The sequence below is a fragment of the Haloimpatiens lingqiaonensis genome, from assembly GCF_901447495.1.
Lineage (GTDB): Bacteria > Bacillota > Clostridia > Clostridiales > Clostridiaceae > Haloimpatiens > Haloimpatiens lingqiaonensis.
Window position 1 is genome coordinate 1 of record NZ_CABDWS010000009.1, and the last position, 57,671, is coordinate 57,671.

Annotated in this window: 59 protein-coding genes and 1 pseudogene (1 of these 60 running past the window's edge); 47 read left to right on the top strand and 13 right to left on the bottom strand. The window is 32.8% G+C overall.

Translation table 11 applies throughout. From position 1 onward, the window contains the following. Positions 1-280: 280 nt before the first annotated feature. From FGK85_RS03000 to FGK85_RS03050, 13 genes are all read right to left on the bottom strand, one after another. Positions 281-1,231, bottom strand: a complete 951-nt coding sequence (locus tag FGK85_RS03000; RefSeq protein WP_138203629.1) for a kinetochore Spc7 family protein — start codon at positions 1,229-1,231, stop codon at positions 281-283. 96 nt (positions 1,232-1,327) lie between these two features. Continuing rightward, the gene (locus FGK85_RS03005) at positions 1,328-1,639 is read right to left on the bottom strand and encodes a hypothetical protein (RefSeq protein ID WP_138203631.1); all 312 of its coding nucleotides are present in this window, start codon (positions 1,637-1,639) and stop codon (positions 1,328-1,330) included. 162 nt (positions 1,640-1,801) lie between these two features. Continuing rightward, entirely contained in the window at positions 1,802-1,990 is a 189-nt protein-coding gene (locus tag FGK85_RS03010; protein ID WP_138203633.1) for a hypothetical protein, read from the bottom strand. A gap of 84 nt (positions 1,991-2,074) precedes the next feature. Further along, positions 2,075-3,859 (bottom strand): DNA methyltransferase, encoded by a 1,785-nt coding sequence (locus FGK85_RS03015; protein WP_138203635.1) that lies wholly within the window; start codon positions 3,857-3,859, stop codon positions 2,075-2,077. A gap of 126 nt (positions 3,860-3,985) precedes the next feature. Then, positions 3,986-6,229, bottom strand: a complete 2,244-nt coding sequence (locus tag FGK85_RS03020; RefSeq protein ID WP_207670510.1) for a DUF4268 domain-containing protein — start codon at positions 6,227-6,229, stop codon at positions 3,986-3,988. Next, positions 6,226-6,933 carry a DUF262 domain-containing protein gene (locus tag FGK85_RS15470; protein WP_207670511.1) on the bottom strand — a complete coding sequence of 236 codons (708 nt, stop codon included), beginning with the start codon at positions 6,931-6,933 and terminating at the stop codon, positions 6,226-6,228. The genes FGK85_RS03020 and FGK85_RS15470 overlap by 4 nt, the downstream gene beginning before the upstream one ends. A gap of 26 nt (positions 6,934-6,959) precedes the next feature. Next, positions 6,960-7,844 (bottom strand): GIY-YIG nuclease family protein, encoded by an 885-nt coding sequence (locus tag FGK85_RS03025; protein ID WP_138203637.1) that lies wholly within the window; start codon positions 7,842-7,844, stop codon positions 6,960-6,962. 36 nt (positions 7,845-7,880) lie between these two features. After that, the gene (locus FGK85_RS03030; RefSeq protein ID WP_138203639.1) at positions 7,881-10,493 is read right to left on the bottom strand and encodes a DEAD/DEAH box helicase family protein; all 2,613 of its coding nucleotides are present in this window, start codon (positions 10,491-10,493) and stop codon (positions 7,881-7,883) included. Between the two features lie 3 nt (positions 10,494-10,496). Then, positions 10,497-11,834 (bottom strand): site-specific DNA-methyltransferase, encoded by a 1,338-nt coding sequence (locus tag FGK85_RS03035; protein ID WP_243122790.1) that lies wholly within the window; start codon positions 11,832-11,834, stop codon positions 10,497-10,499. A 74-nt stretch (positions 11,835-11,908) separates the two neighbouring features. Further along, positions 11,909-12,181, bottom strand: a complete 273-nt coding sequence (locus FGK85_RS15555; RefSeq protein WP_243122791.1) for a site-specific DNA-methyltransferase — start codon at positions 12,179-12,181, stop codon at positions 11,909-11,911. A 78-nt stretch (positions 12,182-12,259) separates the two neighbouring features. After that, entirely contained in the window at positions 12,260-14,863 is a 2,604-nt protein-coding gene (locus FGK85_RS03040; RefSeq protein ID WP_138203641.1) for a DEAD/DEAH box helicase, read from the bottom strand. Next, entirely contained in the window at positions 14,864-16,339 is a 1,476-nt protein-coding gene (locus tag FGK85_RS03045; RefSeq protein WP_138203644.1) for a HamA C-terminal domain-containing protein, read from the bottom strand. A gap of 24 nt (positions 16,340-16,363) precedes the next feature. Further along, complete coding sequence (locus FGK85_RS03050) at positions 16,364-16,573, bottom strand: helix-turn-helix domain-containing protein (protein WP_138203646.1); 210 nt, start codon at positions 16,571-16,573, stop codon at positions 16,364-16,366. A gap of 302 nt (positions 16,574-16,875) precedes the next feature. Between FGK85_RS03050 and FGK85_RS15245 the strand changes: the two genes are divergently transcribed. From FGK85_RS15245 to FGK85_RS03275, 47 genes and pseudogenes are all read left to right on the top strand, one after another. Continuing rightward, the gene (locus tag FGK85_RS15245; protein ID WP_171011312.1) at positions 16,876-17,034 is read left to right on the top strand and encodes a hypothetical protein; all 159 of its coding nucleotides are present in this window, start codon (positions 16,876-16,878) and stop codon (positions 17,032-17,034) included. 151 nt (positions 17,035-17,185) lie between these two features. After that, positions 17,186-17,824 (top strand): hypothetical protein, encoded by a 639-nt coding sequence (locus FGK85_RS03055; RefSeq protein ID WP_138203648.1) that lies wholly within the window; start codon positions 17,186-17,188, stop codon positions 17,822-17,824. Between the two features lie 79 nt (positions 17,825-17,903). Further along, the gene (locus FGK85_RS03060; RefSeq protein ID WP_138203650.1) at positions 17,904-18,236 is read left to right on the top strand and encodes a DNA ligase; all 333 of its coding nucleotides are present in this window, start codon (positions 17,904-17,906) and stop codon (positions 18,234-18,236) included. Beyond that, on the top strand, positions 18,229-19,371 hold the full coding sequence (locus FGK85_RS03065) for a DUF2800 domain-containing protein (protein WP_138203652.1): 1,143 nt from the start codon (positions 18,229-18,231) through the stop codon (positions 19,369-19,371). The genes FGK85_RS03060 and FGK85_RS03065 overlap by 8 nt, the downstream gene beginning before the upstream one ends. Beyond that, positions 19,364-19,927 carry a DUF2815 family protein gene (locus FGK85_RS03070; protein ID WP_138203654.1) on the top strand — a complete coding sequence of 188 codons (564 nt, stop codon included), beginning with the start codon at positions 19,364-19,366 and terminating at the stop codon, positions 19,925-19,927. The genes FGK85_RS03065 and FGK85_RS03070 overlap by 8 nt, the downstream gene beginning before the upstream one ends. 62 nt (positions 19,928-19,989) lie before the next feature. Beyond that, positions 19,990-21,930, top strand: a complete 1,941-nt coding sequence (locus FGK85_RS03075) for a DNA polymerase (RefSeq protein WP_138203656.1) — start codon at positions 19,990-19,992, stop codon at positions 21,928-21,930. A gap of 82 nt (positions 21,931-22,012) precedes the next feature. Then, on the top strand, positions 22,013-22,246 hold the full coding sequence (locus tag FGK85_RS03080; RefSeq protein ID WP_138203658.1) for a hypothetical protein: 234 nt from the start codon (positions 22,013-22,015) through the stop codon (positions 22,244-22,246). Continuing rightward, a complete protein-coding gene (locus FGK85_RS03085) occupies positions 22,233-22,628 on the top strand; it encodes a DUF7768 domain-containing protein (protein ID WP_138203660.1) in 396 nt (131 codons plus the stop codon). Before FGK85_RS03080 ends, FGK85_RS03085 begins: the two co-directional genes overlap by 14 nt. Next, a complete protein-coding gene (locus FGK85_RS03090; protein ID WP_128753222.1) occupies positions 22,625-23,263 on the top strand; it encodes an antA/AntB antirepressor family protein in 639 nt (212 codons plus the stop codon). The genes FGK85_RS03085 and FGK85_RS03090 overlap by 4 nt, the downstream gene beginning before the upstream one ends. Further along, complete coding sequence (locus FGK85_RS03095; RefSeq protein ID WP_138203662.1) at positions 23,260-25,506, top strand: phage/plasmid primase, P4 family; 2,247 nt, start codon at positions 23,260-23,262, stop codon at positions 25,504-25,506. Before FGK85_RS03090 ends, FGK85_RS03095 begins: the two co-directional genes overlap by 4 nt. 236 nt (positions 25,507-25,742) lie before the next feature. Next, on the top strand, positions 25,743-26,033 hold the full coding sequence (locus FGK85_RS03100; RefSeq protein WP_138203664.1) for a VRR-NUC domain-containing protein: 291 nt from the start codon (positions 25,743-25,745) through the stop codon (positions 26,031-26,033). Beyond that, positions 26,030-27,399, top strand: a pseudogene (locus FGK85_RS03105) (SNF2-related protein). The gene FGK85_RS03100 and the pseudogene FGK85_RS03105 overlap by 4 nt, the downstream one beginning before the upstream one ends. Next, positions 27,392-27,610: a hypothetical protein gene (locus FGK85_RS03110; protein ID WP_138203666.1), complete on the top strand. Its 219-nt coding sequence runs from the start codon at positions 27,392-27,394 to the stop codon at positions 27,608-27,610. The pseudogene FGK85_RS03105 and the gene FGK85_RS03110 overlap by 8 nt, the downstream one beginning before the upstream one ends. Beyond that, positions 27,610-28,026, top strand: coding sequence for a DUF1492 domain-containing protein (locus tag FGK85_RS03115; protein WP_128753226.1), 417 nt, complete (start codon positions 27,610-27,612; stop codon positions 28,024-28,026). Before FGK85_RS03110 ends, FGK85_RS03115 begins: the two co-directional genes overlap by 1 nt. Positions 28,027-28,140: 114 nt before the next feature. Next, positions 28,141-28,494: an HNH endonuclease gene (locus FGK85_RS03120; RefSeq protein WP_138203668.1), complete on the top strand. Its 354-nt coding sequence runs from the start codon at positions 28,141-28,143 to the stop codon at positions 28,492-28,494. Positions 28,495-28,601: 107 nt separating this feature from the next. Beyond that, positions 28,602-29,153: a P27 family phage terminase small subunit gene (locus FGK85_RS03125; protein WP_138203670.1), complete on the top strand. Its 552-nt coding sequence runs from the start codon at positions 28,602-28,604 to the stop codon at positions 29,151-29,153. Between the two features lie 13 nt (positions 29,154-29,166). Next, positions 29,167-30,339: a methionine adenosyltransferase gene (metK, locus tag FGK85_RS03130; RefSeq protein WP_138203672.1), complete on the top strand. Its 1,173-nt coding sequence runs from the start codon at positions 29,167-29,169 to the stop codon at positions 30,337-30,339. Further along, positions 30,320-31,549 carry a site-specific DNA-methyltransferase gene (locus FGK85_RS03135; protein ID WP_138203674.1) on the top strand — a complete coding sequence of 410 codons (1,230 nt, stop codon included), beginning with the start codon at positions 30,320-30,322 and terminating at the stop codon, positions 31,547-31,549. The genes metK and FGK85_RS03135 overlap by 20 nt, the downstream gene beginning before the upstream one ends. A 143-nt stretch (positions 31,550-31,692) precedes the next feature. Beyond that, positions 31,693-32,352, top strand: coding sequence for a virulence-related protein (locus FGK85_RS03140; RefSeq protein ID WP_138203676.1), 660 nt, complete (start codon positions 31,693-31,695; stop codon positions 32,350-32,352). Further along, positions 32,345-32,533, top strand: a complete 189-nt coding sequence (locus tag FGK85_RS03145; protein ID WP_138203678.1) for a hypothetical protein — start codon at positions 32,345-32,347, stop codon at positions 32,531-32,533. Before FGK85_RS03140 ends, FGK85_RS03145 begins: the two co-directional genes overlap by 8 nt. A 96-nt stretch (positions 32,534-32,629) precedes the next feature. Continuing rightward, entirely contained in the window at positions 32,630-33,523 is an 894-nt protein-coding gene (locus FGK85_RS03150) for an amidoligase family protein (protein WP_138203680.1), read from the top strand. 110 nt (positions 33,524-33,633) lie between these two features. After that, a complete protein-coding gene (locus FGK85_RS03155) occupies positions 33,634-34,089 on the top strand; it encodes a gamma-glutamylcyclotransferase family protein (RefSeq protein ID WP_138203682.1) in 456 nt (151 codons plus the stop codon). A gap of 89 nt (positions 34,090-34,178) precedes the next feature. Further along, a complete protein-coding gene (locus FGK85_RS03160) occupies positions 34,179-34,385 on the top strand; it encodes a gamma-glutamylcyclotransferase (protein ID WP_138203684.1) in 207 nt (68 codons plus the stop codon). A 68-nt stretch (positions 34,386-34,453) separates the two neighbouring features. Beyond that, positions 34,454-36,055, top strand: a complete 1,602-nt coding sequence (locus FGK85_RS03165; RefSeq protein WP_138203686.1) for a terminase large subunit — start codon at positions 34,454-34,456, stop codon at positions 36,053-36,055. Between the two features lie 293 nt (positions 36,056-36,348). Continuing rightward, positions 36,349-38,001, top strand: a complete 1,653-nt coding sequence (abc-f, locus tag FGK85_RS03170; protein WP_138203688.1) for a ribosomal protection-like ABC-F family protein — start codon at positions 36,349-36,351, stop codon at positions 37,999-38,001. Between the two features lie 125 nt (positions 38,002-38,126). Continuing rightward, a complete protein-coding gene (locus FGK85_RS03175) occupies positions 38,127-38,621 on the top strand; it encodes a nucleotidyltransferase domain-containing protein (protein ID WP_138203690.1) in 495 nt (164 codons plus the stop codon). 149 nt (positions 38,622-38,770) lie between these two features. Continuing rightward, positions 38,771-40,018, top strand: coding sequence for a phage portal protein (locus FGK85_RS03180; RefSeq protein WP_138203716.1), 1,248 nt, complete (start codon positions 38,771-38,773; stop codon positions 40,016-40,018). Further along, complete coding sequence (locus FGK85_RS03185) at positions 39,993-40,688, top strand: head maturation protease, ClpP-related (RefSeq protein WP_138203718.1); 696 nt, start codon at positions 39,993-39,995, stop codon at positions 40,686-40,688. Before FGK85_RS03180 ends, FGK85_RS03185 begins: the two co-directional genes overlap by 26 nt. A gap of 14 nt (positions 40,689-40,702) precedes the next feature. Beyond that, positions 40,703-41,899, top strand: coding sequence for a phage major capsid protein (locus FGK85_RS03190; RefSeq protein ID WP_138203692.1), 1,197 nt, complete (start codon positions 40,703-40,705; stop codon positions 41,897-41,899). A 9-nt stretch (positions 41,900-41,908) separates the two neighbouring features. Beyond that, positions 41,909-42,130: a Head fiber protein gene (locus FGK85_RS03195; protein WP_138203694.1), complete on the top strand. Its 222-nt coding sequence runs from the start codon at positions 41,909-41,911 to the stop codon at positions 42,128-42,130. An 18-nt stretch (positions 42,131-42,148) separates the two neighbouring features. Further along, positions 42,149-42,451: a head-tail connector protein gene (locus FGK85_RS03200; RefSeq protein ID WP_138203696.1), complete on the top strand. Its 303-nt coding sequence runs from the start codon at positions 42,149-42,151 to the stop codon at positions 42,449-42,451. Positions 42,452-42,455: 4 nt separating this feature from the next. Continuing rightward, positions 42,456-42,782 (top strand): phage head closure protein, encoded by a 327-nt coding sequence (locus FGK85_RS03205; protein ID WP_128753245.1) that lies wholly within the window; start codon positions 42,456-42,458, stop codon positions 42,780-42,782. A 1-nt stretch (position 42,783) separates the two neighbouring features. Continuing rightward, positions 42,784-43,146: an HK97-gp10 family putative phage morphogenesis protein gene (locus tag FGK85_RS03210; protein WP_243122793.1), complete on the top strand. Its 363-nt coding sequence runs from the start codon at positions 42,784-42,786 to the stop codon at positions 43,144-43,146. Then, positions 43,143-43,472 carry a hypothetical protein gene (locus tag FGK85_RS03215; RefSeq protein WP_128753247.1) on the top strand — a complete coding sequence of 110 codons (330 nt, stop codon included), beginning with the start codon at positions 43,143-43,145 and terminating at the stop codon, positions 43,470-43,472. The genes FGK85_RS03210 and FGK85_RS03215 overlap by 4 nt, the downstream gene beginning before the upstream one ends. After that, positions 43,469-44,272, top strand: a complete 804-nt coding sequence (locus FGK85_RS03220; RefSeq protein ID WP_138203700.1) for a major tail protein — start codon at positions 43,469-43,471, stop codon at positions 44,270-44,272. The genes FGK85_RS03215 and FGK85_RS03220 overlap by 4 nt, the downstream gene beginning before the upstream one ends. Before the next feature lie 13 nt (positions 44,273-44,285). Next, a complete protein-coding gene (gpG, locus tag FGK85_RS03225) occupies positions 44,286-44,600 on the top strand; it encodes a phage tail assembly chaperone G (protein ID WP_128753249.1) in 315 nt (104 codons plus the stop codon). A gap of 193 nt (positions 44,601-44,793) precedes the next feature. Beyond that, complete coding sequence (locus tag FGK85_RS03230; protein WP_171011314.1) at positions 44,794-47,493, top strand: phage tail tape measure protein; 2,700 nt, start codon at positions 44,794-44,796, stop codon at positions 47,491-47,493. Further along, entirely contained in the window at positions 47,493-48,197 is a 705-nt protein-coding gene (locus FGK85_RS03235; protein ID WP_138203704.1) for a distal tail protein Dit, read from the top strand. Before FGK85_RS03230 ends, FGK85_RS03235 begins: the two co-directional genes overlap by 1 nt. Beyond that, positions 48,197-50,098: a phage tail spike protein gene (locus FGK85_RS03240; protein WP_138203706.1), complete on the top strand. Its 1,902-nt coding sequence runs from the start codon at positions 48,197-48,199 to the stop codon at positions 50,096-50,098. The genes FGK85_RS03235 and FGK85_RS03240 overlap by 1 nt, the downstream gene beginning before the upstream one ends. A 1-nt stretch (position 50,099) precedes the next feature. Continuing rightward, positions 50,100-51,269, top strand: a complete 1,170-nt coding sequence (locus FGK85_RS03245) for a hypothetical protein (protein WP_138203708.1) — start codon at positions 50,100-50,102, stop codon at positions 51,267-51,269. Positions 51,270-51,278: 9 nt separating this feature from the next. Further along, complete coding sequence (locus FGK85_RS03250; RefSeq protein ID WP_128753254.1) at positions 51,279-52,952, top strand: hypothetical protein; 1,674 nt, start codon at positions 51,279-51,281, stop codon at positions 52,950-52,952. Between the two features lie 15 nt (positions 52,953-52,967). Beyond that, entirely contained in the window at positions 52,968-53,369 is a 402-nt protein-coding gene (locus FGK85_RS03255) for a phage holin family protein (RefSeq protein WP_138203710.1), read from the top strand. Further along, a complete protein-coding gene (locus tag FGK85_RS03260; protein ID WP_138203712.1) occupies positions 53,369-54,076 on the top strand; it encodes an N-acetylmuramoyl-L-alanine amidase in 708 nt (235 codons plus the stop codon). The genes FGK85_RS03255 and FGK85_RS03260 overlap by 1 nt, the downstream gene beginning before the upstream one ends. An 83-nt stretch (positions 54,077-54,159) precedes the next feature. Further along, positions 54,160-54,573 (top strand): helix-turn-helix domain-containing protein, encoded by a 414-nt coding sequence (locus FGK85_RS03265; RefSeq protein WP_128753257.1) that lies wholly within the window; start codon positions 54,160-54,162, stop codon positions 54,571-54,573. Continuing rightward, positions 54,566-54,736, top strand: a complete 171-nt coding sequence (locus tag FGK85_RS15250) for an SHOCT domain-containing protein (RefSeq protein ID WP_170177318.1) — start codon at positions 54,566-54,568, stop codon at positions 54,734-54,736. Before FGK85_RS03265 ends, FGK85_RS15250 begins: the two co-directional genes overlap by 8 nt. A gap of 48 nt (positions 54,737-54,784) precedes the next feature. Then, on the top strand, positions 54,785-56,143 hold the full coding sequence (locus FGK85_RS03270; protein WP_128753258.1) for a recombinase family protein: 1,359 nt from the start codon (positions 54,785-54,787) through the stop codon (positions 56,141-56,143). Continuing rightward, positions 56,127-57,671 carry the 5' portion of a recombinase family protein gene (locus FGK85_RS03275; protein WP_138203714.1) on the top strand. Its footprint extends 36 nt past the window's final position, so the window shows 1,545 of its 1,581 coding nt (coding positions 1-1,545); it begins with the start codon at positions 56,127-56,129; its stop codon lies off the right edge, out of view. Before FGK85_RS03270 ends, FGK85_RS03275 begins: the two co-directional genes overlap by 17 nt.

Below are 57,671 nucleotides of genomic sequence, written 5' to 3' on the forward strand. Positions count from 1 at the left end.
ATCCATAGCTTTCCTAATCAACTTATTAAATAAGTAAAATTTGCTTTATATAAATTTTGCCTCTTAATGATAATTCCAAAGCCATTGTTTAACTTATATTAATTAGGTATAATTATAATTATAATTGCAATGGAACTCATTAGTTAGTAATGTAGTATAACTCACAAATTATACTATAATCTAAAATATATTGGAAAATATAAAAATAATTCAACTGGGAAGCGAGGGAAATATGAATGAAATTAAAGTATCATTACTATGCACTATATGCACTATGGGGCTATCTAATATCAAATACCATATGCCTCTTTTTTCTGTATAATTCCTCAATAGTACTTGTAACTTTTTCTTCTCTTCTTTTCAAATTCCTTATTAACATTTCTACTTTATCATAGTTATCCAGTACTTTTTTTAGAAAATCCTCTATCTTAGACTGAACATATAAATCTGCAAATAAACCATCAAAAAAATAGTCTGCAAAGGTTGCAAATTTTCCTATATTTATATCTACATATTCAATATCCATTGGGAAATTTTGCATATAACTTATTTGTCTTTCAAGTTCTCTCATTCTATCTTTAACCCTATACAAATCCTTTTCTGCCTTATTTATATGTGAGTGTTTTACCATGGTAGATATAGCTCCACTCCCTATTATATCTACGGTTCCCCAACTCTTTGCATCTTTCAAAGAATTTATTACCGTATCCATACTATATAGCACACTCCATGCAACTGATACAACTTCTCTTATTTTTTTAACATATGCCTCCATATCCGCTATTTGTTCACGTATATCCATAATTTCTTTTGAATCGCTGTCTCCCTTTTCTAAAATAATTCTCTCTTTTTCCTCAATAATATTATTATATTCTAGTTCCAGATTTCTTAATTCATATATCTCATGTTCACTGCTATATATTTTCTCTTTAAGCTGCTGTACATACTGAAAGCACTGCTCATATTTAAATTTAGCAGCCATATATTCCTCCTGTTCCTTACTTAATTTTTCTTCCTTCTTATTAAGAATAGTATATAATAAATTGTTAAAGCCCGTCTTCTGAAGTTTTTCTACATCCCTTTTTTCCTTATTCAAAACTTTCTCAAATCGTTCTAATTTTTCCTTTTCCCTTTTTATTTCTATTTGTAACTTTTTTAGCTCTTCCTTTACTTTTTTATTTTCTTCAATTTTCTCCTTTAATTTAATTAATCTTTCATTCAAATTTTCCATATTAACACCCCTTATTTATTACCATTTCCCCTTAATACCTATTTTACCATATTTTTAAAATAAACACCTCAGCTAATAAGCTAAAGTGTTTATTTTTTAATTTTTCTTAATCTTATATACCATATAATTGTACAAATCTTTTCTCATTTTAAAAATCTGAAAGGCAAAATCCACACCTGGATATCCCACACACTCTAATATCCCATGATTTCCTATACAGTTACTTTTACCTGCTATACTACTGGCGTAAGATGTGCCACTGATAAAAATCATACCCATTGATGTAATGGAAGCTATTTTAAGTCCTTTGTTCAAATGTATATTTTTACACTTAATTTTAAACATACAATTATTATAAAATTTTTGAATGCCTTTTCTTGGCATACTTAAATTAATAACACAAATCATAGAGCAAACCTCAAAAAATTGTTATTTATTATTATATGCTAGATGCAATTTTTTGGTGCTAGGCTACTACTTTTATGTTACTTTGTACTTTATGAATTTCCTAGGATTTTTTTATACTAAATATTTAGATACATTCAATATTTTTTAAAAGATGTAGCTATCCTAATATAACTTTAGTAAGCTAGAACATGCACTTCTTAGTATTTCTACCCCTGCAAAGCCTTCCGTTGAATAATGACCCACTATAACTTTATCCATAATTTCAAATATACTTGAAATCAAATAATTCATTAATATAGGAAAAGCCAATGAATTAATTGTTTTAACATACTTATTTTTTATTTTTTTCATAATCGTCTCTCGCTTTCATTGTAATAATACTAATAGAAAGAGAGAACAGTTTTCACTGATATATATAATCTCAAAAGATTGCTATCAATCATTATTAATATAACTTTTGTATAAATCAAACAAAAACTTCATTCTATTAAAGTCATTATAAAATTTTTGGGATCTATAACATTTGTCCACCGCTTTATCAAGTTCCTTATGAACTTCACAAAGCTTATAGGGTGTTATAACTGGATTATATAATTGTGCTAGCGATTGATCTTTATACTCTTCTCTAACCCTCAATAGCCTCTTTACAGTTTTTTCCACGCAAAGCATTTTTTCATAACTAGGGTTTTCTGGCCATGGGAAATTATTATACACAAGTTTATTTGAATATCTAAAGTCACTTTTTATTCTACCACATATTTGCCTTACCCATGCCATATGCATTTCGGACATTAGTACCCCAAAGTGATATAAATCAGCATTTTTGATAATACAACATGAGTCCGCTGCAATATATTCATCACTAAAAAAACCCATGGGAATATATTTTCTCTGTTCTGAGGAATGTCTAGGTATTAATATATAATTTCCTTTTTCCTGTCTTATTTCTCCAAATAAATAAGGATAATCCGCTAATTTTCTTGTAGCCCCTCTTTTGCTAGATAATCTACTCTCTTTAACCCTTTTAACCAAATTATATACTTTAGGCATATCCACAATTTCTGAAGGCTTAGCATCTTTTAACCATAAACACCATCTTTTCTCATCATGCAAAAATTCTCTTGCACTAATAAAACGTCTAAAAAATTTTTCTGCCTTGGGCTCTCTTAATAGAAATTCATTTTTTTCCTCATCAGTAAAGAGAAAATTTCCATTGTCATTAGGCATATTTCCAAAATTAATCTTAGGAACTTTACAAATAGGTTTACTTCTATTTTCTATTATAAAATCATCTTGTTCTAAAAGATATGGATTTATCTTTTTTACCTTAATCTTCATTGGATTAGAATTTGGTATTTCGTAATCATATATTACCTTATTCAAACTATTAATATACGAAAACCCAATTATTACAACATATACCTGAGCATCTTTTCTATATTCATTACTCCATTTAAATGTCCTATGTGCAAAATTTATTTTAATATTCTTTTTCAGTAAATACTTCCACAATACACTTACTTGTTCCCCTTGTACAATTGAATTTGTTGAAATAAAGGCCACCTTTATATTTGTATTTTTAATAAACTCTACAGTCTTAATATACCAACAACAAACATAATCCAGTAACCCATAATTTGTAACTTCTTTACATATTGCTTGCATGTCTAAGTTTTGCTGCTTATCCCTATTTTTCTTTGATATAAATGGTGGATTTCCTACTATATATGTTAATTTTTCTCTAGGTATGATTTCATTCCAATTAACTTTTAAAGCATTTCCATTTATTATATTAGCTGCCTTTTTCAAAGGAAACCTAACAAAATACTCACCAAATTCTTGTGACAATTCCATATTCATTTGATGATCTACTAACCATATTGCAACCTGAGCAATATTCGCTGCAAACTCCTCTTTTTCTATACCATACATACAATCAACATCAATGCAATCATAAAGTATATTTATATCCACTGACATTTGAACAAACATGTTATCATTTACATATAACTCTTTATAAATTTCTAATTCTAACCTTCTTAATTCCCTATAAGCAATAACTAAAAAATTTCCACACCCACAAGCAGGATCTATGTTCTTACCGTCTTTAATACAATTCTGAAAACCTAGATTGTGTCTCAGTAGGTTTTGAATAGCAGAAAAACCCTTGATAACAAGGGATTCTGTTGTTTTATATACATCTAAAGTATAAATTTCTATAGATCAATTAATAAATAATGCTAAAATCAATCTTTGCTCTTCTTTGTTTTTTATTTTTGAACACACCTTATCTGTACTTTATAGAAATAATTAAAAAGTATAGGCAAAATTAAAAGATATAAGTCTTTAATTTGAGTACTCTTCAACAATCTTTTCAACATAAGCTAATCTTCCACGACCTAGGGCGGCATAATAAGTAGCATGCTTTCTACAAGCATCAATAGCTTTTTTTAAAGCTAACTCTCCATAATCTTCATAAATCGCCTTTAAAAAATATCTAGTAGAGTATTCATTAAGAGTTCTTGTATATCTTTCGCCATTCATCATTGCATAAAAAGCTGAAATATAATCTCCAGCTGAGCCAGAATTCATATTTACTCTATCTGCAATTTCATCTCTACCTTCCGTTCTTCCTAACTTTCCTTCAAATACCTTTTTAGAGACATCATAAGCGTAAGCTACCATTTCACTAGTAATACTAGAATTATTGGCATTATCTACAGATAGAATAGAAGCTGTATCAATTTCTTCTAATGTCGATTTTAATTTATCATATTGTGAGATTAGCCAATTGAAATTTTCTAAATATAGTTCTGGGTTAAACACATCTGTTTCTATAGAATGAAGTATCCTTTTTGCGGTGCTAGTTTTACGGCTTGTATACCACTCAAGTTCAGATCCATACATGCTTTCTATTTCATTCCTTAAAAGCTCTAGCCTTTTAAATGTCTCAGGTTGATGAACATAGATACCAATGCGTAAAATATTTTGTTTCATAATTTGAAAAAAGATATAGTATTCACTATTTCCAATAGCTACGTCATACCAATTTACATGAGCGGGTTTTTGAGAGGCTATATCCTTCCCTCTATCAATTGACTTACAATAATCAACAAAACTCCTCCAAAAATTGAGTCGTTGCTGTTGGAGGGCTGTTAACCCTTCCTTTAAAAATGAAGAGCTCTTATCTGTTTTAGGTAAATCATTTGTTGTAGGCTCTGGAATTTCTGGCACTTCATCTCTCTCTTCATTAACAAAATCAATGTGGAGCAACTCATTTTTTTGTTCTACTGTAAAGTCGAGACCCCACCTATTCTCCATAAATTCTAAAAGCTTTAAACCTCTATTTAAAATAGCTTCAGGAGTCCAGTCTTCTTCTATAGCCACTTCTATCTCTGAATGTGATCCATTAATATAACCTCTTCTTTTTGATGAAGGATTCTTCTTATCGGGGAAACTATCATTTTGCAAAGAAGAATTTATGCTCTGTGCAAGGGGTAATAGATTACCTAAACTAGCAGACAAAATCTTTATTTCCTCTTCATTAAAATGACGGAATTGATTACGCCAATACCATTTAGTTGGTGTTTGAGGCAAAATATGTTCAATTGTAATTTTGTCTTTTTCAACCTTAGAAAACATCTGCCAGTCTATTTTTTGAATATTGTTTTTAGTAGATAAGTGGCTTTCATATTCGTATAAAAAATATCTTAAATCTCGCCAACCATAAAAGCCTAAACCCGAATCAAAGCGTCTATCTGTTCTAGCTATAAAGCTTGTTATAATTGGATTTAAATCATTATCTATTGTCTCCATTAAATCATCTGCCACAGATTTCAAGCTTGTTTTTCTATGTAAAACATCTCTTGCCTTATTATAATAATAGCTACTTTTATAGCTGGCATTATATCCCGCCATTCTAAAACAAAGAAATATGAAACGTTCTATCTCTTTAAAAAGTAAAACACGTTCCTCCGCTTCAACTTCATTTTTGAGAGACAAAGATATAGCAACTAGTGGTCTAAAATATCCAATTCCAATTCTATTTAATTTATTTATCCATTGCTTTTCTTCAGCAGATAATTCATCACTATCATGAGGAAAATAAGTGTAATACCAGTACTCTGCAATTTCCTTAAGACTACTTACATAAGCATTTATCTCACTTGGAGCTAATTTGCTTACTAGGATAGTTTCCTCTTCCGTATTTTCAACTACATCCTCATCATCAAAATCTTCATCCTCAGTTTGAGGTTCAGCTATTTCATTATCAATTGTAACAGGATGCTTATCAAATACATTTTTTGAAGAAAATTTATTCAATAAAAACTTAATATAGTCATCGCCTTTTCTACGTGTATACTGAAAGTAGACTGTCCAATGAGCCCTTAAAAATTCATCATCAGCTAAGGGGTGGTTTTGATTTCTTCCTAGCTGATAATATACTTCTTTCCAAGCATCATTGATATTCTTTCTTAATTGTCCTTTATCCTTATTGTCTAACTGTTCATCATCAAACAAAGTTGTTAAATAGATAAGTCTGTTTTTTAAAAGTTCTAAGTTACTAAGTTTTTTTCCTCTATTATTCATTGTTTCAAGGCCACAAAAACATCGTAATCATCCTCAATTTCATGTAGGTTAAACATTAGTTTTAATGTAAGCCTTTTGTATAGTTTTTCAATACCATCTATGCCTTCTGCTTCAAATAAAGACTCAAGGTTTCTAGCAAAGAACTTTTTTGCATACATAAGATTTTGAGTATAATAAGTCTCAACAATTGTTCCACCAAATTGTTCTTCAAATATTTTATGTTTCAAGTAATTATAGCTAGGATTGTCTAACTCATATCCAAACATATATGTTTTAATCATGTTTTCTGGTGGTCGACTCTTCATTATATACTTTTCTGTAATCGCTTTGACGGATTCAAATCCTATGAATATCTGATCATCCGATTTTTCTTGATTTTCATCTAACCTCTTAATAAAAGATATTATCTCATACATAAGTATAGAAAACGTGGTTAATCTTTGCTGACCATCTACAACATGATATGCCTTATAGCCAATATCAATCAACCAGCTGTCTTCTCCCCATAAGCGTAAACTTTCTTTATTAACCGCTTTTAAAGATAAAAGTCCAGTATAATGATATCTATCTTCATGAAGATTTAATAAATCCTCCCAAAAATCTACTAGTTGTTCTTTTTTCCATGCATATCCTCTTTGATAATCTGGTATTCTAAATAGTCTATTTTGAAATAGTGTTGATAAAGAAATTAATTCATTTGACATTTAGGCACTTCCTCCTTCCAGAGACATTAATCTTCATTGCTTTCTATTTCTTTTAAAGTTCTTCCCTTTTTATCTAACCACATAATCATGCCATTAGCACTGGCATATGTTACAAAACCTGCTGCTGCAGAAGGGCTTGTAAAAAGTATATCCTCTTGAAGCATGCCACTTTTTATCCTATCACTATATCGCTCTCTCAAATTATTAATAGTCTCTGGGCAACTTTTAGTAGGATTAACAGAAACTAACGCACCTTTGTAAACAACAAAGCCTTCATTAGTTCTTCGGCCTTTGGCTTCAGCTTTAGAAGTTTTCAAAAATAATACAGGCTCATCATCAATTTCTACTTCCTTAATTTCTTTATTAGTTGGCTTTTCTTCAAGGGATTCAAATACTCTATGACCGAATGTCCCCATAACTATTTCAGCATACTCTATAAACTCCTCCAACTCACTTTCTTTTTCTTCAGTTACATTACCTGACGTTGGATCGCTATTGTTTTTAACACTATATCTTCTTGCGTTTTTAGCTAAATTAAAAAATCTATTTTCTAAATAGCTTATTTCAGTTGGCCCAAAAGAATTGTTTGAAGTAGTAAAGACAACTGCTTCTGTCCAATAATCTTTGCTATCATCTCTTTTATGTTCCTGCAGACGATAAAGTAAGCCCTCACCATTTTTTCTTGCCCCTGCTTGACCAATGTAGACAATATTTTCTCCCGTTTCATCAGATGTCCCAAATAAAAAGTAAACGCCACTTTGCTTAAGATCTTCCCGCTCTTTACATTTATCAAGTTCTGTTCTAGGTATTTTATAAGCAACACCCGTCCAATTAGCGAGAGTACATTTTATCCTCCCAACAGCTGTCCCATCCATCAGAAATAAGTTTATGCTTTTCCCTCGTACAGCCACAACAAAACCTCCTTTCTACTTTACTAAAGCCAAAATTTAAATTGTATCTATCCATGCAGATACTTTTTCTAAGAAGTCTTCTCTTCGGTATTGATCATTATAAAAAGGTAACCCCATTATTTTATACTCATTTCCAGATATTAAAGTTTTAGAAATATAATGCTTTTCCCCTATTTCATTTAAAAATTCCTCTTTCCATTTATCTTCCTTAAGTAAATGATTCCCTTTAGGTTCAATATAGGTTTGGTAGTTAGATATATTATCACTGTTCTTTTTAGCCACAAAAAGCAGATAATCAGGCTCAAATCGTTCACCATGTTCAAAGCTATAAATAGCAAGTTCGGGTATTCTTTCATTTCTAACTACATAATACTCTAATCCCTTAGCCTTTAATTTTGGTTCAATATCAGTTTTGAAAAATTTAATAAATAATTTTTCTTCACTAGTCCCATAATTATCGTTGAAAACATACCAACTCTCTTTTGATAAATCAATCTGATATTCTGGATTGGGACAATTCACTTGTGATACACCTTTCCCACCATTTTCATCAAGCCTAGATAGATAAATACTCTTATCCTTAATAACAGATTTAATTGCTTTTGGCTCAAATTCAGTCGTTCCAATATATTCTGGTTTCAAGGAAATTATATAGCTTGATACTTTCTCAAATGCTCCTATACAAGCCTTAAATAAATCCCTACCAGTGATGTTTTCAGTAAAATATTTAATCTCAATCGTAGAGTTCCCCAGGTATTCTTCTGAGGTTAAAAATTCTTTCAACGTTTTCACATGCGGGAACTTGCTTTGTATCACACTAAATCTAAGTTCATTAAACTTTTCACTTGCACCAAGCAATACATTATAATCAATATCTTTAAATTTTATAGTTTTTATTTCTGAAGCAGTTGTTGATGTTTTATTATCTCCAATTAAATTTACTACTGCACCTCGGGTTGTTTTTTGTGTATATCTATATACCCTATTTCTAATTCTTTCTTCTAATGATTTTACTTCATCTCTTCCTTTTGGAATACGCTTATTTGAGAATACTAATCCTTTGTTATAAAGCTCAGTATCTTTAAATTCCTTTTTTAGTTTATATTCTAATTTAATAGGATTTTCATCCTGAAGCCCTGTTGCAATTAAAGCCTGTCTTAATTCAGCTATATAACGTGAATCATTTCTGCTATGAAAAAACATAGTTTCTAATATGCGATACTCATTGTTAAGATCATTGTCATATTTTCTTTTAAATCGATTTTGTTCCTCTGAAACTTTAAATGGACAATATCTCGCACCACGACCTATTAACTGAGCCTCTTTTATAGTGTATGCACCGATTTTACCAGCTTTTCCACTTGCTTGTCTCGTATCATAAAGCCTTACTATATCGAATAGATTAAGTACATCCCAACCTTCATTTAACATATCTACAGCAAAAATAAGACGAATTGGATTGTCTTCGTCCTCTAGGGAGTTAACAAGCAATTGATTTTCTCTGCTATTATCTGCAGCTCCATTAATAATAATTGAGTTATCCCTAGTAAAACTACTTTTTAAACTATGTTCTAACAGTTGAAAGCTTGAGTCTTTAGCTTTAAAGTAATCTAATGCTTGTGTAAGTATATCTATCTTTGCGGAATAAAGTTCTTGTATTTCTGAGCCTGTTAAAGAATCTATTTTAGAGAAGAACTCCTCGTAAAAGTCCTCCGATTCTTTAATTTTTTGGGATTTAAGCATAATAACGGGTTTAATATTTAGCTTACAGTCTGCAAAAAGATACTTACGATATTCACTCATAATAAGAGCTATCAAAGTTCTCTCCCATGGTTCACTGTCTGTTCCAAAATTTTGAAAATCCTTAGTGTATCCACTAGACCTAAAGTTAATGAGTGGATAGTTGTAGATTATTTTATCTAGGTATTTATTTTTAACATTTGTATCTTTTAAATCTGCTGTAGCAGTAAATTCGAGCATTATATTGTCTCTATTTCTGTAAAAAGCATTAGTAACAGAATACTCCCAGCTATTTTTAGCTTCTTTTTCCGCTTTTGATGCCCTTTTGGTAAGAGTATTTACATGATGACTTTCATCTGATATAAATACAATTTTATTATTTTCAAAATCTTCATATGTTAAAGAGTTTTCTTTCGGTGTGAATAAATCCATATGAAGCTTCTGTGTTGTAGTAAAGCAAATTTGTATATCTTCCTCTAAATCATTTCCACTAAAATTATCCACCATTTTAATATTAATTTTATTTCCTAAATATTCAATTACATCATTGAAAAGATACTTTGACGATAGAGGATTAGTAAAGTTTTCTTTTGTTTTTTCCAATATATTAGTTTGATTAACAAAGAACATGAAATTACGATACCCTTTAGTATACAAATAAAGAATTAAACCCGCCATAATCACTGTCTTTCCGCTGCCTGTAGCCATGTGAAAAAGATTATGTATTTGTTTATTTTTCCTTAAGTTTTCTTCCTCAAAATAGGTAATAAAATAGCGAAAAGCCTCTTCTTGATACTCACGAAGATGAATATGGGGTGCTAATCCTTTTTCAATTATTTCAGGTATATCTTTTAACTGACCTAGTTCTTTTACAACATTTAATTTTTCATATAAAAACCTTTGTTCCATTAATTAAACCTCCCTTTTATAGAAGGATTCTGTAAATTTTCTATCTTTATCACTAATATTGTATTCTTTATCGTCAATATCAGATAAATTAACATACAGCTTGTTTTTATCTACCAATGCACATAAAGCCATCTTTTTCTCCTCGAGGGTCAACTTTTCAAACTCTACATCAACCGCCTCTAATTCATCTCTCGTAATATATGGAACTATTCTTTCATCTCTATATATTTTTTCTTTTATATCAGTAATTGTTGCATCCGTTGCATTTTGAATTTCATCAATAAGCTCTTTGGAGTTTTCTAGGAGTTCACAATAAACAAAAGATCCCCCACCTTGCCAATCAACCACCTCTGATATCCCACTTTTGTCACCTTCGATAACTCTTTTAAGGCGTGGAATTGTAACTTCATTTATATAATCCATTTGCTCAATCCCTATATATTTACGTTCCATTTTGTGAGCAACTGCAGCTGTTGTTCCTGATCCTAAGTTAAAGTCAAGAATTAAGTCACCTTTATTACTTGAGCAATCAATGATTCTTTTTATTAATCTTTCAGGTTTTTGCGTATTAAATCCTGTTATCTCAGGAGAGTTCACAATTGTTTGAAAGCTAGCTATATCATCCCACACATCTGTTAGCGGCACACCTTTTGCCTCGTCTAAATACATTCTTCTTGTTTTGGTAATTGTTTTATATTTTCTACCATCTTCGTCAACACTTGAAAATCTTTTCAACTGCTCATCTGAATATGGCAAATACTGTTTGTTATATATAAAGTCTTTAGACTTCGTAAAAAACAAAATAGTATCATGCCCTCTTACATAATTATTTACTAAAGATTTATAGCCAGATACACCTTTTAAGACCCAAATTATTTCCCTTTGAAAATTTGACTCTCCGAATACATCATCCATAAGTACCTTCAGATAATGAACTTCATTATTATCAATCTGAACATATATACTTCCATCATCTGCTAATAATTTTTTTGCTAAATCAAGCCTATTTTTCATAAATGTTAACCAGGTCGAGTGATTAAAAGAGTCGTTATATCTGAAGCTATCACTACCTGTATTGTATGGTGGATCGATATATATTAATTTTACCTTACCTTCGTATCTTTTTAATAAGCTTGATAGTGCAATTAAATTATTACCTTTTATAATTAAATTGTCATCATCTTTAAACTCAATATTTTCTTCGATACCTTCCTTTGTATAACGTTTTGCATTTGTAAAAACTTTAGGTGCGAGCATTCTAGTTACTTCATCATTGGCAATAGTCTCGTGGTAGAAGATTTCTTCTCTTTTCTGATCTTCCTTATCTTGACCGCCCTGCAAATAACAATCTTTATAAGGAAAATCTAGAACCACGTCGTTCTTCTGAGAAATGAAGTTCCCATTTGATGTTAAACCTATTTTATTTGAATATCTTGTATAGCTGTCTGGAAGAAATTCTTTCGATTCAATAAGCCATGCAAATTTTGTTTGTCAAAAATTAGAGTATCTTTTACTTTCGTAAAAAATTCTTCCTTTATTCTTTCATTGCTTAACAAAAGAGATAACAACTCTTCATCCATCATCATTATGTCTGAGTACACTTTAGCTTTTAACAAATTGTTATCTTCTGATTGGTACTTATCAGCACCTAAAAGTACCTCTTGTACTATTTCAAAAATATTTTTCATTTTCTATATTCTCCTTCTATTCAAATTTATTTTTTTTTATTTTAATCATTACCCTTCTTTTATCAAGCCCTATACTATTTAATCCACGAATAACTCTGGTATATTGTATTTAATATCTTCAACTTCTTTTTGGACACTGACATTCCCACAATCCGCCAAACTGCTTCTTAATTTTATATCTCCATCTATTGTTTTAACTACATACTCGTCTCTATTCCTTCTTATATAAGTTGAAGTTTCCCTAGAAAAGCCATTTCTTTGAAGCATTATAGATAGTGGATTTGTTGTTCCATACTCTACATATTCATACCAGTCATTGTTAAAGGACTCTACCTCATGTATCCGTTTGTATTCTGTCGAGAATCTTAAAAAATAATTAGATATACTAAAGAGGATAACATTTTCTATTGCATCTAAAGCTTCTGATATTGCAATATTTCTATGTTCCTTAGAGTCATTGTAATCTAAAATTTTTCCGTTTACTCGGACACCTGTCTTGGGTCTATTACGCTTATACTCTAAACCTTTTTCCATTATATAACTCAAGCCTGTCCCCTTAATCCATTGAGATAATATAACAGCATACCATCTTAATTTACCGTGTCTTCCATCTTTACTCTTGAATCCTAGAGTAGACTTTTCATATATTTCCCATTTAAATATTTTACAAAGTTCTTCTAAAAATGCTAATAATTCATTGTACGCTACATTCCCATTTGCATTAATTTCAGGATATTTTAATCCCTTCACTATTGCTGTTGTTAAGTTATTTGATTGGTCAATTGAAACATTAATGTCATCATCTGGCCTATTTTCTTTTTTATTAAATATACTTCTTATTTCCTCCTCTATTTCCTTATCCAATAGGTGAGCGAATTCCTTCCACACTAAACTTTTATTACCCTGCATTATATCCCTTAATAAAATACCAGTAAATTTCCTCATAAGAGAATATTCTTCAGCTGTTTGATTCTTAGGATATTGAGTCAGCTGGGCATCGCCCTTGACCAAACTTTCAATAATTTTAGTTTTTTGATTATTTGATAATTCTGTTACAATGGATAGTTTTTGCTCGGGAATATCTTCTTTTAGTAGCTCCACAAAAATTTCTGATTTTACCTTTTCTTCTGGTCGCATGAGGAATGCATTGCCATAAAGGTTATACTCTATTCGTCCAACCCTTCCAATAAGATTTTTAAAATCTATGGCTGACATTCTACCTCTTCCAATTTTATAATCTGTAACAAACAAATTATCTGCTGGCAAATTAACCCCTTCCATTAAAGTACTGGTACAAAATAAGGTTTCAATCAACCCTTGTCTATAAAGCTCTTCAATACGCATTTTAATAGTTGATGGCAAGTAGCCAATATGGTAAGCGACACCTTTAGGAATTAAATCAGCTAAATAATAATCTCTATGAACCTCATTTGCTATATCCTTTGCCAAAATATTAAGTTCTTGGTTGTTCTTTATTTCTTTATTTTTAGCAAAATCAAGTGCATACGTAATTGCCTTGTTTATTCCAGGACAATAAATAATATTTTGACCATCCCCACCCAATCGAGTTATTAATTCACATACTGTTGCCTCTCTGTTAAGTTTTGCAACTTCAATAAAGTTTTTGTTACTATCATTAAATATTTCTATTTTCTTGTTAGGCAAATCAATTAAATACTTCATTTGGCTTACTGGAGCAAAAGATGTAGTTAGTTTTTGTTCATTAATGTTATATGCTTCTGGAATAAGCTTTAAATATATTTCTGGATTAGGAATATTTGGTGAAGCAAAAACAACATGAGGTTTTTCCTTTTTTCTACATAGCATATCCACTACTTTATAGTAAAACGCACTACGACTCCCTTTAGCTGAAATTTTATGTGCCTCATCTATAAACAAATATTCAATGTTAATTGCTGGATTGTCTATTAGTAAATAAAGAAGCCGCTCTGGAGTAAGGACAAAAATAAAATTATGTTTTTCTTTTAAAGATAACGCCCCTGCAGAGGTAATTAACCTATAATTATGTTCTTTAAGAAGCTCTTTCAAATCATTAATTATTTTACTACTCACTTCATTAATTAATGCTTTTGTAGGAACTATAATAGCAAAATTAGAATGTATACCATTCATAACCTTTTCCTTTAGGAACATACGCATAATAAAAGATTTTCCCATTGAAGTAGGCCCAGAATAACTAAAATAATCGTCCTTTAACCTATCATATACAATTTTTTGGGAACGAAAGAATTGTTGTTCTGGTTCTGCTGGAATACTTAAATAATCTTTATTAAAATCTGTATAAAGCTTTTCAGGTAGTGTGGTTGGCTGGAAATCTGGGGTAATCATATCCATCCCACGGTAATTACCTGTACTTTGAAGTACCGACCCCATATAATGTTTAATCCTATAATCCTGTGGATAAATTCTATGTAAAAGTGCAACTATCTCTTGAGCCCAGATTTTATGCTTGTCCGCTTTTTCTTTATGGACAGATTTTGATAGTATATCAGCAAAACGTAGGGCTGCAGATATATCTACTTCAAGGTGTGGTTTATTAATTTTAAAAAGTTCCAAGGAATAATTGTATAGAATATTTTCATATAATTCATTCAGAAATTCATTATCATCTATATCTTTATAAAGTAATTCTCCAAAAGTTGGATTGTCGGGTTTTCCCATTTAGCATACACCCCCTGCTAGCAAATCGGATATTATGCATTTTTTCTCATTAGGAGCATCGTTAAATGGTAAAACATAAAAATAGAATGAATACCCATTCATGCCCATACTATTAATTTTATCTACAATATAAGGTGCAGTTGATTTTATGTCCTCTTTCATCTTGTTGACTGCTTCAACACGAAACTGAGAGTTTGACAAAGTTGATGAATCCAATCCTAGTGTATAGCCCAAAAATATACCGTAAGCTTGGTCTACTGCAGATGCTCCTCCCCTACTTGGCAGGATAATATTTTTCATATACTCTGCTGTAGAGTCGTCAAATACTCTACCGAATAAAGTGCTCTCCACTACATTTAATTCAGTCGAGGGGTCATCATTAATATCCTTTACAGCCTCCATTGACTTATCAACCGCACTAGTTAAATCTCCAATGATTTGTGATGCCCCAAATACAAGCTGATGATAAGGCTGTCCCAAACCCTCATCAATTGTTAATAAGTGTATACCATCACTTTTACTTCCATACCTACTTGCAGTAGTAGCTAATTCAATCTTACTCATAATTTTGGGAGCGTTTAAAACTTGTTCTAGAAAGGCATAAAGAATCATATCACCAAGGGTGTCTCCTGTTAAATAATTCGCTCCGCCATATTTCTTTAATCTATTTAACGCTTGTAATCCTATGCTTTCTACATCGTCCTCTATTTTAAATTGTTCTATCTCAGCTCTTGAAAATACATACATCCCAACATTTGAAACAAGAAACTTTTTTAAATCTCTGCTAGAAAATTTATTATTTATCACATTCAAATGAAAAACTCTAAGCTCGTTATTATTTTTTAACCCAAGTGCCTCTAAATGCTTCACTTCATTAAATATTCCATTGAAATTTTTATCTTTAATAGTCTTTTTTATTGAAGTGGTAGATGTAGCAATGTTTTTCATAAATGAAATAGTATCTTTCTTTGAATCAAATGAATTTAAGTACTCCTCTGTTACTTCTTTAATTTCAGTTTTCAAATCAGTGCTTTTTACATTGGCAACAGTATATAAAAAAATATTAGCTATTAATTCTGCTGGATCAAATACAGTTTCATTAATGATCTCATCCTTAGTCTTAAGACTTTCTAGATATATTGGAGTATCCCCTGGAATAGAATCATCGTCGGCAAGAATATCTCTCAATGCCAAAATTGCAGTCTTAATCTTTGCTTTATTGAGTAAAGAGATAACATTATCCCTAAAGTAATCTATAACACTAGAGACTTTAACATTTCTTGCCTCTGCTCCAGCTTCAGGAGAAACATTTCTATGTCCTGTAGCCATCCTTGATGCAGCATTATCATCTCCAGTCAAATCTTCGTAATCATCTAATATTAGAAGCATTGTACCGTTGATTAAGCATTGTGAAACATTATAAGGTTTACAATGATAAAGAACTTTTAATAAAGAAGCATAACAAAGCCGTTTCATCTAATTCTCCTTTCTAAGAAACTATCATCTATCTTCATTAATCACATCTACAATATCCCCAATATTACAATCTAACGCTTTACAAATCCGTGCTAAAACTTCCATGCTAACTGGTAGATCCTTTCCCATCTTAGCCATTGTAGATGAAGTTATATTTGTCATAGCCATTAAATCTTTTTTCATTAACTTCTTATCAATTAGCAATTTCCACAATTTATTATAGCTAAATCTCACAATCTCGCCTCCACATAAAATAGATTCAACTAATGATTTTCTTATATTAATTTATATTTTATCACGCAACTATATATCTTACAATCTTTTTTCTGTATTTTCAGATTTATCCTTTACATTCTTAAAGTTGTATATAGATTCTTTAAAATTAAAGTGATAGTAAAGTCAAAGTAAAGTCGCAGCCATGTAAACTCAATTTCATAACTAGTAGACTGTTATTGTACAAGCCAATAGCAGTTTTTTTATTAAAATTTATTAAAAATTCTTCTGCATTTATAAATCTATGAAAGGAGGAAGCCACCATGGAAGAAGTCAGAAACATCAATAACAAACGAATCTGCGATATCAGCAAAGACAAAAAAGTTATAGAGATTTGCCTTAAAGATTGCTTAACAATAATCACTGCAAATCCAGATGGGACTTTAAACATTACCCATCAACATAAAAAAGATGTAGCTTAAAATTTAATCACAACTTGATAACTGGAATCCGCCAGAACGCTAAGACGGCCGTGCGGGACACATTTATATGTGTTCCCCCATGCCGTCTTTTTGTTTTGAGGATTTCTTTCCTCTGGTGGATTTCAAATTGAAAACCTAAGGAGGAAATAAAATGAAAAACTATCAAAGTATTTATTACAAAGAATACTATGCACAAAATAAAAAAGGCGAATATTTAAAGGTAGACAGAAAAGTTTGTTTTGCCCCTGCTGAACCGCCAACCAAAGAAAACCCTTATAAGCAACGCTGGTTCTATGATGAAGAAGCTGGGTATGCTGTAAGACTTATTAGAAATCAAGCCAATGAAGACATTCATCGTTTTAATAGCACTTCTTTAAAAAGAGAAGAAAGATATGAATATAGAAAATTCTCTTGTATATGGGAAAAAACCAAAAACTGTGACCAAAACTGTGAGCAATGTAATAGGAAAAACAAAAGTAGAACTGTTGAGTTGGATAAAACTTGGACAGGTAATGATGATGAAATGGAAAGTTCCTTCACCCCTATTGATAAATCCCAAAATGTTTTAAAAATTATAGAGGATAAAGAATTAATGGCAGCTCTCCTTGTAGCCTATGATGGCTTATCTTCTGAGGATAAATTACTTTTTAATGCGCTTATTAATAAAGAGAAGAAAAAAGTAATAGCAGAAAAATTAAATATTACCGTTGATGGAGTTAGATACAGAGAACTTCAGCTTCGTAAAAAACTCCTTTCACATAAAGACTTAAAAGATGTTTTAGAAAAATAAAAAGTTTTACTACGGATTCTGCCCTTCAGTGTCCTTTAGATATTGAAGGGCAAAAAATTTATGAAAGGAGCAAATCTATATGAGTAAAATGAACGAACTATCTCAAACCGTAGATGAATTAAAAACTGCTGCTAATATGCTTTTATCTGTAGCTGACTCACTTCTAGACTTATTCTCTGGAAGTGGTGAAATTTCAAATGAAGCTATCGAACCAAAAAAGCAACCTGCAGCTACTAAAGAAAAACTTACTTTAGAAATGGTTAGAGCTGTTCTAGCAGAAAAATCTCGTAGTGGTTATACGGATGAAATCAAAGCTTTACTGGAAAAGCATGGTGCTAATAAATTAAGTGAAATCGACCCTAAAAAGTATAAGAAACTACTGGAAGAAGTGAAGGTATTGGGAAATGAGTAAACATGCTCTCCTCTCCCCTTCTTCAAGTCATCGCTGGCTAAACTGCCCTCCGTCTTTAAGACTTGGCCAGAAATACGATGATACAACAAGTAGTTATGCAGCTGAAGGGACTGAAGCTCATCTATTAGGAGAGTATAAATTAAAAACCCTTTTAGGTATGGGAGCTAAAGACCCTACTGCTAATCTTGAATACTACAATGAAGAAATGGAAGAATGTGCTGAAAGCTATGCTGCCTATATTCTAGAACTTTTAGAGGATGCAAAAACAAGATGCTCTGACCCTTTGATTCTAATAGAACAAAGATTAGATTATTCAAAGTATGCTGAAGGCGGCTATGGTACTGGGGACTGTATTATTGTTTCAGATGATGCACTTCATGTAATTGATTATAAGCATGGTACAGGAATCCTAGTTGATGCCAATGACAACTCACAAATGAAATTATATGGGCTTGGTGCATTAGAGCTTTTTGATGGTATTTATGATATTGAAACTGTATCTATGACCATCTATCAGCCCAGAAGAAACAATATAAGCACCTTCACCCTTTCAAAAGATGAACTCTATAAGTGGGCTAATGATATTTTAATACCTACAGCTAAGCTTGCCCTTGATGGAGAAGGAGAATTTAAATGTGGTGATTGGTGTGTTTTCTGTAAAAGTAAGCATGAATGCAGACACAGGGCTGAATATAATCTTGAGCTTGCTAAGTATGAATTTAAGCTACCACCTATTTTAGAAGATGAAGATGTAGAAGAAATTCTAAGTAAAATCGATGAGCTAATTTCTTGGGCTTCTGATATTAAAGATTATGCTCTAACAGCTGCTCTTCGTGGCAAACAGTGGCATGGCTTTAAACTAGTCGAAGGAAGAAGTAACAGAAAGTATATTAATGAAGAAGAAGTTATTAAAGTTGTTAAATCAAATGGCTATGACCCTTATGAACATAAAATCAAAGGAATCACAGCTATGGAAAAAACATTAGGAAAAGCTAGGTTTTCAGAATTATTATCAGACCTAGTAGAAAAACCAAAAGGTAAACCTACTCTCGTTTCTGAGAGTGATAAACGACCAGCTATTAATACAGCTGTAGATGATTTTAAAGAAAATTTAGGAGGACAAATTTATGAGTAAAAATACTAATCCAATGAAAGTTATAACAGGACCAGAAACAAGATGGTCATATGCAAATGTTTGGGAAGCAAAATCAATTAACGGTGGTACACCTAAGTTTTCAGTATCACTAATAATTCCAAAGTCAGATACTAGAACTCTTAACAAAATTAAGACTGCTATTGAGGCTGCTTATAAAGAAGGCGAAGGTAAATTAAAAGGTAATGGTAAAACTGTACCCCCTCTATCTTCTATTAAGCAACCATTAAGAGATGGTGATGTTGAAAGACCAGATGATGAAGCTTATGCTAATTCATATTTTGTAAATGCAAATTCAGCAACTGCTCCAGGTATTGTAGATAGTAATCTTGACCCTATTCTTGATCGCTCTGAAGTTTATAGTGGTGTATATGGCAGAGCTAGTATTAACTTCTATGCCTTTAATAGTAACGGAAATAAGGGAATTGCCTGTGGTCTTAACAATCTACAAAAGATTAGAGATGGAGAATCTCTTGGTGGCAAATCAAGAGCTGAGGATGACTTTGCAACTGATATAGATGATGATTTCCTTTCATAAAACTTTGAAGGCAGCAGGATTAAATCTTGCTGCTTTATCTATATCTAAGAAAGGAGAATTAAATGAAAACATTAGAAATTGATATAGAAACTTTTAGTAGCATCAATCTTTCAAAATCTGGAGTTTATAGATATGTTGAATCTCTTGATTTTGAAATTTTACTATTTGCTTATTCCATTGATGGCGGGGATGTTAAAGTCATTGATTTAGCAATGGGTGAAAAGATACCAATAGAAATTTTAGATGCATTAACTGACCCTAATATTATTAAATGGGCCTTCAATGCTAACTTTGAACGCATTTGTCTATCTAGGTACCTGGGATACCCTACTGGAAAATATCTTGACCCTTCATCATGGAGATGCTCTATGATTTGGTCTGCTTATATGGGACTTCCCCTTTCTCTTGAAGGTGTTGGTACAGTTTTAGGACTTGAAAAACAGAAGCTTAAAGAAGGAAAAGATTTAATAAGGTACTTTTGTACTCCTTGTAAGCCTACTAAAACAAATGGTAAAAGAACTAGAAATCATCCCTACCATGACCTTGAAAAATGGTCAACTTTTAAAGAATATAACAAACGTGATGTGGAGACGGAACTAGAAATTCAAATGAAACTCTCGAAATTTCCTGTTCCCGAACATATATGGCATGAATATCACTTAGACCAGGAAATTAATGATAGAGGTGTACTTCTTGATTTAGATTTTATAAAGAATGCAATAGAAATTGGCGACCACTCTCGTACTAAATTAATTGATGAAATGAAAGCATTAACAAATCTTGATAATCCAAATTCAGTACAACAATTAAAAGGTTGGCTCTCTGAAAATGGTCTTGAAACTGAAAGCCTTGGAAAAAAGATTGTTTCAGAATTATTAGAAACAGCTACTGGAGATTTATCAAAGGTTTTAACTCTTAGGCAGCAAATTTCAAAATCATCCGTTAAGAAATATCAAACTATGGAAAATGCTGTAGGCTCTGATAATCGTGCTAGAGGAATGTTTCAATTTTATGGTGCAAATAGGACAGGAAGATTTGCAGGTAGAATTTTGCAACCTCAGAACCTTCCTAGAAACAATATTCCTGATTTATATGAAGCTAGAGAATTAGTTCACACAAACAATATAACTGCATTAGATATGCTTTATGATTCTATCCCAGAAGTTTTATCCCAGCTTATTCGTACATCCTTTATTCCAAAGGCTAATCATAAATTTATAGTCGCAGATTTTTCTTCTATTGAAAGAGTTGTTCTAGCTTGGCTTGCAGGTGAAAAGTGGGTTCTTGATGCCTATGAAAGAAAAGAAGATTTATATATTGCTACTGCAAGTCAAATGTTTGATGTTCCTATTGAAAAAATAGATAAAAAGAGTCCCTTAAGAGATAAAGGGAAAGTAGCCGACCTGGCCTGTGGTTACGGCGGCTCCGTTGGTGCATTAATTTCTATGGGTGCTCTTGATATGGGACTTGAAGAATATGAGCTTAAACCCCTAGTTGACTCCTGGAGACTTGCCAATTCTAATATAGTTAATTTTTGGTGGGATGTTGATAGAGTAGTTCTTAAAACTGTCAGAGAAAGAACTACTACCACTACTCATGGCATTGAGTTTTCTTATAAAAGCGGAATGTTATTTATTACCCTCCCCTCTGGTAGGCAACTATCCTATGTTAAACCCAAAATTGGAGTCAGTAAGTTTGGCTCAGATTGTGTAACTTATGAGGGTCTTGGTGGAACTAAGAAATGGGAAAGGATACAGTCCTATGGACCAAAGTTTGTGGAAAATATTGTTCAAGCAATTAGTAGAGATATTCTAATTTTTTCTATGGAGAAATTAAGACATTTTTCTATAGTAATGCATATTCATGATGAGATTATTATTGAGGCTGAAAAACATATAACTGTAGATGAGATATGTAAAATAATGTGTGAAACTCCTCCATGGTCAAAGGGCTTACAACTCCGAGCTGAAGGCTTTGAAGGAAACTTTTACAAAAAAGATTAAAAAACTACTACGGAATTTGGCAGGTACTGTCCTTTAGTTAATAAGGGCATTACCTGCCTATTAAATTTTTGGAGGTGTTTTTATGTTTTATGTAAAAGAAAAAGTCAGCCCTTCAGTTGATGTAACTGTAGATATCCATGATGACAATGTCTTTTGTACCTGTCCTAATTGTGGGTGCGAAGTGGAAATTGACTTAGTGGAGCTCTTTAGTAATGGCGAAGGTGATTTGTATGGCACATCTGTATATTGCAGTGAATGTAGCAAAACAAAATTAAAAGAGTTAAAGAAGCGAGGTATCCAATATGACAATAAGTAAATTTAATCAAGAAGGATACTATGACCCTACTCCTTATGAAGCTTTAAAGAAAAAATATCTTCCCCTTGTTTATATTGCCTCTCCCTTCTCAGGTGATATGGAAAGAAATATTAAAAAGGCTCAGGGCTATTGTAGGTTTGCTATAAGTAAAGGATATATTCCTATAGCTCCTCACCTGCACTACCCTCAATTTTTAGATGATGAAGATCCTGAGGAAAGAGAACTTGGACTCCGCTTTGCTCTTATACTACTTGGCAAATGTGAAGAATTGTGGGTCTTTGATAGAGTTTCTAAGGGAATGGCTGAAGAAATTGCTAAAGCCAAAAGAAGAAATATGCCAATAAGATACTTTAATTCTAGATGCGAGGAGGTTACAGAATGAATGAACTAATTGTAATTGATTATAAAAATAATATTCCTACAGTAAATGGTCGTGAACTTCATGAGGCATTAAAAGTTGAAACTAGATATAATGATTGGTTTTCAAGAATGTGCAAATACGGCTTTATAGAGGGAAAAGACTATTACTCAATTTTGAGTAATAGGTCTGACGGTCTTCCTGGTAAGCCTAGAATCGACCACTCCCTAACCATTTCTATGGCAAAAGAAATCTGTATGCTCCAAAGAAGTGAAATGGGGAAAAAGTTTAGGCAGTATTTTATCTCCATTGAAGAAGCATGGAACTCCCCTGAAAAAATTATGGAACGTGCTTTATTAATAGCTCAGCAAAAAGCAAGGGAAGCTGAAATAAAAATACTTGCTTTATCAGAAGAAAACGAAAGTCTTGAAATTGCTTTAAATACCTCCCTCAAGTTTTATACCGTAGCCAAGTACAATAATGTTTTCAACATGGGTTGGAATTTAAAAGAATGTCAAAGTATCGGTAAAAGATTATCTGCATACTGTAGGTGCCACTCTATTGAAATAAGAAAATGTGAAACAAATGATGAAAGATTTGGAACAGTAAATAGTTATCCATTAACTGCTTGGGAGGACTTTTTGGAGGTGCTTGAGTGATTAAATTTACCCTATACTCATCAAATATTACAGGTAATCTTTCAAACTGCATCTACCCTAAAGAAGTTTTAGTAACGGATGAAGTATCTATGGCAGATGCAATTAAATATGACCATGTTTCAGCCAAATTTAAAAATAATTATAGAAGTTCAGCTAACTTTATTAAAGCTGATAATGCTGTACTTGATTGTGATAATGACCATTCAGACGATCCAAATGACTGGGTTACTGTTAAAGATGTGGCTACAACTTTTGAAGATATCCCCTTTGTAGCTATCTATAGTAGAAACCATATGAAACAAAAAGGAAAAAGAACCCCAAGGCCAAGATTTCATATTTATTTCATGATTAAAGAAATTACTAATTCAAATGAATATGCAAATTTAAAACAAAAAATAGCTAGGTCCTTCCCCTACTTTGATAACAATGCTCTTGATAGTGCTAGATTTATCTTTGGTACTAGCTCTCCAAATATAGAAATTCATGACGGTAATAAAAGTATTGAAGAATATCTTGATGCTGCAAGTTTTGAAGATTGGGATGACTCTACTGAAGAAATACAGGAAGGTTCTAGAAATAGTACCCTGTCCCGTTATGCTGGAAAAATTATAGTACGTCTTGGAAATACAGATGAAGCCTATGCCCTCTTTTTAAAAGAAGCAGAAAAATGTAATCCACCCTTAGATGAAGATGAATTAGATCTTATATGGCATAGTGCTATTAATTTTGGCAAAAGAATTTCTTCACAAGAAGGATATATTCCTCCAGAAGATTATGGCAGTGAAATACTTCTTAAACCTAGTGATTTTTCAGATGTAGGTCAAGCTATTGTACTTTCTGAAGAATATAAAGAATTTCTTAGATACTCCCCTTCTACCGATTTCTTAGTATATAACGGTAGCTTTTGGGAGGAATCAAAACCAAAAGCACAGGCTATTGCACAAGAATTAACCACCAGACAGCTTAAAGAAGCAGAAATTGAAATTAATAATGCTTTAAATGAAATGTCTGATAGTGGTGCTTTAAATATTGTTATGGAAAAGGGAACTAAAAAGGCAGCAAAGGATTTTAATGAAGTTCAAGATGAATCTTTTAAAAGATATGAATCTGCTATGGCCTATAAAAAATATGTAATTACTAGAAGGGATTCTAAGAAAATATCATCAGCATTAAAGGAAGCACAGCCTATGCTTGAGATTTTACCTAAGGATCTTGATATTGATGGTTTTTTATTAAATACACCAAAGGCTACCTTCGACCTTAGAAAAGGTATTGATTCCAAAATGGGTCCTAGCTATTCTTACTTTATTACAAAGCAAACAAGTGTAAACCCTAATGATAAAGGTATGGACAAATGGCTTGATGCCATTGATGTATTCTTTTGTAAGGATAAAAGTTTAATTGAATATGTTCAAAGAATTGTAGGACTCGCTGCCATAGGCAAAGTTTATGTAGAAGCCTTAATTATAGCCTACGGTGAAGGCCGTAATGGCAAATCGACTTTTTGGAATGCCATCGCCAGGGTTTTAGGAAGCTATAGTGGCAATATTTCAGCCGACATCTTAACTGTTGGTTGTAGAAGAAATGTTAAACCAGAACTGGCTGAAGCAAAGGGCAAAAGGCTCCTTATTGCTGCAGAGCTTGAGGAAGGCATGAGGCTTAATACTTCTAATATTAAACAGCTCTGTTCTACTGACGAAATATATGCAGAGAAAAAATATAAAGACCCTTTCAGCTATATTCCTACCCACACCTTAGTTTTATATACAAACCACCTGCCAAAGGTTGGAGCTATTGATGAGGGAACTTGGCGAAGGCTTATAGTTATTCCCTTTGAAGCAAAAATTGAAGGAAGTAATGATATAAAGAATTACACTGACTATCTAGTTGAAAATGCAGGTGGTGCAATTCTTACTTGGATAATTGAGGGTGCAAAAAAGGTTATTGATGATGATTACAATATAAGTCCACCTAAAAAAGTTAAAGACGCCATTAATATTTACAAGGAAAATAATAACTGGCTTCATCATTTTTTAGAAGAATGTTGTGAAATTGATGAAACCTATATGGCTAAATCGGGAGAGGTCTATGATGAATACCGAGCCTTTTGCCTTAGAATCGGTGAATTTACAAGAAGTACAACTGACTTCTATACTACTCTGGATTCACAAAACTTTGAAAGAAAAAGAACCAGTAAAGGAGTCATGGTAAAAGGATTAAGATTAAAATCAGAATTCCTATAAATAGCTATTTCCCTCAAAAGTGTAGATCAATGTATCTCTCTATTACAACTTTTTCATATAGATAAAAATAAAATATAAAAATATATATATAAGTTATATAGGTAACCTTCATTGATCTACATACCTACAAAATTTACTGATGAATCTAACTCCCCCAAACACTGATGAATAAAGGGTTTGGAGATATAAATCAAATTTGAAATTCATCATTAAAATATTTAGCAAGGTGAATGTCTATGAAAGAAAAAACAATCGAACAAAAGCTTGTAAAAGAAATTAAATTATTAAAGGGTCTATGTTTAAAGCTTTCTTGTCCTGGATTTGCTGGAATGCCTGATAGACTTATCCTTCTTCCTAAAAGAAAGATTGGGTTTGTAGAAGTTAAAAGACAAGGTGAAAAGCCTAGACCCCTTCAAGTGTCAAGACATAATCTTTTGAAGAAATTAGGTTTTAAAGTTTTTGTCCTTGATGATGAAAAGCAAATAAAAGAAATAATTGAAGAAATCCTAGGAGGTGATGCCAAATGAAGTTCATACCCCATGATTATCAGAGATATGCTACTGAATATATTGAAAGTAAGCCTATCTCAGCTATATTTTTGGATATGGGCTTAGGTTAGGAAAAACAGTTCTAACTCTTACAGCTTTAAATAATTTGTTATTTGATAGCTTTGATGCACATAAGGTTTTAGTTATAGCACCACTTCGGGTTGCCAGGGATACATGGCCTGCAGAAATTGAAAAATGGAATCACCTAAAAGATTTAAAATATTCTATTGCCATAGGAAGTGAAAAGAAAAGAATATCAGCTTTAATGGAAAAAGCAGATATTTATATTATAAATCGTGAAAATGTAAAGTGGCTTATAGAAGATAGCTCTCTCCCCTTTGACTTTGACACAGTAATTATTGATGAACTTTCATCCTTTAAAAATCACCAGGCCAAACGCTTCCGTTCCTTAATGAAAGTAAGACCAAAGATTAAAAGGATTGTAGGACTTACTGGAACCCCAGCATCTAATGGACTTATGGATTTATGGGCTGAATTTAGGCTTTTAGATATGGGAGAAAGACTTGGTAAATTCATTGGAAAATATAGAGAAGAATATTTTGTCCCTGATAAAAGAAATCAGCAAATTATCTTTTCATATAAGCCAAAGCTTGGTGCTGAAAAAGCTATATATAATAAGATTTCAGATATAACCATCAGCATGAAAGGGTCTGATTATCTTAAACTTCCAGAGTTAATTGTAAATAAGGTAGAAGTTAATCTTTCTGAAAAAGAAATTAAAACCCTAGATACAATGAAAAAAGATTTAGTGGCAACTATTGATCAAGATGAAATCACTGCTTCTAATGCTGCAGCTCTTTCTAACAAACTTCTTCAAATGGCAAATGGAGCTGTTTATGATGATAACCAAAACGTGATACACATTCACGATAGAAAGCTGGATGCTTTAGAAGATTTGATTGAATCTGCCAATGGTAAACCTGTTTTAATAGCCTATTGGTTTAAACATGACTTGAAAAGAATATCTAAGAAATTTGATGTTAAGCAAATAAAGACATCTAATGATATTAAGAATTGGAACAGTGGACAAATACCAATAGCTCTTATCCACCCTGCTTCTGCTGGACATGGACTTAATCTACAAACTGGTGGCTCCACTCTTATATGGTTTGGCCTTACCTGGAGTCTAGAGTTATATCAGCAAACCAATGCAAGACTCTGGAGGCAAGGGCAAACAGACACCGTTGTTATCCACCACCTATTATCAAAAGATACTATTGATGAACAAGTAATGAAAGCACTTCAAGGTAAAGATGATATCCAATCCGCTTTAATAAATGCTGTTAAAGTAAATCTACAGACTGGAGGAAATAAAAATGGATGATAAATATGAAGATTTAGCAAATGCCATTGTTATTACAGCAGTTAAAGATTATAGGGATGTATTAAAAAAACTAAAAAAGCATCCGAATAGTAGCTATTTGCAGCATACAAAGAATGAAATTGAACGGTTTTTCCGTTCTAAATGGTACTCCGTGCTTACTGATATAGATCCAGAATTCCTTATAAAAAAGCTTAATGAGGAGGTCATATAATGACAGCAAAAGAATATTTAAGTAAAGCCTATAGGCTAGACCAAAGGATAAATAGTAAACTGGAGCAGGTGGCTTCACTTAATGAATTGGCTATGAAAGCCACTTCTACCCTATCAGATATGCCAAAGAATCCAAGTGGGACAACTTCTAAAATGGAAGATGTCATCTGTAAGATTATAGATTTACAGAATGAAATTAATAAAGACATTGATGAATTAGTAGATTTAAAGAAAAACATAGTAAATATAGTTAAGGTTGTTCCTAATTCAGAGCATCAAATGGTTTTAGAACTTCGTTACCTTTGCTTTAAAACATGGGAGGAAATTGCTGTTGAGATGGGTTATAGTGTTAGAAATATTTATAATTTACATGGTGCAGCTTTAAAAGAAATTCCACCAATAAAAACTTTGCAGTGAATTTCACTATTTTGCATTAACCTTTTATGATATTATTATAATTAGGAAAATATATTTAAAACCTTCACGGGAAATCTGTGGAGGTTTTTTTATTTAAAGAATCGAGGTGATTCAATGCCAAGGAAACCTAAGAGACCTTGTTCCTATCCTGGGTGCCCTATCCTAACCGATGATAGGTACTGTGAAGAACATAATAGTTTGATGAACAGGAACTACAACAAGTACCAGCGGGACCCACAGTCAAACAAAAGGTATGGTAGGTCTTGGAAGCGGATTAGGGACAGATATATTAAACTCCACCCCCTCTGTGAAGAATGTGAGAAGCACGGCCAACTAACTAAGGCTGAAGAAGTCCATCATATCCTCCCCCTATCCAAAGGTGGAAGCAATGACTTCTCTAACCTAATGAGTCTATGCAAGAGCTGCCACTCAAGCATAACAGCCAAGAGTGGTGACAGGTGGGGGTAGTAAATCTCTAGAACTAAGCATCCTGGACAGCGGCGGGGAGTCCCGTGTAAAAAAATGCAGTTTCAAAGGGGGTAATAGGGCAGCAAAAAAGTGAGGTGTTTTAATATATGGCAAAAGACGGTACTAATAGAGGTGGTGCTCGTATTGGATCAGGGGCTAAAAAGAAACCACTAGCAGATAAAATCGCTGAAGGAAATCCTGGCGGCAGAGCACTTACGGTTATGGAATTTAAAAATACAGCAGACCTAGAAGGTGAAGAAATGCCAGAACCAAATAAGATGCTGGAGGCTGTTCAAAAGGATGGTAAAACCTTAGTTGCTGGTGAAGTTTTTAGAGATACATGGACATGGCTGCATGAAAGAGGTTGCTCCTCCCTTGTCTCCCCTCAGCTTTTAGAAAGGTATGCCATGAGTGTAGCTAGATGGATTCAATGCGAGGAAGCTATAACTGAATTTGGATTTCTAGCAAAGCATCCCACAACTGGAAATGCTATTCAAAGTCCATATGTTGCTATGGGACAAAACTATATGGCCCAAACTAATAGATTATGGCTTGAAATATTCCAGATTGTAAAGGAAAATTCTCTAGCCGAATATTCTGGGGCAAATCCTCAAGATAATGTTATGGAAAGGCTTCTTACTGCTAGAAATAATAAATAATTGGAGGTATAAAATGAAAAAACAGTTAACAGCTGAAAGTGTATGTATTGGTCATCCTGATAAGCTATGCGATTTAATCGCTGATAATATTTTAGATGCAGCTTTTAGAAAAGATAAATCCTCTAGGGTAGCCTGTGAAGTAATGGCAACAAAAGGGAAGATAATCGTGGCGGGCGAAATCACCTGTAGCGAAAAACTAGATATTAAATACATTGTTAGACGAACTTTAAAAGATGTAGGATATAACCCTCGTAAGTTTTCAATTTATGTATTTTTAAATAATCAGAGTGCTGATATTGCTGCTGGAGTAGATAATGCCCTTGAAATAAGAAATGGCGAAAAGGATCCATATAGCTTGATTGGTGCTGGGGATCAAGGGACTATGTATGGCTATGCTACAAATGAAACGAAAGAGATGCTTCCCCTCCCTCTTGTCTTATCTCATAGGATTACTAAAAGGCTTGATAAATCAAGAAAGGATAAATTAATAAAAGGAATCTTTCCAGATGGTAAAGCTCAAGTTACTGTAGAATATGATAGGGATAAACCAGTAAGGGTAAAAACAATAATAATATCTATCCACCATCATAAAGATAAATCCTATGAGGAATTAAAAAAAGAAATTTTAAATCTTGTCCTCTACCCTGCTTTTGAAGATTTTTCTTTTGATGATGATACTGAAATATTCATAAACCCATCTGGCAGATTTGTTATTGGTGGTCCTACTTCTGATACAGGTTTAACAGGAAGAAAGCTAATGGTTGATACCTACGGAGGACTTGCCTCCCACGGTGGCGGTGCTCTTTGCGGGAAAGATCCAACCAAAGTTGATAGAAGTGGTGCTTATATGGCTAGATATATAGCGAAACATATAATATGGAGCGATTTTGCAGATAAATGTGAAGTCGCTCTTTCTTATGCCATTGGGAAAGCAAATCCAGTAGCATTTTCTATAAATACATTTGGAACTGGTATTGTCTCTGATGAAATATTAGCTCTTGCTGCAAAGGAAGTATTTAATTTAAAACCTGCAGCAATTATTGAAAACCTAAGGCTTAGGGATGTACATTATTCTGATACTTCCACTTATGGACATTTCAATAGCCCCTTATTCCCTTGGGAAAATGTTGATAAATACAATGAGTTAAAAAAGGCGGTGGAAAAATATGCAGATAGAAAAAATTAAGGTTGATAAACTTAATCCTGCTCCATATAATCCAAGGAAAGATTTAAAGCCTGGAGACCCTGAATATGAAAAATTAAAAAACTCTATTCTTACCTTTGGGTATGTTGAACCAGTTCTGTGGAATAAAAGAACTGGAAATATCATAGGTGGTCATCAGAGATTTAAAATATTAGTGGAGCTTGGCAAAACTGAAATAGATTGTGTTGTAGTAGATATAGATGCAGAAAATGAAAAGGCATTAAATATTGCTCTTAATAAAGTAAGCGGTGATTGGGATAAGGATAAATTAATGCTTTTAATTGAAGATTTACAAGGAGTAGATTTTGATGTCTCCCTTACTGGCTTTGACCCTGCTGAACTTGATGATCTTTTTAAAGATTCTCTAAAGGATAATATTAAAGAGGATAATTTTGATGTAGAAGAGGAACTTAAAAAGCCCGCTATTTCAAAGCTTGGTGATTTATGGCTTCTTGGTAGGAATAGGCTTATCTGTGAAGATTCCACTAAAAGAGAAACCTATGAAAGCTTAATGGATGGGAAATTAGCAAACCTAACAGTTACAGACCCACCCTATAATGTTAATTATGAAGGTACTGCTGGAAAAATTAAAAATGACAATATGGAGAACGATGCCTTTTACAACTTTCTGCTTGCTTCCTTTCAAGGTATGGAAAGTGTTATGGCAAAAGATGCTTCTATTTATGTATTCCATGCAGATACTGAAGGCTTAAATTTTAGAAAGGCATTCTCCGATTCTGGCTTTTATCTTTCTGGAACTTGTATATGGAAAAAGCAGTCTTTGGTTTTAGGTCGCTCTCCTTACCAATGGCAGCACGAACCAGTTCTCTTTGGCTGGAAAAAGAAAGGTAAGCATAACTGGTACTCCGATAGAAAGCAGACCACCATTTGGGAATTTGAAAAGCCCAAAAGAAACAAAGACCATCCAACTATGAAGCCAGTGGCACTTATAGCCTACCCTATTTTAAACTCAAGTTTGACTAATTGTATTGTCCTTGACCCCTTTGGAGGTTCTGGAAGTACACTTATTGCCTGTGAGCAAACAGATAGAATTTGCTATACAATTGAACTTGATGAAAAATATACAGATGTAATTGTTAAAAGATATATTGAGCAAGTCGGCTCCCATGAAGAAGTTTATTTAATCAGAAATGGAAAGAAGATTAAATATGCTGATATTTCAATAGATTAATCATTATATAAGGCCACAGTTTGCCCTGTGTGCCCTTTAAATAAGGCTTTCAAACATTACCTCGGCCAATATTTAAATATAACTTGCTATTTACATCCCTTTGAGTGATATATGGTACAACTACATTATTTGGAGGGATTAGAGTGGATAGAAAAGAATTAGTTAAAATCCTAGGTGAACACTTAGGAGTAAAACCAAAATATCTAGGAGTACCAAGCTTTAACTACCAAGTCGGGGAATTTATAGTAGACAGAGAAGGGAGAATTCTAACAAAGGCAGGTGATGAATTGAAACTTGAAGAAATATTGGATTCAGCTGAAGAAGAAACTACAACTGTTGAAATAACCATCCCTTTAGAAGGTCATAGTGAGAATACATTAAAGACTTTAATTAATATGATTTATAGCAAACAAACTCTTATTAAACAATCATTTCAACTCGATAAAAACCTAGTGGAAAAAGAAACAGTAGAAAAACTAAATGCAGCTGAAACCATAGAGGAATTTGAAGATAATCTTGTAAGTCAAAATATTAAAATAGATGATGAAAATATTATTTTTACAATAAACACAGATTTAGTTAGAGCTGCCACCCTATTCTTTGGACTATTAAATGAGAAATCAAAGGAATTAAAATATGCTTCTTCAAAACCAACTGAAACAGATAATGAAAAATATGCTTTTAGAACCTGGCTTATGAGACTTGGAATGATTGGTGATGAATATAAAGAAACCAGAAAAGAATTACTACAAAATCTCAATGGTAACTCTGCCTTTAGAAATGTAGGTGAAAGCCATGAATAAACCTAAATGCAAATTAATTGGTGAGAATGGAAATGTTTTTAATCTTATGGGGATCGCTTATAAAACTTTAATAAGAGCAAATTTAAAAGAAGAAGCCGATGAAATGATAAAAAGAATAATGGAATCTGGGTCTTATATGGAGGCCCTAGCCATTATTTCTGAATATGTTGAAATAGTGTAAAATACTGTGTTTCTTTTGAAAATAGTACTTGCTATTTATCCCTTTCAGAGTGATATATGTATGTAACAAAAAACACACAGGAAGGGGAAAAAACCAATGCTTACAAGGAACTTTGGAATTGAAATTGAACTTACAGGAATAACAAGGGAAAAGGCTGCAAAAGTTATAGCTGAACATTTAGAAGGAACCATTAGAAATGATAGCGGAAACTACAAGGTTACTACACCAGACGGAAGAACTTGGCAGGTAGTTTATGACGGAAGCCTAAGATGCCAAAGAAAAGCAAATGGCCAAAAGGTTGCAGCAGGAAGAGAATACAGTGTAGAAATAGTTAGCCCAATCTTAACCTACGAAAAAGACATAGAGAGTTTACAGGAACTAGTAAGGAAAATTAGGAAGGCTGGAGGATTTGCAAACAGCTCCGCAGGAATACACATTCACCTAAATGGAGCCGACCACACCCCAAGAAGCCTCAGAAACTTTGTAAACATTATCTACTCAAGGAACGACCTGCTTTACTCAAGCCTACAGATAGAACCAAGCAGAATGAGATATTGTAAAGCCCTAGACGAAAAGCTAGTTGAAAGAATGAACAAGAAAAAACCTACCACCTTTAAAGAAATCGAGGACATTTGGTACGAAGGCTACTACTCAAGTAGGGGTAGACATTACCATGACAGTCGCTACCATTTCCTAAACCTACACAGCTTTTTCAACGGGGTAGGAACAGTAGAGCTTAGGGGTTTCAACGGAACCCTTCACGCAGGAAAAATTAGAACCTACATCCTTTTAGCCCTAGCCATGAACAACCAAGCCTTAACCCAAAAGAGTGCCAGTAGCAAAAAGCCACAGATAGAAAACCCAAAGTTCGCCATGAGAACCTGGCTTAACAGAATAGGATTTATCGGGGAAGACTTCAAAAACCCAAGGGAACATTTAGTAAAGCACCTAGAAGGAAGTGCAGCCTGGAGGTTTCAAGAACTAGCCTAAAACCACAGAGGGGGAAACCCCTCTTAAGCTGGTAGAAGGGTATAAATGTACCAACCTAAAACAAAAAGCCTACACAGGCGAAACTGTGGCGAGTGAAAGGATGATAAAGAATGGATAAAAGGTTATATGTAGCTTATGGTTCAAATCTCAATGTGGAGCAGATGAAATACAGGTGTCCTACTGCTAAGGTTTATGGAATGGGGATATTAAAAGATTACAAACTTTTATTTAAAGGTACACCGCATAATGCTTACCTAACCATAGAAGCTGCAGCAGGCTCTAGAGTACCCGTTGTTGTTTGGGATATAAATCCTAGTGATGAACTATCACTGGATAGATATGAAGGTTACCCTAACTTTTATTACAAGAAAGATATACCAGTAGAACTTGAAACAGGTGAATTAGTAAAAGCCATGGTATATATTATGACGGATAAAATTAAAGATAGAATAAACTTAAACCTTCCAAGTGACTACTATCTAGAAATTGTGAAGGAAGGTTATGAAGAATTTAGATTTAATTTTAAATATATTGAAGAAGCAATTAAGATAAGCAAAAATAATTAAAATCTAGGCCCACAGCTTGCCCTGTAAGGCTTTTATATAGAGCTATTGGTACAATTACCCTACCAAGATAAAGAAAGGAAGCGGTTTTGATGGATAAATTTTTTAGTCAGAAATATTGTGATAGGTGTAGAAAAGATTTAAAAGGTGGAAGAATAATGTCTATGTTTAATGAGGATTGCATCTGTATGGAATGTAAAGAGAAAGAAACAAGGGATAAAAGTTACAAAAAAGCCAGAGATAAAGAAATTGAAGAAGTTAGAAAAGGAAATTACAACTTTAAAGGAATAGGGAAATAAAAAAGTTAAACAGAATTTTATAAGAAGCCTTCGGGCTTCTTTTTACTTATAGAAAGGAGGCGGCACTAATTAGAAAACTAAAAGATTATAAACCTACTAAATTCATGGCCAAGGATTCAGTCTATGATGAAGATGCCGCTGATTATGCTGTTTCATTTATTCAAGCACTTACTCATACTAAAGGTAGATGGGCAGGAAAGCCCTTTGAATTAATAGACTGGCAAGAACAAATTATAAGGGATATTTTTGGAGCTATAAAACCTAATGGATATCGCCAATTTAATACAGCCTATGTTGAAATTCCAAAGAAAATGGGAAAATCTGAATTAGCTGCAGCTATTGCTCTCCTTCTTACCTGTGGGGATGGCGAGCAACGGGCTGAGGTTTATGGCTGTGCTGCTGATAGAAATCAAGCTTCTATTGTTTTCAATGTTGCAGCTGATATGGTCCGAATGTGTCCTCCTCTAGCCAAAAGAGTCAAGATTTTAGATTCTATGAAAAGATTAATCTATCAGCCTACAGGAAGCGTATATCAAGTCCTCTCTGCTGATGTTAAAAATAAACACGGATTTAATACACATGGTGTTGTATTTGATGAACTTCACACTCAACCAAATAGAAAACTTTACGATGTTATGACCAAAGGAAGTGGCGATGCAAGAACTCAACCACTTTATTTTTTAATAACTACTGCTGGAGATAATCAAAATAGTATCTGCTGGGAAGTCCATCAAAAAGCTGTAGATTTACTTGAAGGTAGAAAAACTGACCCGACCTTCTACCCTGTTATTTATGGTGCTGATATGGATGATGATTGGACAGACCCTAAGGTTTGGAAAAAAGCTAATCCTTCCCTTGGAATAACTGTTACTATGGATAAGGTTAAAGCTGCCTTTGAGTCTGCAAGGCAAAACCCTGCAGAAGAAAATAGCTTCAGACAGTTAAGATTAAACCAATGGGTAAAACAGGCTATTCGTTGGATGCCTATGGATAAGTGGGATGCCTGTGCTTTTGAAGTAGATCCAGAAGATTTAAAAGGCAGGGTTTGCTATGGTGGACTTGACCTCTCTTCTTCTACGGATATTACAGCCTTTGTTTTAGTATTTCCACCTATTGATGAAGATGATAAATATAGCATCCTCCCCTACTTCTGGATACCAGAAGAAAATATCGATCTTAGAGTTAGACGAGATCATGTTAACTATGATTTATGGGAGAGGCAAGGCTATATAAAAACTACTGAGGGTAATGTTGTTCACTACGGCTTTATTGAAAACTTTATTGAAGAATTAGGTATGGACTACAATATTAGAGAGATAGCTTTTGACCGCTGGGGAGCTATTCAAATGACACAGAACCTTGAGGGTATGGGTTTTACAGTAGTACCATTCGGTCAAGGTTTTAAAGATATGAGTCCTCCAACCAAAGAATTAATGAAACTTACTTTAGAAGAAAAATTTGCTCATGGGGGCCATCCTGTTCTTAGATGGATGATGGATAATATATTTGTTAGGACTGATCCTGCTGGCAATATAAAGCCTGATAAAGAAAAGTCTAGTGAGAAAATTGACGGTGCTGTTGCCACTATAATGGCACTTGATAGGGCTTTGAGAAATGACGGTGTAAGCACAGGTAGTGTATATGATGAAAGAGGGATATTGGTCTTTTAATCTTGCAAATAATATGCTATACTGGATTTGCTAGAAAGTATTAGAGTATATGACTACTTTATTATTTTCTTTAGATAATAATATAATGAAAGGATGAACTATAGAAATAATGAAAAAATAATCCATGACTATATAAAGAAAACAAAATATATTGGGCTTAAAAATTTCAACCTGATATATTTGTGTCTATTTTTAGTATGAGTGGATAGTTTGTTTAAATGGTGCATTTATGTATAATTTTATAGTTTGTCTATAGATATACTATCCTCTCTGTTTTAAAAGGAGGATTTTTTATGTTAAAAATTAATATGAAAAAAATAAAAAAATATTATGGGACTAGATTACTTTTAGACATTGAAGATTTAAAGATATATGAAAATGATAGGATTGGAATAATAGGTGTAAATGGAGCAGGAAAAACTACATTATTAGAGATTATTAATAAAAACATTGATTACGAGAGTGGTGAATTGTTTTTAAATAAGAATGTGGATATCAAATATATTCCACAATTAGGGGAACCAAACAGAAAAATAATAAGCGGGAAATACGCCTCTATATTTCAAGTTGAAAACAAGTGGGACAGCAATATGAGTGGAGGAGAAAAAACTAGATTCAAATTAGCAGAGGGATTTGAAAGTACTTGCAATTTGCTGTTGGTAGATGAACCAACAAATAATTTGGATATTGACGGAATCAATTTAGTTGTAAATAACTTCAAAGCATATAAAGGGACCCTTTTAGTAGTATCACATGATAGAAATTTTTTAGATACAGTATGTAACAAAATATTAGAAATAGAAAATGGTAAATGTAAAATTTATAATGGGAATTATAGTAAGTATCTTGAGTTAAAAGAAATGGAAGATACGAGAAAGGAATTTGAATACAAGGAATTTATTAAGGAGAAAAGTAGACTTACTAATCTTAAAAGGGATGTAGAGAATAAATCTGCTAAAGTAAAAACCACGCCAAGTAGAATGGGCAATTCCGAGGCACGACTCCATAAGATGGGCGGGCAGACTAATAAAGCAAATCTAGATAAGTTTGCAAAGTCAGTAGCAAAAAGGATAGAGCACTTAGAAAAAAAAGAAAGACCTGTAGAGCAAGAGCTAATTAAAATAAGCATATTAGAATCTACTAAACCCCATAGTAAACTATTAATATCAGGAAATAACCTTAATAAATCTTATGGGAAAAAAGTAATATTTGATAACGCAGATTTTAATATTAATAATGGTAAAAAAGTTGCTCTCCTAGGGCCAAATGGTAGCGGGAAAACTACCTTAATCAATATGATATTAAATGAGGAAGGCATAGACATAAGTAAAAATGTTAGAATAGGTTACTTCAGTCAATCCATGGATATTTTAGATGAAGAAAAGACCATATTAGAAAACGTAATGGAAAAAAGTATTCATGATGAAAAGTTGGCACGACTAATTTTAGCTAGATTGCTGATAAAAGGTAATAAGGTTTATGAAAAATTAAAGATTTTAAGTGGAGGGGAAAGAGTAAAAGTTTCATTTGCTAAAATGATTTTGGAGGATATAAATTTGTTAATACTAGATGAGCCAACAAACTATCTAGATATAAACAGCTTAGAAGTAATAGAAAATTTGCTTAAAGATTATGATGGCACAATACTATTAGTATCTCATGATATAAGATTTATTAAAAACATAGCTGAAGAATTATTAATAATAGAGAATAATAAAATAAAACATTTTATGGGAAATTACGATGAATATATAAGAAATAAAAACAAGCAGAAACTAAATATCAGGGAAAAAAATATTAAGGAAAAGATAATGATATTAGAAAATCAAATTTCTTCTTTGATTGGCGAGATTTCAACTGAAGAAAATGAAGAGAGAAAAACTGAATTAGATGAGCAGTATAATTTAAAATTAAAAGAATTAGTAAATTTAAAACGTGAAATCTAAGTAAAGTTATAGTTAGGTTGAATTTTTAAACTTGGTATACTTATCTTAGCAATATTAGTAGTTACACATAAGTGATAATATGCGTAACAATTTTTAATAAATTGTAATTTGAACGGAGTGATTATATGGTGAATAAAACTGACGCTATTGAAATAATAACATGGGCCGAAGAAAATGAAATTAGTATTTGGATAGATGGTGGTTGGGGTGTAGATGCCCTATTGAAAGAAGAAACTAGAGCACACAATGATATTGATTTATTTGTGGAGGAAAGCGACGGCAAAAAGTTTATTAGTATATTAAAGAAAAAAGGCTTTGTTAAAATTGTTGAATCATATACAACAGAATCACACACGGTTTGGAAGGATACTAAAGGTAGGATAATTGATCTTCATATATTCAAATTTAATGAACAGGGATACATTGTTTTTGAAGGAGAAGAATATCCACCAAATGTGTTTAGTGGTATTGGGGAAATAGGTAATAAAGAGGTAAAGTGCATTGACGCTGAAAATCAAGTGCTATTTCACTTGGGCTATGAGCATGATGAAAATGATATACATGATGTGAAACTTTTATGTGAAAGATTTGGTATTCCTATTCCGAGAGAGTACAATTAATTAACAACCACTAAATTATATAAGCAGAAATTTTATTATAGTTATGTTATACATTTATATTATGCGACATAACTTAAGAAAATAAAACACTATAAAGCATCTCAAAAGCCGAGGTGCTTTTTTCATGCCCAATTTTAGGAGGTGATCATATAAATATATTTTCAAGATTATTTAAATCAAGGGCTGAACCAAAGAATAGCTTATTCGGTTCTACTTACAGTTTCTTCTTTGGCTCTACTAGTAGTGGGAAAACAGTAAACGAAAGAACAGCTATGCAAACCACAGCTGTATATGCCTGTGTTAGGATACTGGCTGAAACCATAGCCTCCCTCCCACTCCACACTTATATTAATACTGAAAATGGAAAGGAAAAAGCAATGGATCATCCACTCTATCCCCTACTATCTTCTTCCCCCAATCCTGAGATGACTTCATTTGTGTTTAGAGAAACACTCATGGGTCATCTTTTATTATGGGGAAATTCCTATTCACAAATAATTAGAGATGGTAGAGGAAAAATCATAGCTATCTATCCCCTGCTTCCAGATAAAATGACTGTAAGTAGAAGTGAAAAAGGGGAAATCTACTATGTATATAACAAAGAAGGTCATGACTATATTTTGAGAAAAGAAGAAGTCCTTCACATACCAGGCCTTGGCTTTGATGGCCTTATTGGCTACTCCCCTATCGCCATGGCAAAGAATGCAATAGGAATGGCAATAGCTACTGAAGAATATGGTGCTAAGTTCTTTGCTAACGGTGCAAATCCAGGCGGAGTGCTAGAGCATCCTGGAATTGTAAAAGACCCACAGAGGATTAGGGATAGTTGGAACTCTGTATATCAAGGAACATCCAATGCCCATAGAGTCGCAGTTTTAGAGGAAGGTATGAAATTTTCCCCTATTGGTATTCCTCCAGAACAGGCACAGTTTTTAGAAACAAGAAAATACCAAACAGAAGAAATATGTAGGATATTTAGAGTCCCTCCTCACTTGGTTGGTGATTTAGAGAGGGCTACATTTTCAAATATTGAACATCAATCTATAAGCTTTGTAGTTCATACAATTCGACCTTGGCTAGTTAGAATTGAGCAATCTATTAATAAGTCTTTATTTACTGATGAGGAAAAAAAGAAATACTTTGTAAGCTTTGTAGTTGAGGGTCTTCTTCGTGGAGATTATGAATCAAGAATGAGGGGTTATTCTATAGGAATACAGAATGGTTTCATGTCTCCAAATGATATTAGAAGATTAGAAAACTTGAATCCTATCCCTTCTGAAGAAGGCGGAAACACATATATGGTTAATGGTAATATGCTTAAACTTAAAGATGTCGGTGCATTTGTAAAAGAATATACTGGAGGTGATGAAAATAAAGAAATTTTGGAACTGGATTAAAAATGAAGAAGGAGAAAGAACCTTATATTTCGATGGATATATTGTACAGGATAGTTGGTTTGATGATGATATAACTCCTAAAAAATTTAAAGCTGAATTAATGGAATCTGATGGTGATATTTCTGTATGGATCAACTCTCCAGGAGGCGATGTTTTTGCTGCCAGCCAAATCTACAATATGCTAAAAGAATATAAAGGAAAAGTTACTGTAAAAATTGATGGTTTAGCTGCCTCTGCTGCTTCAGTTATTGCCATGGCGGGAGATGAAATTTTAATGTCCCCTGTTGCCATGCTTATGATTCATAACCCCTCCACTCTTATTTGGGGCGAAGAAGCAGATATGATAAAGGCAAAAGAAATGCTATCTGAAGTTAAGGAAAGTATTATAAATGCCTATGAAGTAAAGACAAATCTACCAAGAAATAAGATATCTAAAATGATGGATAATGAAACCTGGATGAGTTCAAATAAAGCTGTTGAACTTGGCTTTGCAGATAAGGTTTTATATGAAGAACAAATAGAAAATACATTAATAAATAATAACTTTATATTCGACAGGGTAACGGTAATAAACACACTAATTAATAAGTTTCCTAAAAAGGAAGATCCACCACTTAGTAATGGTACTCCCTATGAAGAATTAAGTAAAAGATTAAATCTAATAAAATAAATGGAGGGATTAATTTGAATAAAATAATAGAACTAAGAGAAAAAAGAGCGAAGCTTTGGGAATCTACCAAGGCTTTTTTAGATTCAAGAAGAAATGAAAATGGCCTTCTTTCAGCTGAAGATACAGCTACCTATGAAAGAATGGAACAAGATGTGGTAGATTTAGGTAAGGAAATAGAAAGACTTGAAAGACAAGCGGTACTTGATTTAGAACTTTCTAAACCTACCTCTTCCCCACTCTTCAACACTCCAAATAACACTATTGGAGAAGAAAAGAAAGGCCGAGCTTCTGATGAGTATAAAAAAGCTTTCTGGAACACCATGAGAAATAACTCTACACCTGAGATAAGAAATTCTCTTAAAATTGGAACAGATAGCGAAGGTGGATATTTAGTACCAGATGAATTTGAAAAAACTTTAGTTGAAGGCTTATTAGAAGAAAATATATTTAGGACACTAGCTACAATAATTAACACATCCTCAGGAGATAGGAAAATTCCAGTAGTAGCTTCAAAAGGTAATGCATCGTGGGTAGATGAAGAAGCACCAATTCCAGAGTCTGACGATAGTTTTGGACAAATTTCAATAGGTGCTTTTAAATTAGCAACAATAATTAAAATATCAGAAGAACTTCTAAATGACAGTGTATTTAATTTAGAATCATACATTGCTAAAGAGTTCGCTAGAAGGATTGGTTCAGCTGAAGAAGAAGCATTTTTAATTGGAAATGGAACAGGTAGACCTACTGGAATATTCAATGATACAGGTGGTGCAGGTGTAGGAACAACAGCATCCACTCAATCAACCATTAAAATTGATGAGGTAATAGATTTATTCTATTCCTTAAAATCTCCATATAGGAAAAAAGCCACTTTCATAATGAATGATTCTACTGTGAAGGAAATTAGAAAACTTAAAGATGGAAATGGTCAATATATCTGGCAACCTTCTATCACTGCAGGCGAACCAGATACAATTCTTAATAGACCAGTTAAAACATCCTCTTATGTTCCTGGTTTAGCAGCAGGTGCAAAACCTATAGCTTTTGGAGACTTTTCATATTACTGGATAGCAGATAGACAAGGTAGATCCTTCCAAAGACTTAATGAGCTTTATGCTGTAACAGGACAAATTGGATTTAAAGCAAGCCAGAGAGTTGATGGAAAATTGATTCTTCCTGAAGCTATAAAAGTATTACAAATGAAAGCTTAGGTGATAAATATGGGTAACGTAAAGAACTACAAAGAACAAGGCAGTGAAAAATGGGTTGTTAATGGAATACTTGAAATAACTGAAGAAGGAGTATTTCTTTTAAATGGCAAACCCTTAATTAGGGCCGAATTTCAAGAGGAAAGTACAGCTACTACCATTGCCGATTTAAAGGCTGACTTTAATTCTTTACTTCAAAAACTAAAGTACGCAGGACTAATGGAAATGAAATAATGACGAGGTGATGGGTGTATGGTAATAACTTTAGATGAAGCAAAACTATATTTAAAAATAGATAGTGATGAGGAAGATACACTCATCACTTCTTTTATTCTTACAGCAGAGGAAATCTGTGAGGAAATACTAAGGTTTCCCCTATCTGAATTTGAAGAATTTCCAAAGTTGGTAAAACAAGCTATTCTCTACTGCATTGCTAATATGTATGAAAAAAGAGAAGGCTCCTACTACTATATGAAAAATGAAAGTGGTAATATTTCTGAAACCATTGAGATTATGAAACTAATTCTTGGTAATCTTCGTAAGGAAAGCTGGTGATTCTATGGAAATAGGTTCTTTAAACAAAAGAATAACCCTTCAAGAATTAAAGTTAACTGTTAATGAAAATGGCTTTGAAGTTGAAGAATGGATCCCTTTTAAAACAGTATGGGCAGGAGTTTCTAATCTTCATGGAAGAGAATATTTTGATGCTGCAGCTATTCAAATGGAAAATACAGTTAAATTCACTATTAGGTATCTTCCTGGAATTGACACAGCTATGAGAATATCATTTAAAGATAAATATTACAATATTACATCCATAGACAATATTAAATACAGAAATAAATTTATTGAAATAAAAGCCATGGAGGTTGATTTAAGTGGCTAATATGAAATTAGAGGGAATGGAAAATCTATTAAATGAAATAGATAAACTAGGTCAAAAAGGATCTAGAATTGAAAACACTGCTTTAAAGGAAGCTGGAAATATAGTTAAAGAATCCATAATAAAAGAAGTACCCGTGAAAACAGGAAAGTTAAAAGAAAATATTACTGTATCTAATGTGAAATCCAAGGATGGTGTAAAAAAAGTAGAAGTTGGACCAGGTAAAGATGAGTATTATGCTGCTTTCTTAGAATTTGGAACTACTAATATGAATGCAAATCCATTTATAAGTAGAGGTTATGAAAATTCAAAAGAAGAAGCTGAAAAAGTAATTGTAGAAGAAATCAAGAAAGGATTAGGACTATGAACATAAATAATGAAATAATAACTGCACTTAATGGAATTAAAGTACCAGTATCCTTTCAAACATCAAAGTCTGAAAAATATCCTTATATCACCTTTTTCACATATTTAGATAGGCCTACTCTCCACTCTGATGATAAGGAGATTATCACAGGATATTTTATTCAAATAGATATATGGTCTAAAACAGACTATACTAATTTAGCAAAAGAAGTACACCAAAGTATGCTAGCAGCCAATTTTATAAAACAAAGATACTTTGATTTATATGAAAAAGATACTAAGGTTTACCATAAAGTAATGAGATTTTTAAAGGAGGTCGAAAAATGAGCCAATATGGATTAAAAGATATACATTTTGCAATACTTGAAAGAGATACTAAATCTGAAATTAGTTACTATGATGTTGAAGAAATTTTAGGTGCAATTAATGCAAAGATAAACCCAAATGTTAATACACAGGAATTATATGCTGATGATCAATTATGGGAGTCAATATCCGCCCTTGGGAAAATAGAAGTTGAAATTGAAACAGCAGATCTTCCACTTAAAACTAGGGCCAAGGTACTTGGAAATAAATATGAGAATGGAATCTTGATCGAGAATAAAGATGATACTCCTCCCTACCTTGCACTTGGATTTAAATCCCTTAGAAAAGGTGGAAAATACAGATATGTGTGGCTACTTAAAGGTGTAGCACAACCCATGGGTGAAGATTTTACTACAAAAAAGGATAATGTGGAACATAAAACACCTGTTATTAAGTTTACCTTTATGCCTAGAAATTATGATGGGGATTGGAAAAGGACTGCAGATGAAGATAGTTTAGAATTTACAGGAACAAATTCATGGTTTAGTGAAGTTCCAATTGATAGCCCTCCCCTCTCCCCTGCTGATAAATCCGAACTATTATCAGCAATAGGAGTTGCACAAAATGTATTGGAAACAGCAAATATTGGAACTGAAATTGGAAAATATCCAGAAGAAGCTTATGAAGTCTTTAGTAATGCAATAGATGATGCACAAATAGTAGCAAATAATAATAATGCTACTCAAAGAGATGTGGATAAGGCTAAGGTAAATTTATCCCTTGCCCTTCTTACATTTCAAGGTACAAAAATACTAGAATAAAAGGAGAATTTTTATGGAGATTAAACTTTTAATAAACGATAAAGAAAAAACCTTTGTTTCTAATTTTATCTCAGCTCGAATGCTAAGAAGAACTCTTGAAATATCAAAGAAAGTAAATTTTAATGATATGTCCCCTGAAGAATTAGACACTATGGTTGATTTTATTGTAGAAATATTTAAGGGCCAATTTACTCGTGATGATGTATATGATGGCGTAGCCTCTAAAGAATTAATACCTACAATAACAAAATGTATAAATGAAATTGTAGGTGAAGTAGCTGTTGCTACTGGGGTAGATGAAAAAAACGAAGTAAGGGAAATTCAGTAGACCCAGAAGAATTTATCGACAGTATCTACATTTCCCTTCTTGAGAATAATTGGACACTTAATGATATAGATTCCATGGATATAATTTATTATTTAAAGCTACTAGATAAGAAAGTTCAAAAAGAAAGAAAATATATAGATGATATTTTATAACACCTATAATAGGTGTATTTTTTATGCCAGGAGGTGAAAAATTGGCAAGGGAAATAGGAAGTTTAAATGTAAAGATAGGTCTAGATAGCAGTGGTTTCCAAAATGGAATAGCAAGTTTAAATAGGGAAATAAGAGTTTTAGACTCTCAGTTCAAAGCATCTACTGCTGCCCTTGGAGAACATGGTAAAGGATTAGAAGGACTTAAATTAAAATCAGATAGTTTAACTAAGCAAACTGATATACAAAAACAAAGAGTTGAAGCCTTGGATGCGGCCCATAAAAAATCAGTAGAAACAAAGGGTCAAGATGCAAAGGCAACTCAAGACTTGGAAATTAAACTTAATAATGCAAAGGCAAAGTTAAGCTCCACGGAGCAGGATTTAAAGAATGTAAATAAAGAAATAGAAACCCAATCTAGCTCTTGGTATAAACTAGGTCAAGCCTTAGAGCCCATAGGAAATAAGATGCAGGATATTGGTAAAGGAATGGAAAGTGTAGGTAAAGATTTAACCAAAACTGTCACCTTGCCAATTACAGGAATTGGAGCCGCAGCTATAAAAATTGGTATGGATTTTGAAGAATCTATGAGCAAGGTTAAGGCAATGTCTGGAGCAACAGGTGAAGAAATGGTTTTACTTCAACAAGCTGCAAGAGATGCTGGTGCAAGTACATCTAAATCTGCAAAGGATGCTGCTGATGCTTTAGGCTTTATGGCTCTAGCAGGATGGGATAGTACAACTTCAATGGAAGCCTTAATGCCAGTTCTTCGTTTATCTGAAGCAGGAAATATAGATCTTGCAAAGGCTAGTAGTTTAGTTACTGACTCTATGTCCGCCATGGGATTAACTACGAAAGACCTTCCAAGATATCTTGATATAGTTGCACAGACAGCACGAAGTTCAAATACAGATATAGACCAAATGGCTGAAGCATATCTAAAAGTTGGAGGTACTTTAAGAGGCCTTGGAGTTCCTCTTGAGGAATCTGCCTTGGCTCTTGGACTATTAGCCAACTCTGGTATCAAAGGCTCGGAAGCTGGAACGGCACTTAATGCTGTAATGACAAACCTTACAGCACCAACTGGTCGGGCAAAACAGGCACTTGAAGAACTTTCTTTTTCTGCCTTTGATAGTGAAGGAAACTTTAAGGGATTAGAAAATGTGTTATTTGATTTAAAAGATAAATTAGCTGGAATGACAGAGGAGCAAAGAAACACCTATCTTGCTATGATTGGTGGAAAGGAACATGTTAAAGATTTAAATGCACTTCTTAATGGGTTAGATGATAGTTATGATGATTTAACCGCTAGTATTAAAGAATCCGATGGAGCACTAGAAGATGTTGCAAAAACTATGCAGGATAATAATAAAGGATCTTTAACAGCACTTAAATCTGCCATAGAAGAATTAGGGCTTAAAATCTATGATGTTTTAAAACCTTCTATAGCTAATATTATAGAAGCTATTCAAGGTTTTATTGATAAACTTAATAGCCTCTCCCCTGCTCAACAAGAAACTATAGTTAAGCTTGGATTACTTGTTGCTGCAATTGGCCCAGCCCTTCTTATCTTTGGGAAGATAATAACTGTAGTAGGCAGTGCAATAACTGCCTTTTCCACCATATCAACAGCTGTTGCAGGGGCGGGTGGTGCTATGGCAGCTTTAACAGGCCCTATTGGAATTGCCATTGCAGCTATTACAGCTATCATTGGGATTGGTGTCACACTTTATATGAATTGGGATACCATCAAAGAAAAAGCAGGATTGTTAAAAGAAACTATCTCCGAAAAATGGAATGATATAAAGGAAAACACATCTGAAACTTGGGAAAATGTAAAGATTACTGTATCTGAAAAATGGGATGATATTAAGACTAATACCAGCGAGACTCTTACAAATATTAAAACTGGTATTTCTGAAGATTGGGAAAATATAAAGGCTAATACATCAGAAACTTGGGACACTATAAAAACTAATACATCTGAGTCCTGGGATAATATAAAAACTACTATTTCAGATAAATGGGAAACTATTAAAACCAACACATCAGATACACTAAATAACATTAACTCAAGTATTTCTGAAAAGTGGGATAGTGTAAAGACCAAAACTTCAGAAACCTGGGAGAACTTAAAAACTAACACTTCCACCTCTTGGGGTTTCATAAAGGATAAGATTGATGAGAATGGTGGCGGAATTAAGGGTATTCTTGGAACCTATATGGATGGATATAAATTAGTGTGGGAAACTGGTTTAAATGCAATGAACACCATTACAGGTGGTAAATTTAATGATATGGCAGAGAAAGTTAAAGGAGCTTTTAATAGGATAAAAGAAGGCATCCAAAGTGGATTAGATAAAATTAGGGATTGGAATAACCAAAGAGTAGAAAATAAAGAAGCGACATTCACTACTAGGATAAGAGAAGTATTTGAAACCGTTGGAAATAAAGTAAAGAACATAGGAAAAAATGCTCAAGGTACAGATTATTGGAGAGGTGGACTTACCTGGGTTGGTGAAAAAGGACCAGAGCTTATAGAACTACCTCGAGGGTCAAAGGTATTCAGTAATGAAAAGTCTATGGAAATGGTAAGTGGAAAAGGAAATCCTAACTCTAGTAATACAAGCCTTACAATCCACATAGATAACTTCAACAATAATACAGATAAGGATATAGAACAACTTGCTTATGAATTAGAGTTCTACAGACAAAGAGTTGCTATGGGAAGGGGTGGTATTTAGTGATTAGCTTTAACTTTGCAGGAAAGGATAGTTATAAAGACTATGGAATAATAATATCTAAAAGACCCAATCTTTCCTCCCCTAAAAGAAGAACTTCATATATAGACATTCCAGGAAGAGATTCAAGTTTAGTTTATGATGAGGAAACTTATGAGAATACAACCATAGGAGTAGAGTGTAAAATCAAAGATGGTAATTTGATAGATAAAATAGATGATATTAAAGCATGGCTATTTTCAGCGGGAGAGAGTGACTTAATATTTAGCTTCCAAGATGATAAAAAGTATAGAGCACAAGTGGTTAATAGTATTGATTTTTCTCAAGTAGTTAAGATTTTTTCTGAATTTATAATAATATTTAATTGTAGGCCCTTTAAATATGCAACTTATAATAATGTATTTACAATTGCAGAGTCAGGTTCATCCATAATAAATGTAGGAAGTATAAAAAGTCAGCCTATAATATCGGTATATGGTGAAGGAAATATTGAATTAACAGTAAATGAAACTAAGGTTAATTTAACTAATATAAAAGATAAGATTATACTTAATTCAGTAATTCAAGACTCTTATAATGATTTAGGAGAGAATTTAAATAATAAAGTAAAAGGTGAATTTATATATCTAAATCCTGGCTCTAATAGGGTTGAATGGACTGGTAACGTAAGTAAAATTGAAATCCTCCCAAACTGGAGGTGGCTATAATGATTACTATTTATGATAAGAAAACAGGGAAAGGAAACTTTGAAAATAACGGACTTTGTGTTTTAGATGAATGCATAATGGCCGAAATTACTCATGAACTAAATGGAGAATACAGTTTGGAAATTGAGTATCCAGTAGTATCTCATAAGGCTCAATACTTGGAGGAATTAAATATTATTAAAGCCGATGGCCAGCTTTTTAGAATATATAAGGTTGAAAGAATTCAAGATAAGATAAGTAAAATTAAAGTGTGGGCAAGACATATTTTTTATGATCTTGCCTATTATTTTATAGAATCTGTGAGGATTTTAAATGCTAATACTAAGGAAGCTTTAGAAGGAACAATCCCCCCTGAACTTCAAGCTGTATATGACTTTACAGCACCTGAAGGTGGTATTGCACCATTTATTGCAAAGGAAATTAATGCAGCAGATGCAATGTATAGGCTAATTGAAGTTTATGGTGGCGAGATATACAGAGATAATTATAAGGCACTTATTAAAGATAAGGTAGGCACTGATAAAGGAATATTAATTAAATACGGTAAAAACATTAGAGGAATGAAAGTCATAGAAGATACCAGTGAAATGGCTACAAAAATATATCCAGTTGGTGCAAATGGACTATTACTTTCTGAAAGATATATTGAAGTTTTAGGAGATAAGGCTGATATTTTACCTTTTCCTATAGTTAAAAAAGTTGAATTTAAAGAATGTAAGGATGTTGACACACTAAGAGTTAAAGCAAAGGAATATGCTGAAAAAGTATCTCTTCCTAAGATATTTATTACTATTGATTTTTTAGAATTAAGTAAGATAGAAGAATATAAGGATTTTAAGTGCCTTACAGAAGTAGATGTTGGAGATATTGTAAAGGTAAAAAACGAAAGGCTAGGATTTACTACAGAACTTAGAGTAATAAAAAAGAAAGTAGATTTAATAAATCCTATAAACACTAAAATAGAATTAGGAGACCCACTAAATACTATAATAGAAAAAATAGATACATCTAGACTATTAGATGAAATTAATAGTGCCATAACTGGAACCTTAAGCAGCATGATAATTAAGAAAAATACTGAAGTTATAAATGTTACTACAACTAAATTTGCTGCCATGGTGTTTGGAATTACTGCAAAAGCAGATACAAATTTAAACTGTAATATTACCATGACAGGTAAGGCAAGTGAGGATTGCTCCATAAAGATATTATTTTCTCTTGATGGAGTATATTATGATTTTAAGCCTATTCAAAAATTAGCTAAGGGTGACAATGTTATAGGACTTCCCCTTCCTATGCCACAGGTTACTGCAGGAGATCATACCTTTATGGTTGAATTGGAAGTAACTAATGGAAGTTTTGTTATTGAAAAAGGGAATCTTCAAGTAACTATTGAAGGTAGAGACTTAGAAGGTGGACTTAGTGCTAGTATTCCGAGGGCAGAAGTAATTTATAGTTTCTTATATAATTTGTTTTATATAAAGTTTTCTAAATATAAGTATAATGAAAACTATTTATTTAAAAGTTTAGAGCCAGATAAAAAAGATTTTATAATAAGCTACACTGAAGATGATTTTAGTCAAATCTTTAATAGCTATACAAGAACTATGGACTTAAATATTGACATAGAAGTAGTAGGAATAATTGAAGAGTTTTTACCAGATAACAGTAGTAAATATTTGTATGATAATGAGTGGATAGCATGGAGTACTGATTTTGATAAAAACAAAGACGGAACTTATGATTATTATAATAAAGTCAGCATATCAGAGCCTGAACTAATAGAAGAAGGAGCATTTGACTCAAGATTAGAAAAAGGAGTTTTATACAGTTCACTTCTACCTAATAGAAACTTATACAATAACTTATTATCTATCAGCTGGGAATTGGAGGAGATATGATATGGGAGTAAGACCTATAATGGCAAACCCAAAAGGAAGTTCTGGAATGACCCTTTATGGTACAAGGAATGATGATTCTACAGTAACTTTACCTGACATGGGATTTGACTTTATGTACAATGGTGATTTAATTAGAACAATTTATACAAGTGGTAACTCGTGGATAGGTATTGGCTCATCTTCAGAGCATATTAAAATTAATAGAAGGGATACAAGTTATAATAATTTATATTACTCATCAGAAGAGGAAAATGGATATAAATTATTTAGGGTAAGGTTTGAAGGAAATAGTACCTATAATGGCTGGGGAAATAATAATTTAGTTTGGGAAGTTTCTTTTTATGAAACAGGTGTTATTCAAATAGTTATAGAAAAGACTCCGAATACTGGCACAGATAGCTTTGTAAATCCTGGAATAGGAACTCAAAGCATAACATTAGAAACTGGCAAATCCTATGTCTTAATCTCTGATAGTAAAGATGGGAAGAACTATAAAATACTTGAAGGATCATATTTTCCCGATAAAGATAGATTCTTAATAATTGATGATGAAGGAATAAAGAACTTTCAAGAAGTGGAAGGTGCTTTTAAATGGGTTAAGGTTTCTGATATGCCAATAACTGAAGAAATATTATTAAATTATGGGAATGATATTTTACCTTCATCTTTGGAAGGTATAGTAGGAGATTCACCAAAGGTTTATTATTATACAGATAACCCCGATGTAGTAGAAAGACAAGAAAAATTTAAATTTAGAATAAAAATAATAGCAACAAGTCTTCCTAAAGTCATAGAACAAAAGGAAGATTTTTTTATTCCTAGTGAGAAGTTGATATCAAATATAATAGCAGAAGTATCTACAGATATAATAAATAATAGTGGAAATATAACTAAGACCAATGGAATAGTAAGGATAGCTTTTAGTGTGGACAGTGGAGAGACTTATCTTACCTTTAATATAAATGAAAATGATTATAGGGAAGTAGATATTAAGAATTCTTTAGAATTTCTAGATAAGGGAATAAATCCAGAAAACCTAAACTTAATAAATTATGAAAGATTAAATGAACTGATAGAACTAAATAGAAAGATTAGATTTGCCTATATATTAGAAAAACCTACTCTTTCAGATGTATGTAAGATTAAGAAACTTAAAATTTTCTATAGTTGAGGTGTTTATATGGTAGATGAAAATTTAAGGGAATGTATTTCATATAATAAAGATTTCATAAATGGGAGTATTATTACTAGTAAAAAATATAAAGAAAATCAAGGTATTAAAGGAAAGGTGCTTCTAGAACTCTTTGATGCAAAAACTAACAAAAAATTAAAAGAAGCATATACTGAAAATTTAATTCCAGACCTATACTTCAAAGATACATTCTTAGAACTTTTTGTACAAGGAATTATGGGTGCTGGGAATACAAGAAGATGTGAAAATTATACATGGTTTAATTATCTTTACTTAACCGACAGCGACAAACCTGAGAATATAAATGAACAAAGGGTTATGGGAAATGTTATCGGTTTTGCAGGGAGAAACGAACCCTATTCAGGCAATGATCCAATAAGAGGAACTGTCAATAGGTCTGAGACTAAATTTGAGGTAACAGATAATAAAATAAAGATTAACTTTGTATTTGACTTTCCAACTCATGCTGCAAATGGAAGAATAGAAAGTATTTATTGGGCAGATAGTGACCCTGAAAATAAGGATTATTTTTATAGAGGTGCTGCATTGTATGGGAGAGAATATGAGGATAATAGTTATTATATTAATAGTGAAATCAATCCAAGAAGATATTATGCAATTAATAGGTTGTTTTCCTATGCAAAAACTATAAAATTCATAAGTCCTACAAAAGGATGGCTTTTAGCAGATGGGAAGAATACAAGTATAACTCAATCAAGTTATTTACAATTTCCAGAGAGCCTTAAAGGACATTGGCTAATGATACCTTTCGATATTAATACTAATGACATAATTATATGGGATCAAGTAACAAGATTATTAAACTATGAGGGAAATGCTCTTGTATCAGATAGTAGTCATGCTATTAAGAAATATGATGGGCTATATCAAGCTTGCCCATATATACAACCAGATGGTGAAATGGTTTTTATAGGATTTTATAATTATTCGTATTCAGGAGATAATTATTTAAGAATTTATAAATGGAGTAAAGTAGGAGTACAACTAAGTTTTGTAGACATAAACATGAGCCAAGATTTTAAGGATAAAGATTATAATGTATCATTTAATTATAAGCAAATAAATACTGATGGAGTATTTCTTGATGGCTGTATTGATATTATAGGCTATACTACAAGAATGGATGACCAATTTAATGAAAAAGTATATACTAGTAGATGGCTAAGGGTTGATGCTTTAGGTAATAAAGTTCAAGATATGAATATTAAACCTAAAATAGGGAACTCAACTTGGTTTGAAACAAGGGGGCTTGATAGTGGAAATATTGAAAGAAGATGTTATGTTTACGATTTTTATAGAAGTGCAAATCGAATATATTTATACTATACAAACACTCAAGGGGGAACTAGCTTTTATCAAGTAATAAATAAGCAAGGGAATTTATTAGAACCGTATAAGAAGAATTTTTCTATAAATAGTAGTTATTATGGTTATTATAACATACTTGGTACAGACAGATGGATAAGTAGGTATTATGGGTCAAGTAGTAATAGTTTATTGATACAAGCACTTCTTACTAGTAAGCCTATAGGAGCACATACAAAACTTGCACAGCCAGTTGAGAAAACAGAAGCAAATACAATGAAAATACAATATATGTTTGAAATAGACTTAGTTAATTATGGAGAAGATTATTATTAAATGGGAGGGATTTGATTGAAAGATATATTAAACTTAATAAAGGGATTTTTCACAGCTATCGGAGGATACTTAGGCTATGTACTAGGTGGACACGATAGCTTTTTATATGCCCTTATAGCCTTTGTGGTTATTGACTATTTAACAGGTGTAATGCTTGCAATAATTAAAAAGGAAGTTTCGAGTGAAATTGGTTTCAAGGGAATATTTAAAAAAGTAATGATATTTTTAATGGTAGCCATAGGACATACCGTAGATGCATATTTAATAAAAAACGGTGGAGCAATAAGAACAGCGGTAATATTTTTCTATATATCAAATGAAGGAATAAGTATCTTAGAAAACTCTGCTAATATTGGACTGCCTATTCCTGAAAAGTTAAAGGATGTGTTGATTCAATTAAAAGATGGTGATGAATAATGAATTTACAGAAATTGATACTTGTAAATAATGAATGCTATAAAACTGGAAAGACCATAGTTCCTAAAGGGATTATGGTTCACTCTACTGGTGCTAATAACCCTAACCTTAAAAGATATGTAGGTCCAGATGATGGACTCCTTGGAAAGAATCAATATAACAACCATTGGAATCAGCCCTGTCCAGATGGTAGGCGGACTTGTGTCCATGCTTTTATAGGAAAACTTGCTGATGGGTCTATTGCTACCTACCAAACTCTACCTTGGAATCATAGGGGTTGGCACGCTGGTGGAAAAGCAAATGATACCCATATAGGCTTTGAAATCTGTGAAGATAATCTTAGGGATACCCCCTATTTCAATATAGTTTATAATGAGGCTGTAGAGCTTTGTATTCACCTTTGTAAAACTTATAATCTTACTGAAAAAAATATTATTGGCCATTATGAGGGCTATAAACTAGGAATAGCTAGTAATCATGGCGATCCTAGAAACTGGTTTCTAAGGCATCAGAAAAGCATGGATACCTTTAGAGCAGATGTAAAAAAGGCTCTCACCTCTCCCCCACTCTCCCCTACCCCACCTCAAACCACTAATAAATTATATAGAGTTCAAGTAGGTGCCTATTCTGTAAAAGCTAATGCAGATGCAATGCTCAAAAAAGTTAAGGCAGCTGGTTTTACTGATGCCTTTATAAAATACGATTAATTAAAATTTACTACGGATTTCTCCCCTCACTGTCCTTTAGATAGTGAGGGGTTTTTCTTTTGCCTCTTAGGGGGAGGTAAACCATGAATGAATTACAAAAGCAACAAATTATAGAACTTAGAAACCAAGGTATTAGTTATTCAAAAATTGCCGATGCTCTAGGTATTTCAATAAATACTATTAAATCTTTCTGTAGAAGAAATAATTTAAGTGGTCATATTGGCAAAGAAAGTAAACAAATTAATAAAACATTTTGCAAAGAATGTGGAAAAGAACTAAAACAAACTCCAGGTAAAAAACCATTAAAGTTTTGTAGTGACAAATGTCGTGTTAAATGGTGGAATGCTCATCCAGAGCTTGTAAATAGAAAAGCCATTTATTCCTTTATATGTACCCACTGCGGCGAGCCTTTTACTGCATACGGTAATTCCAAAAGAAAATACTGCTCCCACTCCTGCTATATCAACCATAGATTTGGAGGTGATATTCATGAGTGAAGAAATGTTTAATACCGAAAAAGACTATGGAATCACTATGGCTATCGCCAAGTCTATGCTAGAAAAAGGTCTAATTACAATTAGTGAATATGACCAATTTAATGAAGAAATGATGCAAAAATACAAGCCTAAATTAGCTTCTTTATTTGCTATACTTCCTTGACTTTATGGGCTTTATAAGTGATGTATAGTAAGGAAAGGAAGTGATTAAATGAAGACTATTAGGAAGATAGAGGCCACTCTACCTAATCTTCCAAAAAGAAAAAAGGTAGCTGCTTATGCTAGAGTTTCAGAAGAAAAAGGTCGTACCTTCCACTCTATGTCTGCACAGATAAGCCACTATAGTTCCTACATCCAAAAAAATAAAGAATGGATATATGCAGGAGTTTATGCAGATGAAGGTATTTCAGGAACAACAGACAATCGAGCTGCATTTCAAAGAATGATTGAGGATTGTAAAAAAGGTAAAATCGACATTATCTTAACTAAATCAATTTCAAGATTTGCTCGTAACACCATAGACTTATTGGAAACTGTAAGATATTTAAAAGATCTTGGAATTGAAGTTCGATTTGAAAGCGAGAATATTAGCTCCCTAAGCGATGATGGGGAACTTATGCTGACCCTTCTAGCCTCTTTTGCTCAAGAGGAAAGTCGCTCAATTAGTGAAAATGTCAAATGGGGTATTCGTAAAGGATTTCAAAAAGGAATAGTAAATTCTTTCTGCATCTATGGATATAGGTGGGATGGTGAAAAGTTTAATATTGTTCCAGAGGAAGCTGAAGTAATAAAACTTATTTTTGATAATTTCCTTAATGGTCTCTCCGCTGAGCAAACAGAAAAGCAACTCAAAGAAATGGGCATTAAATCTTATACTGGTGGACACTTTTCAAATACTTCTATAAGGGCCATCCTAAGGCAGGAAAAATATACTGGGAACTCCCTCCTTCAAAAAACTTATGTTGAAAATCATATAACACAAAAGACAAAGTTAAACAAAGGTGAGCTTCCTACGTATTATGCTGAAGATACCCACCCTGTTATTATTGAAAAAGAAATCTTTGATAAAGTTCAAACTGAAATAGCAAGAAGGCGTGAGCTTGGAGTATTTGCTAATAAGGCTATAAAGACCACCTGTTTCACAAGTAAAATTCAGTGCGATAATTGTGGCAAAAATTATAGACGAAGTGGCAAAAGGCAAAGAAAAGACCCTAACGAAATCTATTATATTAGAATTTGCATAACTAAAAGTGAAAAGGGGATCTCCCACTGCCATGCTAAAGATGTACCAGAAAAAGTTCTTGAAAAATATTCTGCTATGGTTCTTGGACTTGAAGAATTTGATGAAGATATATTCCTAGAAGAAATAGAAAAAATCGTAGTTAAAGGTCAAGATGAATTAATATTTCATTTTTACGATGGACAGATAGTTCATCAAAAATGGGAATCAACTGCCAGAACTGATGCATGGACCGAAGAAAGACGTGAAGCTTGGGCTGAATACCAAAAAGGCAATAACCATGCTGCTGGGCATAAAGGTAGGTGGCATAAAAATGACAAGGACAGTTAGAAATGTAACAACCATACCCGCTACTATTAGCAGGTTCACATCTACCCCTATTAATGAGCAAAGAAAAAGAAGAACTGCTGCTTATGCCCGTGTTTCTACCGACAGCGAAGAACAAGCTACAAGCTATGAGGCTCAAGTTGATTATTATACTAGCTACATCAAAAGCAGAGATGATTGGGAATTTGTAGATGTCTACACTGATGATGGTATTTCTGCCACCAATACAAAACATCGTGAAGGCTTTAAACGAATGATTGCTGATGCTCTTGACGGTAAAATAGATTTAATAGTTACTAAATCCGTCAGTAGGTTTGCTAGAAATACAGTAGATAGCCTTACAACGGTTAGACAGCTTAAGGAAAAAGGAATTGAAATATACTTTGAAAAAGAAAATATATGGACATTAGATTCCAAGGGTGAATTATTAATTACCATTATGTCCTCCCTTGCTCAAGAAGAAAGCCGTAGCATTTCGGAGAATGTTACCTGGGGACAGAGAAAGAGATTCGCAGATGGCAAGGTTTGTGTTCCTTTTAGAAGGTTCTTAGGCTACGACAGGGGTGAAGATGGGAACTTGGTATTAAATAAAGAAGAAGCTCCCATTATTAAAAGGATATACGGAATGTTCCTTCAAGGTATGACCCCTTATGGCATTGCTAAACAATTAACTAAAGACGGCATCCTCACTCCAGCTAAAAAGAAAAATTGGAGTGCTGGCACAGTTAGGAGCATACTAACTAATGAAAAATATAAAGGTGATGCCCTTCTACAAAAAAGCTATACTGTCGATTTTCTAACTAAAAAAAAGAAAGTAAATGAGGGAGAAATTCCTCAATATTATGTAGAAAATAACCACGAAGCTATTATTGACCCTGCGGTATTTGACATGGTGCAACGAGAACTTGAAGCTAGACAAGCAGGTAAGAACAGGCATAGTGGAACTCATATATTTGCTGGAAAGATTAAATGTGGCGAATGTGGAAGCTGGTACGGTTCAAAAGTATGGCACTCAAATAGCAAATACCGCCGTACCGTTTGGCAATGTAACCATAAATTTAAAGGGAACAAAAAATGTGAAACTCCCCACCTTGATGAAGATACAATTAAAGATATATTTATAAAAGCTACAAATGATTTACTAGCTGATAAGGATGAGATTATAGCAAACTTTGAAACTATGAAAGCAACCTTATTTGATACTAAAGATTTGGAAAACAAAAAGACTGAGCTTCAAAACGAACTAGAAATTGCAGCTGAAATGATTCAAGATATTATTAATCAGAATGCCCATACAGCTTTAGACCAAGAAGAATATAAAAGAAGATACGATAGCCTCGTAGAAAAGTTTGATACCACTAAGGCTAACCTAGAGCTTACAACTGAGCAGATTAAGGATAAAATAACTAGGCATAAAAACTTGGAAATCTTCCTAGATGAGTTGCAAAAACAAGATGGATTAATTTCAGAATTTGACCCACTTTTATGGAATAGTCTAGTAGATTACTTGACAGTTTATGAGAAAGATAAA

Coding starts and splice junctions, on each gene's coding strand:
- FGK85_RS03110 (WP_138203666.1), top strand. CDS start 27,392: ATGGATGATAAATATGAAGATTTAGCAAATGCCATTGTTATTACAGCA.
- FGK85_RS03005 (WP_138203631.1), bottom strand. CDS start 1,639: ATGATTTGTGTTATTAATTTAAGTATGCCAAGAAAAGGCATTCAAAAA.
- FGK85_RS03125 (WP_138203670.1), top strand. CDS start 28,602: ATGGCAAAAGACGGTACTAATAGAGGTGGTGCTCGTATTGGATCAGGG.
- metK (WP_138203672.1), top strand. CDS start 29,167: ATGAAAAAACAGTTAACAGCTGAAAGTGTATGTATTGGTCATCCTGAT.
- FGK85_RS03210 (WP_243122793.1), top strand. CDS start 42,784: ATGAAATTAGAGGGAATGGAAAATCTATTAAATGAAATAGATAAACTA.
- FGK85_RS03115 (WP_128753226.1), top strand. CDS start 27,610: ATGACAGCAAAAGAATATTTAAGTAAAGCCTATAGGCTAGACCAAAGG.
- abc-f (WP_138203688.1), top strand. CDS start 36,349: ATGTTAAAAATTAATATGAAAAAAATAAAAAAATATTATGGGACTAGA.
- FGK85_RS03030 (WP_138203639.1), bottom strand. CDS start 10,493: ATGGAACAAAGGTTTTTATATGAAAAATTAAATGTTGTAAAAGAACTA.
- FGK85_RS03215 (WP_128753247.1), top strand. CDS start 43,143: ATGAACATAAATAATGAAATAATAACTGCACTTAATGGAATTAAAGTA.
- FGK85_RS03240 (WP_138203706.1), top strand. CDS start 48,197: ATGATTACTATTTATGATAAGAAAACAGGGAAAGGAAACTTTGAAAAT.
- FGK85_RS03150 (WP_138203680.1), top strand. CDS start 32,630: ATGCTTACAAGGAACTTTGGAATTGAAATTGAACTTACAGGAATAACA.
- FGK85_RS03245 (WP_138203708.1), top strand. CDS start 50,100: ATGGGAGTAAGACCTATAATGGCAAACCCAAAAGGAAGTTCTGGAATG.
- FGK85_RS03045 (WP_138203644.1), bottom strand. CDS start 16,339: ATGAAACGGCTTTGTTATGCTTCTTTATTAAAAGTTCTTTATCATTGT.
- FGK85_RS03070 (WP_138203654.1), top strand. CDS start 19,364: ATGAGTAAAAATACTAATCCAATGAAAGTTATAACAGGACCAGAAACA.
- FGK85_RS03260 (WP_138203712.1), top strand. CDS start 53,369: ATGAATTTACAGAAATTGATACTTGTAAATAATGAATGCTATAAAACT.
- FGK85_RS03175 (WP_138203690.1), top strand. CDS start 38,127: ATGGTGAATAAAACTGACGCTATTGAAATAATAACATGGGCCGAAGAA.
- FGK85_RS03020 (WP_207670510.1), bottom strand. CDS start 6,229: ATGAATAATAGAGGAAAAAAACTTAGTAACTTAGAACTTTTAAAAAAC.
- FGK85_RS03205 (WP_128753245.1), top strand. CDS start 42,456: ATGGAAATAGGTTCTTTAAACAAAAGAATAACCCTTCAAGAATTAAAG.
- FGK85_RS03065 (WP_138203652.1), top strand. CDS start 18,229: ATGAGTAAACATGCTCTCCTCTCCCCTTCTTCAAGTCATCGCTGGCTA.
- FGK85_RS03220 (WP_138203700.1), top strand. CDS start 43,469: ATGAGCCAATATGGATTAAAAGATATACATTTTGCAATACTTGAAAGA.
- FGK85_RS03085 (WP_138203660.1), top strand. CDS start 22,233: ATGACAATAAGTAAATTTAATCAAGAAGGATACTATGACCCTACTCCT.
- FGK85_RS15470 (WP_207670511.1), bottom strand. CDS start 6,933: ATGTCAAATGAATTAATTTCTTTATCAACACTATTTCAAAATAGACTA.
- FGK85_RS03195 (WP_138203694.1), top strand. CDS start 41,909: ATGGGTAACGTAAAGAACTACAAAGAACAAGGCAGTGAAAAATGGGTT.
- FGK85_RS03080 (WP_138203658.1), top strand. CDS start 22,013: ATGTTTTATGTAAAAGAAAAAGTCAGCCCTTCAGTTGATGTAACTGTA.
- FGK85_RS15245 (WP_171011312.1), top strand. CDS start 16,876: ATGGAAGAAGTCAGAAACATCAATAACAAACGAATCTGCGATATCAGC.
- FGK85_RS03060 (WP_138203650.1), top strand. CDS start 17,904: ATGAGTAAAATGAACGAACTATCTCAAACCGTAGATGAATTAAAAACT.
- FGK85_RS03160 (WP_138203684.1), top strand. CDS start 34,179: ATGGATAAATTTTTTAGTCAGAAATATTGTGATAGGTGTAGAAAAGAT.
- FGK85_RS03200 (WP_138203696.1), top strand. CDS start 42,149: ATGGTAATAACTTTAGATGAAGCAAAACTATATTTAAAAATAGATAGT.
- FGK85_RS03120 (WP_138203668.1), top strand. CDS start 28,141: ATGCCAAGGAAACCTAAGAGACCTTGTTCCTATCCTGGGTGCCCTATC.
- FGK85_RS03000 (WP_138203629.1), bottom strand. CDS start 1,231: ATGGAAAATTTGAATGAAAGATTAATTAAATTAAAGGAGAAAATTGAA.
- FGK85_RS15250 (WP_170177318.1), top strand. CDS start 54,566: ATGAGTGAAGAAATGTTTAATACCGAAAAAGACTATGGAATCACTATG.
- FGK85_RS03075 (WP_138203656.1), top strand. CDS start 19,990: ATGAAAACATTAGAAATTGATATAGAAACTTTTAGTAGCATCAATCTT.
- FGK85_RS03010 (WP_138203633.1), bottom strand. CDS start 1,990: ATGAAAAAAATAAAAAATAAGTATGTTAAAACAATTAATTCATTGGCT.
- FGK85_RS03250 (WP_128753254.1), top strand. CDS start 51,279: ATGGTAGATGAAAATTTAAGGGAATGTATTTCATATAATAAAGATTTC.
- gpG (WP_128753249.1), top strand. CDS start 44,286: ATGGAGATTAAACTTTTAATAAACGATAAAGAAAAAACCTTTGTTTCT.
- FGK85_RS03270 (WP_128753258.1), top strand. CDS start 54,785: ATGAAGACTATTAGGAAGATAGAGGCCACTCTACCTAATCTTCCAAAA.
- FGK85_RS03135 (WP_138203674.1), top strand. CDS start 30,320: ATGCAGATAGAAAAAATTAAGGTTGATAAACTTAATCCTGCTCCATAT.
- FGK85_RS03040 (WP_138203641.1), bottom strand. CDS start 14,863: ATGGGAAAACCCGACAATCCAACTTTTGGAGAATTACTTTATAAAGAT.
- FGK85_RS03090 (WP_128753222.1), top strand. CDS start 22,625: ATGAATGAACTAATTGTAATTGATTATAAAAATAATATTCCTACAGTA.
- FGK85_RS03145 (WP_138203678.1), top strand. CDS start 32,345: ATGAATAAACCTAAATGCAAATTAATTGGTGAGAATGGAAATGTTTTT.
- FGK85_RS03100 (WP_138203664.1), top strand. CDS start 25,743: ATGAAAGAAAAAACAATCGAACAAAAGCTTGTAAAAGAAATTAAATTA.
- FGK85_RS03155 (WP_138203682.1), top strand. CDS start 33,634: ATGGATAAAAGGTTATATGTAGCTTATGGTTCAAATCTCAATGTGGAG.
- FGK85_RS15555 (WP_243122791.1), bottom strand. CDS start 12,181: ATGAAAAATATTTTTGAAATAGTACAAGAGGTACTTTTAGGTGCTGAT.
- FGK85_RS03055 (WP_138203648.1), top strand. CDS start 17,186: ATGAAAAACTATCAAAGTATTTATTACAAAGAATACTATGCACAAAAT.
- FGK85_RS03265 (WP_128753257.1), top strand. CDS start 54,160: ATGAATGAATTACAAAAGCAACAAATTATAGAACTTAGAAACCAAGGT.